Raw genomic sequence first — 57,531 nt, forward strand, 5'->3', positions numbered from 1 at the left:
ATGACAACCCACATAATTGCAGTTGCAAACCAGAAGGGTGGTGTCGGGAAAACAACCGTCACGATCAACCTGGCCCTGAACATGGCTGCAAAGCAAAAGCGCACGCTGGTTATTGACCTTGACCCCTCGAACGATGCTGGCTCGATTCTGGCGCCGGAGCTGAAAGACAATGCTGACTTTCTCAGCGGAACACACCCTGCTAACGTGATGAACATGTTTGAGAAGAAAGATGTCAGCCCTTATGTTCAGTCTGAATATCTGCATGTGATTGGTTCCTGCAAAAAGCTCGGCAATGTCAGCCACGATAATATGATGAACTTTCTGGATGCGATTGATGAAATTGCTGACAGCGGCGAGTACGACATGATTTTTATGGATTGTCCGCCGTCGATTGGTGTGCAGCAACATACCGCATTGTGTGGTGCCAACCATGTATTGATTATCTCTCAGGCGCAGAAATCATCGGTGAAATCAGTAGATGAACTGATGACAACGGTGCGCCAAATCCGGCGCCGTATTAACCCGAATCTGAACGTGTTGGGGATTGTGCTGAATCAGGTCGAAACCCAGAAAAATAATCACCAGACCGAACAAATCAACAAGCTGAGAAACGATTACACCCAGCTGGTTTTTGAAGCCCGGTTAAACAAAACCGTAAAAGTGACCGAAGCATCCTCTGAATCTAAAAGCCTGAGTGATTTTATGCCGGGCCATGCCGAGCGGTTCGGATTTAATGATTTTCTGGATGAATTTCAGCGCCGACTGGAGTCTGATTCATGAGACGAAAAATTTCAGCGGCAGATCTGGACGGATTATTTGATGAGTCAGAAGTGCGTCTGGAAGATGGCGAAACCATTGTCAGAATTCCGAAGTCAGACATCTATTCTGTGGCTCAGGTGCGGGGAAAATTCAAACCGGAATATCTGAATCAACTTCAGGTGAACATTGAAACTCAGGGACAGATTGAGCCGATTATCGTCAATGCGGTGGATTCAAAAGGCTACTGTATTCAGAAAGGTGAGTGTCGCTGGCGGGCAATTATGCAGAGCGAACAGCTCACGCATGTGGATTGTATTATTCGTGAAGCCGGCACTGTGATGCAGCAGCTGTCTGAAAATATGGTCAGGGCTGATCTGAGTCCGTTTGAGATCGGGGCGGGGTTTATCCGGTCGATTGAGGAAGAAGGGGAAAGCCGCAAATCAATTGGCGCGGTTTTCCAGATGTCGAATGCGGTGGTCAGCTCTTATATCAAATGTGTCGATGCGCCGGAGTTTATCAAAACCGCCTATGAGCAGGGCAAAATAGGTGATATCGACTCGATTAATGCACTGCGCAAAGCGGCCTCGATTGATGATGATTATGTACGTCAGGTGTTAAGTGATGCTGAAACTCTCAGCCGCTCCGAATGCCAGAAATTACATAAAAACCTGAAGAACCCGCTGGAGCCGTCTGAAGCGGAATCTCTTCAGACAACCGCTGAGGTGGAAGCGGTGCAGCAGGATGAAGCAGTCTCTCAGGACAGTGCAGAGAAAACCACGCCAAAAGCGAAAGCGTGTAAAACTGATCAGGCGCGGGAAGCCGGTGATTCGGTTTACCCGGAAGCAACCCGCGAGAAATTCCAGATTCTTGAATCGCTGTTTTCATCGGGCGAACGCCGGGTATTGGGGACCCGTTATCTGTTGTTGATTCATTTATGTGAGAAAACCCCATTACCAGAGATGGAAGCGATCAGTCATCAGGATAGTCTTTATTTTCAGACGGAAATTCTCCGGACTTTTGTTGGTAGTGTCGATTTGGGGAACAGCAACGCAGCGCTGGATTCTTTAGCCAAAGATGGATTTTTAAATAAGATCTACATCGATAAAAACACGCAGGAAGTGCAGCAGGAGAAGAAACGCACCAATCAGGTGTATTGGTCTTTGACGGATAAAGCGCGTCAGTTACTCTGATTTTTTGCATGCAAAAATTGGGTTGTTTGAATCCATCGATTTAATCAGGGAAAAAAAGCCCCCGGATCACATCACGTATCCGGGGGCTTTTTGTTTTCTCAGACAGTTTAAAAGTCATGACAAATAACGAAAGTCCTAACGGCCTGTCTCGGCCAGTGTCTTCCGACTTTGTAGGTGAAGAAATGCGAAACTACTATACGGTCCTAACGGCCTGTTTCGGCCAGCGTCTTCCGACATCTTTAATGCCACTCACAGACTACGTTCCACTGTCCTAACGGCCTGTCTCGGCCAGCGTCTTCCGACCATCCATGTTGCTGGGTGTCGCCACGATTTTACTGTCCTAACGGCCTGTTTCGGCCAGTGTCTTCCGACATATTATGTATACTTACACTGATTTTGAAAAAAGTCCTAACGGCCTGTTTCGGCCAGTGTCTTCCGACAGAGACCATAAGGAGGTTCTCATGTTTAAATTTGTCCTAACGGCCTGTTTCGGCCAGTGTCTTCCGACAGCGCCCTCTGGAGGCCTTGATATATAAGGGCTGAGAAGGGCGAATTGGCCGATCTGTATAAATATACATGTAAAAACCCCATATTTTGGCTGTTTTCAGAGGGGATCGGCCAATTGCCGATCTCATCAGACGAGTGGTGATTATATCATCAATTCTGGTGTTGATTCAAAGCGTTAAGGGGAGTGTGCATGGTTTTCATTGGAAATTGCGGGGTCTGGCCGATCTATTTTGATGTTTGGTTTTTTCCGGAAGATTTTAACCGTGTGGATGAATTGGTGCGCTGTTTCGTTGTTCTGATCCAAGTGGCTTTTGCTGCACGCGCCCCAGCCCATTTTCAGGGCGGAAAACGGGCGAAAACGCCTTTTGGGTGCGCGCTGTCCGGAGCGGTTTTATTCGCCATCCCTGGCTCAGAAAACCTCAAAAATCCTTCCGGGGATTTTTGTCCTGATTCGGGATTAAAAAGCAGTTTTGATGATTTTGGGGCGGGAAAGTATCCGTACTGCGGTTGGCCGTGCTCGTCTGATTCGGGGAAGTGAATCTGTGTTCCAAGCCAAATAGTCACTGGAGCTGAAACTTATCAGGAAAATGCCCCCGGATACGTGATGTTATCCGGGGGCTTTCTGTTTTTATGGTTCATTCGGCCAGTGTCTTCCGACTCTGATGACGAATTATCAAAACTCAAATCAATGTCCTAACGGCCTGTCTCGGCCAGCGTCTTCCGACTGATGAAGTTTTCAAGATAGTTAAAGGTACACGGTCCTAACGGCCTGTCTCGGCCAGCGTCTTCCGACACTTTAATTCACTTTTTATATTTAATAGAAGGAGGGTCCTAACGGCCTGTCTCGGCCAGCGTCTTCCGACAGCGCCCTCTGGAGGCCTTGATACATAAGGGCTGAGAAGGGCGAATTGGCCGATCTGTATAAATATACATGTAAAAACCCCATATTTTGGCTGTTTTCAGAGGGGATCGGCCAATTGCCGATCTCATCAGACAAGTGGTGATTATATCATCGATTCTGGTGTTGATTCAAAGCGTTAAGGGGAGTGTGCATGGTTTTCATTGGAAACTGTGGCGTCTGGCCGATCTGTTCTGATGTTTGGTTTTTTCCGGAAGATTTTAACCGTGTGGTGGGTTTGGTGCGCTGTTTCGTTTTTCTGATTCAAGTGACTTTTGCTGCACGCGCCCCAGCCCATTTTCAGGGCGGAAAACGGGCGAAAACGCCTTTTGGGTGCGCGCTGGCCGGAGTGGTTTTATTCGCCATCCCTGGCTCAGAAAACCTCAAAAATCCTTCCTGGATTTTTGTCCTGCTCCCGGATTAAAAAGCAGTTTTGATGATTTTGGGGTAGGAAAGTATCCGGGCTGTGGCTGGCCGCGACGTTCGGTTCCGGGAAGCGAATCTGTGTTCCAACCAAATAGCCACTGGAGCTGAAGCTTATCAGAAAAAAGCCCCCGGATACGTGATGTGATCCGGGGGCTTTCTGTTTTGATGGTTCATTTGGCCTGTGTCTTCCGACAAGCTATTCAGGTGGTGCTGATAGCGACCAATGTCCTAACGGCCTGTTTCGGCCAGTGTCTTCCGACTGGAAGCAGTTTATTCTATCCGGGTTGCTCCGGTGTCCTAACGGCCTGTTTCGGCCAGTGTCTTCCGACAGCGCCCTCTGGAGGCCTTGATACATAAGGGCTGAGAAGGGCGAATTGGCCGATCTGTATAAATATACATGTAAAAACCCCATATTTTGGCTGTTTTCAGAGGGGATCGGCCAATTGCCGATCTCGTCAGACAAGTGGTGATTATATCATCGATTCTGGTGTTGATTCAAAGCGTTAAGGGGAGTGTGCATGGTTTTCATGCAGGAAACGCTACTTAGGTGAGATGATAGCTGACGTTTGGTTCAGCGCAATCAATCTGCATCTTCAGCAAGAATTGATGGGTTTCTGAGCAAGACTCGCCTTCTTTATAAGAAAAAGAGGGCAATCATAATTATTCTACGTCGAAAATCAGTAACGCAGAGCAGGAGCTCATCAACAACTTCATTTCTGCGTCAAATCACTTCGAAAGGCATCATCATTCCTTCAATTATTTTCATTGAACTGAAGTTGTTGATGAAACACTGAATCCTGCATCTTGGGGTCACCTGGGGATGGTTGCTTGTCGAATTCAATTGCCTTAAAGAACTCATCTTTTAAGCTGTCAGAACCAAATGAGAAGTCTTCCTCGTTCATATAATAGAGTGCTTCTTTAAAGGCAGACTTACGGAGTGTTTTCTTGATAGCACTTTCATAGAATTGATCCCAAAGCTTGTATGATGGGCAAACTTTATTTGTTATATACCACTCATTGAATGAATTTATCCAATATTCTTTAAGTTCATGCTGGTATATTTCATATTCGAAATCTTTATTATCTGTAGGAAAATTTGCGTAAATCTTTGAATACTTATCCCTCATTTGTATAAAAAGCATAGCTTTTGAATTGTTTTCATTGACAGTAGCATCTTTTTCATTAACAACAGTCTGCTTTCTCAACGCTAAGTAGGTCAATCTACTAATATAAAGAGCAAATATGGCTATAACAATCGATATGATATTTAAACAATCCATAACAATCGATATGATATTTAAATGATCCATTACTATCCCCTTAAATGAATATGCAAAGTAATGCTTATTGGTGGGTAAAAATTTAGTACAACTAAATTAATATTCATACTACCAATATCAATTTCATATCTTTCAATTTTGATTATTAAAAAAATATACAGGGACGAATAGTCAGATTTTCAGCACCGTATGCTTAAAAAACAGTTTTACAAATCCACTGAAGTACGTGTGTATAGGGTTATTTGATTCGCTTATATACATCGACTCTCTGGGTAATAAAGAAAACCGAAAATTTATACACATATTCAGATTATTCGGAAGCCGGGAACCTGCCCTATTTCACATGCTCTTCTGCGGCTTTGCCTTGCTTCGCTAGTGAAACCGGGCCAATGAAAAACGACGCCCGGCATTCCTTTCCGGCTGAACGGTTTCTGCGAACCCGCACCGCCGGAGAATGCCAATGGCCGGCGTTTCTCATGGGTCCCGGCCCTGCGGGTCACGACAGGGCTTTCTCCGCGACCGTTCCGGCCGCTGCGCATCTGACGATTTGCCGGGTTTCACTGCCCGGGGAGAAGTGTCAGTAATTTTTCCGGGTTGACCGGCCCATTCTTCCTTCCGCTGTCTATCCCACACCGGGCCGCTTTCTTCCTGTGACTGTCCTCTTTCAGAACCCCGGCGACAAGGGAGGCTGCGCCGCTTCGCGCCCTGGTCGCCGTGAACCTGACAGCAGTCAGAACAGTCAGGCGGCTCCGGTGAGTGATATTCAATAACAAAGGAGGACCATGATGCCCCATCAATACCCGGAAAAAACTGACACTAACTCCCCTGGCAGCGACCAAAGCGTTTGCTTTGGAATCAAAGGCTCTCCAGTGAATGATATTTTTAAAGCCAATGTTCAAACCTTTGGAGGGCATGATGATTGAAGTCATCCGTGAAGGCATCGAATACAAATGTGTGAATCGTGGCCATGAAATGACGTTACTGAAAACATCTTTCGGCTGGGAAATGTATACCAGCAATGCTTCGGTCTGGGCATGGAGAACATCAGGCGCATCGTTTTTTTACACACTCAGTGAAGTGGAAGCGCGTTATAAATCATGGCAGGGGATAAAGGCCCTGACGGAACTGAGCCGCGAGGCAAACCATTAACAACCATTTTTGCATGCAAAAAACGCTGATCTCAGGATAAGCAAACCAAATTTAAGTTAACCCAATGAGACACGGCCGGGGATTGGCTCCGGCCTTATCTGAAGGAGATAAAATATGTCTGTCACTGCACTGGTTCAACAACTCAAATCTTCAAATCAGGATTTCGAATGGTATCCGACAACGGATGAAATGCTGGATTGTATTCATCAGGATCTGTTTTCAACCTATTGCTGTTACGCCCGGCCGGATGACAAAGTCACCTGTTCGGTGCTCGATATTGGCGCGGGAAACGGCAAAGCATTAAACCGCCTGACGGAAGGTAAAAAATTTGCGATAGAAAAATCAAAGCCGCTGCTGAATACACTGGATAAAGATATCTTTGTTGTCGGCACTGATTTTCATCAGCAAACCCTGATTGATAAAAAAGTGGATGTGATTTTCTGCAATCCGCCTTATTCAGAATATAAGCAATGGGTGATGAAAGTCATTGCTGAAGCCAATGCCGAAACCATTTATTTTGTGATTCCTTCCCGCTGGTCTGAGGATGCCGATATTGAAAATTCACTCTCTGCCCGTTCCGCTGAAGCGGAAGTGATGTTCAGTGGTGATTTTTCTGCTGGCGAACGACAGGCCAGAGCGAAAATAGAGATTGTGAAAGTCAGACTGACACGTCAAAACTACAGTATTCACCGTCGGCAGCGCTGTATTGTTGATCCGTTTTCAATCTGGTTTGAACAGCATTTTCAGTTTGACGCAAAACGTTCTGAACATGGGTCCAGAGATCTGTTTTCAGAGCAAAAGCTGAAGCAAAATGTTGCCGGGGCTTCTGAGTTAATCAGAGATCAGGGATTCGTCAGCACGCTGGAAAGCCTCTATAACCGCGATATGGACAAGCTGATTCACACTTACCTGAAGCTGAATGAAGTGGATGCTATGTTGCTGGATGAGCTGAATGTCAGCATTGAAGGGATTCAGAAAGCACTGAAACAGAAGATTACTTCACTGAAAGATCTGTACTGGAAAGAGCTATTCCATAATCTGGATACCATCACCGGCAAGCTATGCGTTGCCAGCCGTGAAAGATTGCTGAAGACGTTATTTGCTTATACCCATGTCGATTTCAATGCGGAGAATGCACACGCGGTTGTGATTTGGTGTATTAAAAATGCGAACCAGTATTTTGATAGTCAGCTGATCGATTTGGTTGAGAGAATGACTGAAAAAGCCAATATCGCTTTGTATCGCTCGAATCAAAAAACCTTTGGCGAGGAAGACTGGCGTTATTGCAGAACACCCAAACAGCTGGACCGGTACAAGCTGGATTACCGGGTGGTGATGACCCGCACCGGAGGGATTTTTACTTCTGACTATTTTTTTGAAAAACGGGATCATAACTTGTCTGACAGTGCGACGGACTTTATCAATGACCTGCTGACCGTGGCGCAGAATCTTGGCTTTGATACGTCGGCAACACCAAAGGCACAACAAAGATTATGGGAGAGTAATAAGAAACAAGCGTTCAGTTATGACAATCATTCACTTGGCCAAGAGGTTGTACTTTTTGAGGCGAAAGCGTTTAAAAATGGCAATATGCACATTAAATTTAATCAGGATTTTATCATGCGACTCAATGTGGAATTTGGCCGGTTGAAAGGGTGGTTAAAGTCTGCGGGTCATGCCGGTGATGAGTTGGAGATTGAAGCGGCAGAAGCCGTGCACTGCTTTCAATCGAATTTGCAGCTGACACACCATGAAGCGGATTTACCTAAATTAATCGCGGCCTGAGAAGCGGTTTAATTTTTGGGAGACAGGGCGCGCTCATTGGTTTGGCCTGCCAGAATTGAATCTGGTGAGCGCGCCCAGTGACTTTTCAGGGAGGAAAAGTCACCAAAACTCCTTATTTTTTTGATCGTCGCTGGATGTAATTCAAATACAAATATTTATATCCATGAAATGACAACAGAGAAAAGAAGAATGTGATTAGTAATAATGCTGTTCTAAGAGGATGTGTTCCACCCCAGAAAGTTATGCAGTATAGACATAATGAGATAACTAAAATTAATCTGAATCGTTTATTGATATGCGGATAAATAAACAAAACAGGAACAATCAAAAATACATAGGTAAAAAAAACAAAGGACAATCCAGCACTATGGCTCTGTGGTTGGTATAAAAATGTATATATTTTCAGCAAAACATCATGGATGACAAAAAAAGTCACACAAGCGAACAGAGAAAACAGTACTGTTTTTAGACGGGAAATCATAAGTATTTGTCTCTCTGTTCCTTTGTAATTTCATTAGAGAGGTTGTCGGGGTCATACCTGTTTATCAATTCGACCGTTTTCTTTCCTATGATAGAGTCTATCTCAACATAAGAAAATTTCTTACTCGCAAACAATGCCCCCCGCAATACAAAATAGTTATCCCAAGTATTGGTAGCATCTGCGTTATTGCCAAATACAGCATCTGTCAGACTACCGGTGGCAAAACGGTGTCCGGTTTTTATAACCTCTGGAATGGATCTTGTGCTCCGGTAAGTATCTACAGCGAATGGAATTTGTCCAACAGCATCACTCCAGTATGGTTTGTCATTTATCAATGACAGAATGTATCCATCTGCTCCATCTGAAGCTGATTTCCAGTCACCAGAACCTCCCGAGCGAAAAGAAATTGACCATCTGTCTTGGGCTGAAAATGTATAAATATCATTCCACGTAAATACTTTATAAGATGATTTTATACTTTCTTTTAGGCTTGTGAATATAAGTTTCCGGTAGTTGTCAGCCAGGGGTTCAAACCATTGAATCTGAAGAGCATAAAGCTCATCTGCATGCATTATCTGAAAGTGTTCATTTTCACTATGTTTTAATATAAACAATATTGCCCCAGAAGACTTAGTGACGATGACCCAAAATGGTGGGACGTCTACCTTGTGAGGATCATCCAAATTTTCATCTGTTGCTTCAGATTCAATAACCAGCTCGGTCTTACCGTTCTCTGTTTCAAAACAATACGTTTTACCGTCGATGATGATTTCTTCTTTTTTTATACCCATTGCTTTTAACTTATATGAATTTTGATTTTTGTAGTAGCAGGAAGCTTTCCGGTATAAGTTTTTTCTGAGTTACCGGCAGTTAATAACTGTTTTTTTTCATTAAAAATCCGGAATTTGACCGGAGATGAAAAAGAAATATGCCGGTCGAATAAAACCAGTGATGAGACGATTTTTTTGGGGGGAGGGCTATCGACTTGATCGCCTATATTTACAGTCCCTCCACCAATAAGCGTACCACCACAACTCACAGAACACCCTGTCATGGAAGCTGGTTTGCCATCTATCATCACTGTCGATGAACCTGAAGATATGGAACGGGGATGTGGTGGATGTTTTGGTTTACTATGAGGAGCAAGTGGGTCACCTACTCTGGCCGCTGGTATACCGTCAAATTTGACCGTAGGCGAGCCTGCTGTTACTGGTGTTGGAGGAAAACCATCATGATCTGAACCGATATTTCCAACTTTGACGGCATTGCCCATAATAGTAATTATTCCCCAAGCTTTTTCTTTTTGATTTTTGTATAGATATCATACATGTTTATATGTGTTTAGTTTTTTATGCTCTGAACGAGGTTTTTCTTCCATATTTAACATTGTTGAATATGGAGTTGGATATAAATTTATAGTGTTTTCTTTAAATACTTTTTTGCATGCAAAAATATTTTAATTGTCAATTTGACAAGTAAATTAGATCTTGTGATAATACACATCATCAACACACAAACGGCCGGGGATTGGCTCCGGCCTTATCTGAAGAGGATAGAACATGTTTTTCGATAATATTTCACGCATTCTTGCTGAGGGATGGAATGGATTCAGAGTCGGTGAAAAACCGGACTGGACCCGGATTTCGTACATTGAATATCACCCGGTGTGCCAGCTGACAGACGAGCAGGGCAAGCCCTATATTGAACGCTATTGTGATTGTGAACCTGAAACCGACATCTTTACATGGTCGGTTTACGGAACATTCGATGAAGAAGCGGCGTACCTGTTACATGATTGTGACTCTGAAGCTGACGCGATATCACTGATGGGATATTGCAATCTTTGCGTCACTTCCCGGCGGGAGCTATTACCCGGACTGGAACATTTATCTGTCAGCAAGCGCCCGGAAAACAATCAACCCGCTAAAGCGCCGGTGACTCCGGCATTGGTTCAGGATTTCCATATGATCTGTTGCTGCTGTGGTGAGGATGATTTTAGTGTGATTCCGGGAATTCCTCCGTTCAAACACCGGGATTCAGCAATGGAAGCCTGCCGGTTAGTGGCAGAGCAGGGGAGCAGCGCCACCCGCTACGCGGTTTTTCATATTCACCGGCATGGTGTCAGGCTGGTTGGATCTGAATTTCGGGGATGTGTGGGGTAGCGTCTCGGGTAATTTTGCGTCACCGGTGAGGACCGGTGACGGGATGTAGATCATGCTATTTTGTATATGAAAACTTTTATACTACAGAACGTTATGCTTTTTTATCATGAGTATTACAAACAAGTCTGAATTTATATAATTCTCCAGTCTTACCCAGATAACTGAGAAAACTTTTCCCCACTGGAGAGGTGAATTTATATTCACGTCCTACGGTTAAATTGTAAGTGGTGCTATTTAAATTTATGTATGTTTTACTATGTAATGAATTCGTTATTACCGCCAGGGTATTCACATTACCACAGATACTAACGGCTTTATTTAAAGGCAATACTAGATCAGCATTCTCATTGTAGTTTAAATTTTCAGTTCTGTTTTTTATCTCAGATGCCATATTTACCACATCACGAGATTTGGACTCGAAAAGAGCCGTTGTCTGCACAATATTATTAACTCTGGTAACAATATCACCAATCTCGACTTTTATCTGATCGGGAATCTGTGACTTATCGACAACAGAATTAACTTTTTCATTCAATGATTTTTGCTCCAATGTTAACTCTTTACTAATATGTGTTAACTCAATAACACTTTTTGATAGTGGGTCATCAAGTTTTAAATATTTGGACTTAATAATATCAAATCCAAATGTTGAGGCGCTGGTCAATACACCGCCAACAATAGCCGCTATAAGTTCTCTCTTCATATCACACCTTTCCTTATGGATATTTAGATTAATATAAAGTTTTGATTGTAAGTTTAATTATTTGATTGGTGTTGATATCGTTAATTTATTTATGATATCCGTAAATATAAGTATTTTAACTTGTTTAATTATACGTCAAAATTACCATCACTCCCGGGTAAATGATGGGTAAATTATTTGCTCTTAGCTCACATTCATCTTCATTTATTTATAAAATCCGATTTTAAACGTCCCATCCTCCACAAATTCAATCCCATAACGTCCAAACAATCCCATAATCTTTTTCATGGTCTTGTCGCGAACTGACGACCGGCCAGATTCAAAATTGCGCAGGGCTGTTTTACTGACGCCGGATTCCGCACAAAAACAATCACGGGTGAGCTTTAAGAATTCTCTCGCGGCCCGGCATTGTAAGCCGGTAATTGGCTGATGGGGTGGGGTGTAACCCCGGCGCTTGATTCGGATGCCAAACCGTTTGGCCCACGCTGAAGCGGTCGGGTAGGAAATGTTTAATACTTCAGCCATGGCGGTAAGACTGCCAGTATTCTGATAGACAGTCTGAATATCAGAACGGGTTAACTGATGATGTTTGAATTCTGGCATATGCTTCTCTTTGAACCGGTATTTTGAACGGGCTGAATGACGGCTTACAACCAAATCACAAGCAGATAGAAAATGACTGCAGTCAGAGAAGCACTGAATAAAGACGTCATTATCATTTTGCTGATATCGTGCGGACTGGTCTGGATGCTTTGGGCGCTGATGATTTCAAGCTGCTGGCTGATCTCATTTAGCGCCGTGTTGAGTTGAGGACTGAACTCACCTTGCTGATTCAGCTCGGATTGCTTTCTCAGCGCTCTTGACTGCGCTTCCACATCTGAAGTGATATCAAGAATCCGGTTGATTTTGCTCTGAAAGGACCCGTCCAGTTCTTTGGGAATTTGCCGGATGGTTTCATCCAGTGAATGAACCGCTTCCCTGATTTCTTCAATCTCTTCAACGGTGAGCTGTTTCACTAATGAAGACATATCGACTCTGTTGTCATCAGCCATGATTGAGCCGCTCAAGTTGCTGCTGCAGTTTGAGATACTCAATATTCAGCTTTTCATCAAAGGACTTCACCAGCCGCTGGCAGGATTTCTTTAAAGACAAAACAGAACGGGCCTGCTTTGAATCGGCGTCGCGGATTGCCTGACGGTAATCGGTGCGATCGGTGAGCGTGTCATGATAGGTGGTTCCTAACCGCTCGATCAGGCTGAAAATATCACTGTCCGGAATGGTGATACACTCATCTAAATTGCTGCATGTCAGCGATGTCATTATGTCAGCGCTGACCAGAGTTTTAAACTGGTGTTCCAGACTAAAGCTGTGATCCACCCGGTTCAGAAGCAGGATGATTCTGTCATCCGGCACCCCCAGATCAAGCAACTCATCGATCGTATTACAGGTGTCTTTTTGCTGCTTGTTTTCCGGGGTCACCGGAACCAGATACAGATCGATATCTTCATGCGCGCCGGTGTTCTCCCGCATGCCCTGAATAAACCCTTCGATATTGGATGAACCGACATCAATAATCGCGACGTCTGAGGCGTCGATGTGCTGAAATACACCAATCATATCTTTTGATGAAACCTGATGATCGCTGTTACTGCCGGTGTTGATGGTTTCAACACAAATCAGTTCAGCGTTTGCGATGCGGCGTTGAAGGAATATGCTGCAAATGGTGCTTTTTCCGACGTTTCCGGAGTTATTCAGCACGGCTATTTTTAAAAAATTCATGTTCTTCCTATACGATGTGCTTTTGTCTGATGATTTCATTCAGATAGTGTCTGAGCTCTCTGGTGTTATTGAGCGTTCCGGCTCTGATTAGTACTCTGACCTGTTCAGGGGTAAGACCGGCTGTTGTCAGATCGGCGATCAGCCGGTCCGGAATATCACTGAATATCAGTCGCCACTCACTGGCTGTCGCTTGGGGTGTCGTTGCGTTGACTTCCGGTTGCAGACAAGGAGCCAGAGCCGCTTTTTTGGCTGAAGGCGGCTGTACCTGCTGTTTTGCTTTTGCGTGCCGGATTAAGTCCTGAAAATGTTTCAGGCTGATCCCCAAATCTGCCATTTTGTAGAACCGGGTGTAACAAATACCGTTCTGCTTTAATATTTCAATCTCTGGTAAATAGCGGATAAATATTGATCTTAAAGTGAATTCTCCACTGTCTATATCTGCTTTTATATGGCTGATAACATATTCTTTTCTTTGCCCGATATTCATGAATTAATATCGCCTTGTTTATATCACGAGATGTTCACGATTTTATCTGGATTTATTTATGACAATCTCCGGATAAATATAATTTCGTCCGTTTTTCTGTAGATAATTACACGATGAATAAACGATTAATTCAAGACTTTCAGCCGATAAAACAATGTCATTCTGACATAACAAAATAAGTGAAGCACGTTGTCGAAAGTATACTTTCGCGTGCTCAGGGAATAGACTCCCCTGAAACCCCTGACGGATACACCCTATGAATGACGGGAACAAACGCGAGCAAAACAAGCATCGTGAGAAAGCGACGGTGCATATTCAGACCAAACTCACTGCATCTGAATATGAGCCCTTTAAAATAATCATTGAAACAACAGGAATAAAGAAATCTGAATTGTTCAGAAGTGTATTACTGGCGAACAATTACAACATTATTTTATCTGATCGGCATGGTTCAGATAAAACAAATCTATTATCTGGTGTGAATCTGGCAATTCATTATTTAAATGAAATCTCTGCTCATTTGGTATCTGTAAAAAATAAAAGTCAGATCTCTGAAAAATATTTTATACAGGCAATGAATCGGTTGATTTCTCTGGAAAAACAGTTCATCGCCTGTCTGGAACAATGTTAGTCCGGGTATTAACCGGCAAAAGCGGTGTCACTGAATATTTGGTGAAAGGCAACAAAGCCGGCAGAGCATTGTCGAGAGATGAGCTGGACGAGCGAATTTGTATCGATGGCAACCTGGAGATGACGGATTTTTTGATCCAGCGTCAGTACGATGCCGGAAGGACTGAAAACTATTACCACATTACCCTGAGTTTTGCAGAAAAGGACATTGAGCCGCGCCGTATTGAAGCCGCTTATCAGCAATATAAGCAGAGCATTCTGGCAGCGTATGATAGCGATGAGTATCACTGCTATGCAGAAATTCATTATCCGAAGGTTCAGTCCTATCTCAATCAGCAAACCGGTGAACGTGTCGAGCGCTTTCCCCATGTGCATATGATTCTTCCCAAACAGAACCTGCTGTCCGGGCTGAACTTCAATCCTTTTGGTTTTTATCAGTCAAATGTGGCGTATTTTTCCGCGATTCAGGAAAAAATCAATCAGGATCACGGGCTCATCTCGCCTTACGATCGGCGCCGGGAGGCGGATCAGTTTGGAGTCAGGGCTGACCTGATGTCGCGCTATATCGGCGATTCGTTCAAAGGTGCGAATAAAACCTTTCGTCAACAGCTATTGAAAGACATGACTTCCCGGAATATTCGCACCATGCCGGCGTTTGCGTCACTGCTTGCGGAATACGGTGAGGTGGCGGTGGCTCATCAGGGAAAAGACCGCCAGTACTTTAAGGTTCGTCTGCCCGGAAAAAGTCAGTTTATCCGCCTGAAAGACGCATGTTTCAGCCATGGGTTTATCGTCAATCGTACCATCAAGAATCAGAAGCCCGGTTATGACATGCTGGAAGAGCAGGTCAGGGAATGGGAGCAGCGAAAGAGCCGGGAAGTGAAATATATTCACGCGGCTTCGCCCAAAATTCGTCAGGAATACAACGCAATTCATACAGCGCAGGAAAAAGAGGAGTATCTGCATGTCAAATCAAGCGAGTTCTACGCACGCTACAGAGGTGCGGCAAAAAGTGATTTTCAGCCGCGAAGACGGCAAAGCCGTATTCAGTCCGGTGCTGCTTTCAGCGCATCCGGAAGATTTACCACCACACCCGTCGGCCTGCCAGGTTTGTCCGAACTCCATGTGGCTCAACCAGAACGACGGCGGGGAAGTGAAGCTTCAGAACTACTGCATGATCATGCGGCGCATCGTGTACTCCCCGCAGGAGCCGGTGATCATCACCGATTGCGACGGGCTGGAAATGGGCGCCGGAGAAGAGTAGCGCATTCACCGGCTGGCCGTATCAGTCATGCTGCCGTTAGCGTGCCCCAAAACCACGGCCACTCAAAGGTTCAGGCAATTCTGAATTCATACCTTCAGCAGAATGGACACCGGATATTCAGGGAGCTGAGCCGGAACCCGCTTCGTCAAACGCTGGCTTCCCATCGCCGGGAGCAGTTTTTACTTCACTCAATCATGTATAAACACTACCGGCATGATCCGACGGTTCATCCGGTGCAGGTGTTTCAGTTTTTGCAACACAGAGAAAGACAAATCAATATGTTCGAATCCACCGAAACCAGAAAACGCACTCAGGAAGACAGAGAAAATTCATTGGCACCGGGGGCGTATTTCACCTCCTATGATGAACTGTTCAAACGTATCGAAAGACAGAAACATTTACAGAAAGAGCTGGCAACCAGCCTGGAAAATATTGTGGCCAGACAGCTGAAAAGCGCAGATCCGAAACAGGCGGCGGAAGTTGAATTTTTTGATAAAACCACCGGTGATGCGGTATTCAAAGACCGGGGCCGCCGGATTGTCATGGCAGATAAAACCCCGCAGCCGGAACATACTGCCGCAGCCCTGATGATCGCCGCTGAGAAGTTCGGCAAGGTGAAAGTCTCAGGGACAGAGGCTTTTCAGGAACAGGTACTGGATATTGCTGTGGCGAAAGATTTAAACCTCGTTTTTGCCAACCGGGATTTACAGGCGCGGTTTGTGGCACTGAAAAAGCAGCATCAGTTAAAGCAGGGAGAAACACCATACAACACGCTGGAAGGTATCACGCCGGAAAGTATGGCGGCTTCCGGCAAGCATCAGCAGCAGAACCCGGAAAGCCGTGCGGTGAAGCCGGATACCCCGGGGCAGGGTACAGAAAGTCAGCCGGATACGGCTCAAACCATGTCAGTCAACAGTCCGGATCCGGCTTTCGGTCAAACTGTTACTGCATTGGGTGATGCCCGGTATCTGCATGATGAAAAGCAGTCTATGAGTTTTTATGTCACCTTTGCCGATGGCCAGACCATTTGGGGCGCAGGGCTGAAAGATGCGGTGAAAGCAACCCATCTGAAACCCGGGGATGTCGCAGATATTCAAAAGACCGGGACTTATACAGATGTGGAAGTCAGCAAACGCGTCTTCCGTGAAGATGGTACGTTTTCTCACAATGAAACCATCGCTGCAAAGCGTGCGGACTGGCAGATTAAGGTGCTGAGCCGTCAGGATACGGACACTATCGATTCCGGAGCCGTCCGGGATCAGGCCGGTGCGATCCCGGAAAAAGCATCGGATAAGCAGCCGGAAACGATTCATGTCTCTTTTGAAAATACAGCGCATAAGACAGTTCGGGTGTGTTTCAGTCATCAGCCTGATGAGGCAGCATTATCGGCTATCCGGCAGAGCGATGCTTTTCTGCGTCACTATTCGGTGGATGAGATTAAATCCGGCAATTTGGATCGGCAAAAAGCGGGGATGGATAATCCGGTGAATCGGGTGTACGACACTTCGGGGAATGCGGTTTCTGTTGCGTCAAATCAGGCTCAGGTCAGTAAGCTGTGAAGTCAGAAAGAAGCGTTGATTTACCCTGAGCGGAGATGCTGAGTGCGTATTGGATCGGCTGCAATCACACACCTTTCTGTGAAACAGAACAGTGTATCATTAATTTGTCTCATTCATGAGAAAATGCTCAGATCGCTCTTGATCAATCGCATCCCCGTGTTAAATTCCCGCGCAAATCAGATTTGATAAAAATAATAATTTCCGTGAGGCCGGCGGCTACCGGCCTCACGGAGCACCATAACAAACGCAGTAATATCAACAAAACCAGTTGGAGGCTTGTAATGGATAGTTCGAATTCTATCAATTACCATAAATTATTCAATGGCTTATCTTATCTATTAAACAGTTTAAAGCCATTCTTTTCTGATCTGTCAGAGAAAGAACTGCAGTGTCTGTTTCTTCATTCGGTCGGCGTGAAGCGGGCTTGTATTGCGGAGCAGATGAAGATTCGTCCACACAGTGTCGGCAGTTGCCTGGGGCGGGTGGCCGATAAACTGGAAACCACACCGGAGCAACTGCCGTTGATCTATCACACCCGGGTATTAAGCAGTGTACTGATGTCAGTGCCACATCTGCCGGGTTAATGGCGGAGAGTTTTAAATCTCTTTAAGGATTGGATCTGATTTTGAGGAAGCCGGGGAGACCCGGCTTTTTTGTAACCATGCTTATGGAAGTAAGTGGTGCTGGGGTGGATCCCCAGTTAATTCTGGAAAAATGGACACATCCGGTGCAAAACTGGAATTTAACGCTGTCGCAGTTAAGCATCCATTTTCCAGCCCGGCTGAATAAACATCTGGATTTGTGAAAATGAGCGTGACACAGAATTATGAACAGTCTCCGGGAAAATGGGTAACTGTCAGATCAGGTCTGAGCTAGTACAAATTAACCGAATAGATCACTTTTACTCAAATTCATCTAAAGAGCCTGAAACATTACCTTGCTCTATAGCACCAAGTCCATATTTCCCAACTAATACAGGACACTCCATTTTGATTGAAATGGTCATACTGCGACCAGGAACTCCCTCTTCTCTTCTATGCTCACCGCTAGCACTTGCAGATAGTTTCGTATAGAAGCCATTGTCAAAATCAAAGTGCTCAATACTAATATCTTCGACATATTCAAAAATCGTATCTGATTCAGCAATAGCACCAGAAGTCCCATCACAATTCAAAATATCGTAAGGATCATTTTCGATTTCTTCTTTGGCATACTCCGCAAGCCTGTCACCAGTTACCAACTCAAATGGTTCTCCTTCAAATAACATCTCAAAATGACCAAAGATCATATCTGCTGAAAAGTCTTCATTTTCTGAGTCTTCATCCAACACTATCTGTTCAAGTCGTTTCGCTAATTCGTCATCATAATAAACGTACTTAACTTGATCTAAGGTTTCATTATTAAATTTTTTGTCATCGAGAAGAGATTCAAAATTATCATAACCAAACAATGCGGCTACTATTTTCCCGCTAGTATTTAGAGAAACAACAATACCATCTTCTTTTAAACTCGCTTCGACTTGCGACATCAGCGAATATGCTGAAGGGAAACGATGAGAAGCAAGTGTAGCTCTAGCTTTAGCACTATCCTTCTCAAACCGGATTTTATCCAATTCGGCTTGCTTTTCTTTTTTCTCTAGCTCCAGTTGGGCTGCTTTTGCTTCGTTTTCTTGTTGTTTAGCTTTATCTCTCGCTTCTTTAGCCTTAGCTTCAAGCCGTTCAGTTCTAAGCTTCATATGCTCTAATACTGCATTTTTCTTATCGATTTTTTGCTGTATTAGTTTTGCCCTTTCATCGACATCCTGCTGGACCAGTTGTTCTAGGAAAGGCTTATCCTGATTAGCTCTCAATTTTGCTTTATTTAATTCCTCTTGCTGATCTATCTTCAGTTTTTCACCATCAACAGCTTGTTTATGTAGTTTTTCATTAGCCCAATGCTGAACAAATTTAATGACAAACGATATCCATGGAAAAGCAAACAGGTAAAACAAAGCGATAAGTAACGGTACGAAAAAAAGCCGATTGAATTCCCAGAATGGTGTATATGACAGGTAAATATAAAATGCACTAATTCGCTCCCACGGTTTCCCCTCTCCCCAAAAAAGCAGCGCTAGATTATTCCAGTTACAGATAATCCAAGAGCAAATAAACGTACCAATAAATGGGTCATTGATACGCGTTTTGGCATTTCCGGCAATTGCCGAACAGAGATCTTCAATAATCTTCAACATTGTTCCGTGTCATCCTCAATTACGCCTGATTGCGCAGCACCTTAATCATCTCTCTTTCATGATTTTGGATATGGGTATATCCAGGTTCATCTGGCCCCCAATTGTCATAGCTCATCATAATCGCTTGCTTTAAGCTCTCTGCTCGTTTGTTCTCTCGATAGAATTTCTTCTTATCTGCTGGAGAGTAGTTACTGAGCTTAGAGTTGTTACTCGGTGAAATTAAACAAAGGTTGCCAAACCGATCGACATCCTTCATAGCTTCATACCCTGATGGGTCTTTCTGTGGGAAATAGTGTTCAACAGACGTTCGGAATGAGAACTGAAAATTATCTAACTGTTTGCCTAATTGAGCCCGACCAATGCCGTCAAAGGCTTGCCCTTTCACTAAATGCTTCCACAGCAAGTAATCCAAACGGTTAAAAATAAAGTTTTGCACTGCCGTTCCGGTATCAAGCACTTCAGAATCAAACTTGTCACCAGAACCACAAATCTCATCAAGATATTTATCGCTTAGCGCTTCCAATTGCTTTAGGTATTGCTCACCACTCACGTCTAAGTCATTTGGACTAGCTAATGAGCCTACAATCGCCAATGCATCATTTAGCCAACGCTTATAAGTTTGTGCAGGGTTCGATACGTGGAACATAGACAGTATCATCGCCAGTTGTTGATTGACCTCGTTACTCTCATCCTTACCAAATGAGGTAATGTAGTTAAAACTGTCCGCGTATTTTTCCAGCGTTAACAAACTCCACTTCTCATCAAAGTCTCGTTTAACGATATATCGGTCGAACAAAATACGGTATTTCAACAGATTAAATACAAACTCAGTCGGTTCTACCCTTAGCTTATGACTATCGTCACAAAATGCATCAAGCAGCTTTTTATCGTCCAAAGAAACGTTGTCATCCATGGTGACTTTAAGAACGTGCAGTAAGAAATTAGAAAAATCGATTATCGATTCAAAGCGCTCTTCTTTTTCATTTTCAAGATCATCCGTTTTATCAGAACGTTCTTTTTTGTGAATAATATTTAACAGCGTCATACCTTTTTCAGACTGCTTTGACTCACGGAAGTGCTTTTGAATCTCTGAGAAATCACTTGGAAAGGCTTGCCATTTATCACCAAATACCGCGGTTCGGATAGAAGGTTCAAAACCTAATTGAACATATCGCTTCATATTCGCGCAGGCATCCCAGATAGCCGAAAAACAGTCGCGCGCTAGCTCGTTATCCGCATAAACTGACATCAAATTAGCTTTAAGCACCTCATGTTTTTCTAGCTGTTCACCGCGATTATTCATGATTTCAAAGTAATGGTTTAGATCGGTATCTTTGGGTACAGATACACGCAAAATCACTACATGTTCAAGCAGGTACTGGCAGAAGACAGCAATGTCTAACTTTTTCGTTTTAAAGTAGCGGTCAATAATATCGTAGGCAGCGTGAATACTCGGCTCCTCCGATTCACCGTGACCAGCGTTCTCATACAGATCACTCAATGCTCGCTCAGATTTCGGGCGACTATCGAAGGTTAAATTGAGTTCTAATTCATCTAATCTTGATTGATCTAACGATTGCTGGTTCTTTAAATAAGCCAACAAAATCGACAACGTGGTATGACGCTGCTGCCCATCAATGGTTTCATAGACTTGAACTTGAGTATTTGGCTGACGTTCACGCTCATAAACCACTAAGCTACCGAGAAAATAATCCTTCGCTTGTTCCTCAGCTCCCTCCTTCTTATCCGCCGCATCATAAATATCTTGGATAAGCTGTTCGATTTCTGGCACACCCCATGCGTAATTGCGCTGATAGATAGGAATGACATACCGACTCAATGGTTCAAAGAGCTTTTTAATCGTTAATGGCTGTAGATCTTTATCGTTATTGTTCATTGGGGGTGCCATAAATCATTGAGTGAATCGAGTGTTCTACGTGCTTGGCGTTATTGAAACGGATTTGCTCAACAACGAGTGGCTGAAATGAGAGAACCTGCTGAGGATGAATTGCTTTACGGATCACGCGAAATAGACTCGTACCGTCAAAGCCACGCGCATAATTATCGATGGATTCCATCCCTATGCGCTGCAAGTTAAGGCGTAAATAATATGCCCAGCGATAACAAATTTTCGCGGCGTTTTCGAGTTCGATAGCGCCAAATTTATCGAAGTAGTACATCACTGCACACATAAATAGGTTTCTAACGTATCGGTCGCCTTTTCTACACATCTTTTCATTAACCGCATAGTCTTCGATAAACATGTGCAACAGACCATTTTGATCATTAAACAACTGCTTATGGATAACGATATAGTGCTGAATGTACTCAAAAAAGCGTTGTCCGTTAATCATGGTTTGATTAACTTGAAAAGGGTAGCTCTTAAGCTGTTTATCCCATTTTCGAACCGGATCTGCGTTGTAACTAGTTACGGCATAATCAAGGGCGAGCATCGATTCCGCATAGGCATAATGCGTCGTTTCTAGGTTAATGCCTTTAAATACGTCAATGTTGTGACGACTAAATTGAATACCATAATCACCATCCACCCAACGGCGCATCCGGAATAAGAACTCGCCCATGATCGTATGCAAGTTTACCGATTCATCATCAGGGTTGACGCCTTGTTCCCACAGCTCAACATGATGCAGGCGCTCACTCTGCTGCGAAGAATCCATCATTTCCCGCAGATGGTAGGCTTTAAGCAAATCATAAGGTGCCAACGCTTTACCACGTGCATTTTGAGAATCAAAAAACTGAAAGGCTTCACTAAGGTTATCCAGTGTCACTTCAATGAGCTCACATTTGTTTAGGACAAACTCAAGCAGTAACTGTTTATCACTTTCCGATAAACCCACAAAACGCTCATGTATGATCTGAGCATTGTGCTTGAGGTTTTGAATGCTGATGGAAGAGGTGAATTGACGTTCGAGTAAGGTTGGAGAGATATGCTGCTGATTTGGGTCTAAAACCGCACAAATCAGGGTTAAGGTCAGCAAGCGCTGCTGACCATCCACAATATCGAAATGACTGCCGTCATCCTTTTCCTGATGCAATACCACCGTACCAAGGCAGTAACACGACTTGGTACGGTGATTCAGAATATCGTCAATCAGTTGGTTAACGTGTTTGGGCAACCATTTATAAGGGCGTTGGTATTTTGGAATTTCTAGCTTCCGTTTCAACAACTCTGAAATAGTTTGTACCTGATTTGAACGGATAGCCACGGTTACAGAGCCTGTTCAACAATAGAATTCGTTAATTTCAACCGTGTTTTTTGGCTATGACGTACATGTTGTTTTAGGTCTTCGCAAACGCCCATGAGTTCATTAACCATGCTAACGATTCTAAACTGCTCTTCCAAAGGAGGGGTTGGTAGAACAATTGAACGACTCTTGGTGACAGAAATATTGTCTTGCCCTGCTGTACCAATTAGTTCAATGGAATCCAAAAAGGTCCCTGCCATTAGATAAGTATATATATATTGATTAAACAATCTCTCTATTGGTCTAAAGAATACAATTGCTTGGTTGCAGTTCCATTCAGGATAACTATCAGGGATGACAGCAATTTTTCCTAGTGGTGGACCAACAATATTCATCACTACGTCACCAGGATATAGTATCGATCTAGCTAGCTTTGATGAATGATAATCCGGATCAACAAACTGAGAATTATACTCAAAGTCAATTTTTTGATTGCGGATGTTATATACCTTCAGATATGGGACGCCAGCCTGCTCATGAAAAATACTTTTCGGTGGAGTAGAACCGGAAGTAATCCCATGACAAATATCATCCAGCCTGCACCACTCCCACCCATCCGGCAGTTCAAACGGCTTTTCATCATCCGCAATCGGCGGTAACGCTTTTTGCTTTTTGATTTTCTTATCTTTCACCAACTGAGCTTTCTCTTTAGCAATACGCTCAAGCAGCACAGAAGCTGATTCATCCGCAGGATTCTGTGGTACCAATTTACCCATAACCGCTAGTTGCAGAATGGTTTGTTTCAACTGGTCGATGCTCTCTTCAGTAGTGAATAAGGTATCGAAATGGGCGCTGATGCGTTGCCAGTTTTCCATTAACTCTTCAGCATTTTTGCTGTTGGTTAAGGTTGCCAACAGGGTTTCAACCAACACCTGATGCGCTGTAATACTGGCTTCGGTTTGCTGTTCCAGTTGGTCGCAGAGCTTCATCAGTTCATCGACTTTGGCGACGATGCGGTGCTGTTCTTTTAGCGGAGGAATTGGAATAACAAATTTAGATATATTCCCCATACTTAGATTTGGTCTGGCGTTATCTACCTGTTTATCATACATATATGAAACACAAGTATTGCTATTAAAAAATGTCAGGAAGAATCCAGAACTCACTTGTTGTGGAAAAGAGCGAATGAGGCATACGGCTTGATTAATATTAGCAATATCATCAATGTTATATAGTGCTGTTCTTCCGATAGAGGCACCAACGATATTCATTAGAAAATCATCTTTTCTTAAAATCGAACGAGGCTCAATTTCATTGAATTTTTGTTCTACATACTTTTTTTTATCAAGTAGAAGTTCAAACGCTCCTACATTTTCACTCGTAACGAAAAGAATATCTTCAGGATTTTCTGTATAACTAACCCCTTGCCATTTTGGAGATGAACCTTTAGTAATAAGTTCACATATACTTTCTAGTCTTGAAAAACACCAACCTTTAGGTAATTTAAAAGGAATATCCTTCTCTGAAATATTGGGGAGTTTTTTAGGTTTTTTTATCTTATTATCTTTAACCAACTGAGCTTTTTCTTTCTCTATTCTTTCAAGCAGAGCTGAAGCTGGCTCATCATTTGGATCTTGCGGCACTAACTTACCTCGCACCGCCAATTCTAAAATCAGCTCACGCAGTTTTTTAATGCCATATAAATCGAGTTTACTGCTGGTACCACGACCCGCGGTTGATTTGGTTTGAACAGCAGAAGTCCAGATATCAATATGTTGGGTGATTAAGCTTTCTACCGACATGCTTACGCCTCACCATTAACAGAAGACTTAAGCGCATTACCAAGAATGTCTTTTAACTGATTACGTAGCGTGGTGATCTCTTGCTGCTGCTGTTCATAGCTGGCAAGCAGCTCTTCTGGGTCGTAGCTTTCCACTTCATCCTGATAGGGGTTTTTAATGTCTAAGTTAAAGTTACGCTCGATAATGTCATCGATAGAGACTTTCCACGCCTGCTTGGTTTCAACCCGGCTGGCAAAACCATCGTCTTCTGTGCCCCACCAATCAATCTCGGTTTGGAATTCTTCAAACTTCATCGGTTTGGTTTTGTTGTAGTTTTTTACACCATCTGGATACGGGTGCTCATAGAACCACACGTCTTTGGTCGGCGTTCCTTTGGTAAAGAACAGAATATTGGTTTTGATGCCTGTGTAGGGGTTAAATACCCCGTTTGGCAGGCGCACGATGGTATGCAGGTTACACTCTTCAGTCAGCAGTTTTTTGATTTTGGTTTTAACGCCTTCACCAAACAGTGTGCCGTCTGGCAGAACCACACCTGCACGTCCACCGGCTTTATTGGCTGAAGGCTCTGCTAACACTTCAATAATCAACTGTAAAAACAGGTCGGCGGTTTCACGGGTCTGCATTTCTGCCGGAAAGTTCTTCTCAATACCGTCTTCTTCAGTGCCACCGAATGGCGGGTTCGTGGCAATCACATCGATGTCACTTTCCCAGTTAGACAGCGGTTTATTCAGCGTATTACCATGCTTAATCTGCACTGGCACTTCGACACCGTGCAACATCATATTGGTGACACACAATAAATGCGGCAGTTGTTTCTTCTCAACGCCATGAATCTGTTTTTGTAACGTCTGATGATCTGTTGACGTTTTTACATAATTTTTTTCAACATGATCAAAACTACAGGCAAGGAAACCACCTGTACCACAGGCAGGGTCCATAATGCTTTCACCCAATTTAGGGTCAAGGCGGTTCACGATAAAACTGGTCACGGCACGGGGCGTGTAAAACTCACCGGCATTCCCCGCACTTTGTAAATCTTTCAGAATCTGCTCGTAGATATCCCCGAACAAATGACGGTCATTAGAACTGGTAAAGTCAATTTCATTCAGCTTATTAATTACCTGACGCAGTAACGTACCGTTTTTCATGTAGTTAAATGCATCCGTAAATGCTTCTTTCACTACGAAACCACGAGGATTGCGGTCAACGGGTGCTGTCAGGTTTTTTAGCCCATAGAACAGCTCATCATTAACAAAATCCAGTAGCTGTTCACCAGTAATACCTTCCGGATTTTTCGCCCAATTGCGCCATAAAAACTTTTCCGGGATTGGTGATTTGTAGTCATCCAGTTCCAGCTCAAGATCTTCTTCCCGGGCATCAAATATTTTTAAAAACAGTAACCAGGACATTTGCCCAAGGCGCTGTGCATCACCATCAACACCGGCATCTTTTCTCATAATATCCTGGATAGATTTAATCACTGAACTGATTGACATAGTTATCTCGTTTTACTTCTGATTATATTGTTTTTTTACGTGCATCTCTGACATGTATGGATCCACGTTTAATCAGGCAGATTTTGAATCTAAGCTGTAGATTTCTGCTTCGAGTTCATGAATCGCTTGCTGATATTCAGACTTACCACCGAACCCTTGCTTAACAATTTCCGACACGCTGCCAATTTCGTTGAATGGCGCGACTTTCAGGACGGTCATGCTTTCTACTTCAGAAACACCTTCATCGGCGTATTTATCCAGTAAGCTTTCCAGCACCTGCTGGGCGACCTCACCGTATTTAGTGAAATAGTTACGCTTTTTAACGTTTTCCGCCCGCTCTTTGCGGGTTAAAGGCGGCATATCATAAACCACATGACAAATCATATCGAATGGATCGAGTTCTTTGCCGACTTCTTGTTCAAGGACTTCCCAAAGCACGCCAATTTCGGCTAATTCATCGATAATGGCCTGCTTGCGGTCAGACTCCTGCCACTTTTTAGCAAATTCGTCTAATGAAGCAAATTGTTTCGCAATGGTTTTTCGGGTGTAGTCTTTGAAGGATTCCGTAACCAGCTTGCCATCGCTGTCGTAATATTGAATACGTTCAGCTAACGCTTTTACCGTGACACCATTCACATGGAACTTACGCACACGCTCCGGTTCTTCTGTCCAGTCATCACCACCGTTTGATGTTGATGATGAACCAGAAGTCGGATCGTATTCACCTTCGGGGTCGTGAATTGAATCTGGTTCGATATCTTCACCTTCAAACGGATCTTCATCATCTGTACCATCCGTTCCCGTGATGATGTCATCAATCTCATCATCGTCTTCAAAATCTTCCGGCTCAGTCACTTTGACACGTTCCGGCTCACCGTCAAAACGTTCATCAGCAAACAGTTCGGTCGCTTTTTTGAAATCAAGAATGGTGAACCACAACTTGCCGTATCGATCATCAATCCGGGTTCCTCGCCCGACAATCTGCTTAAACTTTGTCATGGACTGGATGGTTTGATCAAGGACGACCAATTTGCAAGTTTTAGCATCGACACCCGTTGTCATTAACTCAGATGTTGTCGCAATAACCGGATATTTTCTTTTCGGGTTAATGAAGTTATCCAGCTGAGCTTTACCGATTTCATCATCCCCGGTGATTTTCATGACGTATTTTTCGTTTTTTGCTACCTGATCAGGATTCAGGTTCACTAACGCCCGGCGCATTCGTTCTGCATGATCGATATCGTTACAGAACACAATGGTTTTTGCCATTGGGTCAGTTTTTTTCAGGTAATTGGTGACGGTTTTTGCTACTAATTCGGTGCGTTCATCAATCACCATCGTGCGGTCAAAATCTTGCTGGTTGTAGATGCGATCGTCAATCACCTCACCATTTATATCAACCTGACCTTTGGTTGGTCGCCAGCCTTGTACATCCACATTGATATCAACACGAATCACCTTGTAAGGGGCTAAGAAGCCATCTTCAATACCTTGTTTCAGGGAATAGGTATAGAGCGGATCACCAAAGTATTCCGTATTCGATACGACGTCGGTTTCTTTTGGTGTAGCGGTCATACCAATTTGAGTCGCTGAACTGAAATAATCCAGAATTTCATGCCAGGCACTATCTTCTGCGGCACTACCACGGTGACATTCGTCTACAACAATTAAATCAAAGAAATCAGGATCGACCTGCTTATAGGCTTTTTGCTGCTCTTCCGGTCCGGTTAGCGCCTGATAAAGAGCCAAATGCACTTCATAGGCCGGGTCTACAGTACGCCCGGTGACTTTGGTCATTGCTGTACCAAAAGGCTGAAAATCGTTGTTCTTGGTTTGATCGACAAGGATGTTACGGTCAGCTAAAAACAGAATGCGCTTTTTCGCTCTGGCTTTCCATAAACGCCAGATAATCTGAAATGCGGTATAGGTTTTACCAGTACCCGTTGCCATGACCAGTAAAACACGATTTTCTCCAGTGGCTACCGCTTCTACTGTTTTGTTGATTGCCTGTAATTGATAATAACGAGGCGATTTACCACTTCCATCATCGTAATAGTCTTGCGTAATAACAGGCAGGTTTTCGGTCTTATAACCTTTCCAAATACAGTATTTATTCCATAGCTGTTCTGGTGTCGGAAAATCTTCTAACCGGATTTCGGTTTCAAGCTGACTTGGATTGGTTTTGTCATGAAAAACAAAACCATCTCCATTGGAAGCAAATACAAATGGAACTTCGAGCAAAGAAGCATAATCCAGTCCCTGCTGCATTCCTTTGCCTGCTTCGTGCTTGTTGGCTTTTGCTTCAATCACTGCAAGGGGCATACCGGGCTTATGATAAAGCACGATATCAGCCGACTTAACTTTACGTCGTGCTGCTATATTTCCCCGGACAATCACCTTACCGTCACGAAGTTTTACTTCCTGACGAATCTGGGTCATGTCGTCCCAACCAGCACTTTTCACCGCAGGCAAAATGAACTTAGTAATGATGTCTGTTTCAGACAACCTGGCTTTGTTTATTTTCGCTTCCATGTCACCGACTCGATATGAAACCCTTTAGTTAACAATATATCAAAATGGGTATATAAAACCGAGTCTTAATAAACAATACCCACATTTTTTATATTGAAAACAGGGGATTTATGAAATCACAATCGTCTCCAGGTTTGAAAATTAAACCTGTAGCCCATGTTTAGGAGCGCCGGATATGTAACCAGCATATCAAAAGCTGACTTTTTTACACTTAGCACCTGAGAGTGAATGACGGATATAGAACCGCTATAACTCTTATTTAGGTTAAAAATTTGGGAGAATAAATATACTTAATACGCATTCAATTTTCATAAGGTCCTTAAACTGAAGAAAGTAAGATAATCCATTATATTTAAAATGACAGAATAATATTCTGGTTGTTCTGAGATCTGAAACTATTTGAATCAGGTATATATATAGATAAAATGTATGATAGACTTTATTGATAAAATAATTTATATGTGTCATAAATGAGATTCGACGACCTTATTTATATGCTTGTTATTTATTTTTAAGAATATTTATAATTCAGAACGTTCAATGTGAAATTAAGAGTGAAAAGCGCATAGTTTTCATTTGATTTTTATCAATTGGAAACTGTATTATTTACTGACAAGTGAAGTTATGGTTCGGTTTGAAACCTTGCACATATAGAATGATCTCCCGCTACAGTTTTTAAATGTGGATATAAGCATTTTTGTTGAGTTTTGTATGACAAAGAATAAAAGAACAATTAACCTGGATGTTTTTGATTTAAATATAAGAAATATAGATTCCCAGATAAAAAATATTAATACCGATATTTCTGTTTCAATGTCATATGTAAGACGGGCACAAGGCTTATCGTTTAAGCAGCTTGAACAGCGTTTTTCAGGTCTGAAAGGAGACACCCTTAAACGTTACATGCAGCAAAGCTATCCATCAATGCGTCCATTGCATGTCGTTGCTGCTTACTCATGGGTGACTATGGTACCAATGACCTGTTTTTATTATAAAACTTTCTACCCTGATATAGATATGGATACATTAGAGGTTTTTATGTGTATCGGTATCCTGCCTTCAGAGCAGTTCAGGGTTGTTATCGATTTAATCGTCAATATGTTATCTGAGGAAAATAAAATATCATTTTTAAAATATAAAGAAGAGAAAGATAAACTTTATTTGGATGAAGAATATGACTATAGCCTTTTATTTCCTCCTGATGTCCTTGATATAAACTTATTTGCCATTGATTATTATCGTTCAATTGCAATAAAAACCAGAAGTTATCGAGAAGAAAATAACATTTCTGTTGAGCAGGCATGTAAGATGACAGGATTATCTAAATATCAGTTTAATGTTTTTGAAAATCCAAATAATATTACAGATCTTTCAGCATCTGTTGGGTTTAGGGTAACGATAGGGCTTAAATTGAACTCTTATGAGCACTTTACCAGTGAAATGAAACAGTATAGGAATTTTCATTATTTAAGACGTTTACAGCATATAAGAGGATCTCTGATTATTGATGCTTTGAAGAGATTAAATGAAAAAGATAAATTTGAACTGATACAGATATTAAAACATTTATCAAAAATATATAGATAATTGTTGAAATAAAGAGCATTATAGTTATGTGATTTATATATGAATCATTAATACTATAATGCATCTTATACTCATGCTTTCTTAATTGTTTAGATTTTTTAATTGTGCATCGGCTAATACAGATGCTGCCGGTAAAGCAATCATTGCTGCAGAAACTTTATCAGGATGCTGTAAATGACCCAGATGATCAGCATTCTTAATCACTACAAAGTGACTGTTTGTTATTTTTGTTGAAAAAATATATGCCTGTTCTTTTGTGACATAAGGATCATACTCACCAACACAAATAGTACATGGTATTTTAATATGGTCTAAATTTTGGGGTGAATAAGATAATAGTCTTATTGTATTTTCAAAAAAAACGCTGATTCTATAGGAATCAAATTTAGATATACTCCGCTCCGAAGCCTTGATAATCACTTTATTTCTGGGAATGTCCGGATGATCAGAAGTTAGTACCCGGGTAAATGTTTGAGCAAATTTATGTGAATTAATCATAGCAGAAGCAAGGACTTTCTTTGTTGCTTCCCTGCCAGAGCTTGGTATTCCGGGTACACCACCAAAAATAGAAAGGCTAATGACGTGCGGCCATATATCACATAGTTCAACTGCAATAGAAGTTGCATATGAAAATGCAATAATATGAGCTTTCTCTATTTGCATATGTTCAATGAACTCCAGCACCATTTGAGTTTGCTGCTGAATACTGACAGTGGCCTCCAGAAGTGGCGTTCTTCCTGTGCCGGGGGCTTCAAGTGTTAAACAGTTTAGGTGTTCGGAAAATGAGCGGGAGAAAGAATCAACGGACTCTATATCCTGCAAAGCTCCAAGAAGAAAAATAACATGTTGTTCTGTATTTTTGTTTTTATATAGGGAATATCTGTATGAATGACTATTTAAAAAAACGTTGTTAATGTCCATTTTTTACTCCTTAGCAGAATGGAGTCGACAATATAAATCATTCATAAGATGTGTCATGCGACATCATTAATTATTCTAAATTCAGAGGTGTTATGTGCATCCAGGTGATTAATTAAAGGTGTTTTGATAATCCAGTGTTCAATGATTTGAATTTTTAATTCTTTACTATAAAGATTGTTTATATTTACCTGAATACTATATCGAACTTTTGTGATGTTATATTTTCTATGAGTAGTGATTAGCAGAGTTTGTAATGAAAGAAATAATAAAAAATAACGCAGATGATTGTATGGGGAAAATATGACTTTGGTGTCATGTTATATGCCGATTTAATGAACCTTTATCCGGGGATCTTCTGACATGGTCAGAAAAAGATGCCAGGCATAGAGCAATTTGTGCTCTTCATTTCGTAACATCTCAGTATATAACGAAACAATGTAGTGATTAATATCAAAAATAATTTAAAGAAGCCGCATGTTCTATTGATGGTTTTGATGAGTAAGTTGTTGATATTTATATCACCCATCCCACACCCACATTTCCCCCAATAATTCAAGCCACCTTTTACGTCTAACGCCAAATTACTCCCTGCATACAATGACGCTGAATTTTTCAGTAGCTAAATTTTTCAGTATCAAAGGGATATGAATTTGGAATCCGTATCGAAAGAAAACAAATCTGCCGGTGTTTCATTTTCTGTGGCGCCGGAAGAAAACCAACTGTTAAACCGGTCGGCCAGAGAGAATATCAGAGCCAAAAAAAATGAAGCCAAGTTACGGCTGGAAGATCATTTAAGGCGCTTTCCACAAGCGGACTGGCAACAACATTCCTGAACTGAAAGACACCAATTTCTGAGTCATTTCTGTCTCTGTGGCGGAAAGGCTGTTGATACCCCAAGAACCGCAGCTAACCGGCTGGCGCAGTGAACGCCGGTGCTGCTTCGGGCTGAAAGGGTATTGCTCTTTAACAACCCGGACCCAGGCTGGACGGATGCCCGTAATAATCCGATCAATCACACCTCAGCGGGTTGCGCCGTGGGGAGGCGTGCGTCATCCCTTCGGGGATGAAACTGAGCCGCACTTAATGTGTATCAGTCATTATTCAATCTTATTCATCATAAGGAGGAATCTGATGAAACAACCTGATGACTCTGAATGTGTGTCTATCAATTTGAGTCTGGATGCAGAGACTTACGCGTCACTCAAAGCCTCTGCCCGGCAGTCGTATCGATCACTGAAAATGGAAGCCACATTACGCCTGATCGATCACGTCTGTCAGCTTCCGGAACCTTGCAGCACCCGGCTGCAGAACCGACCCGAAAGCAGTTTTAAAGTGCTGGTTCCCTGTTCGGTCCGGGATCAGCTAAATCCTTATTTATACCGGGGAAGTTATAAAACCCACTCGCTTTCGGTTGAAAGTGCCAGAAGGGTGAAAGACCACCTGCGGCGCTTTGAGGCGATTGCCGCCGTGGGGCTGGCCGGTCTCTGTGAGAAGACAGAGCCGGGCACAGAGAGTAACAACTAAACATGCAGCAACGACAGGTTGCGCATCATTTAAATCAATAAACAGGTGAATTTGAGTGGTTAAAACAAAACGATTAAATGCCGGAAATAAGCGCCGCAAGCTGGCAACAATCATCATGACTTCATTGATTGGCGGTCAACAGGCGATGGCTGGCGGACTGGAAACCGGAACAGCGGCAGCGACGGAGATTAAAGCCTGGCTGTATGGCTTTTTAGGGGTGATTTCCTTCATCTATCTGATGTATCTGGTGATGATGGCATTTCTGGATAAAAAGCCCTGGAGTGACGTGTTATTAGGCGTCGGTAAAGTCGCCGTCGCCGGTGCTGTACTGGTCTTCGGCCAGTGGGCGTGGGGATTGTGGGGCAGTTAAACATGGCGGACGAACCTGAATTATACGCCAGTTATCACTCTTTGAGCCGTCAGCCCCTGATCGCCGGGATCCCGGTGATCACTTTAGTGATTGGGTTTGCGCTGGTTCTGTTAACCACCGTTCTGGCGTTGCTGACAGTTGGTTTAACCGGGCTGGTTGTCCCGGCTCTGATTCTGTTCGGACTGCTTTATATCCGGATCCGCTGTGCTGAAGATTCCCGTGCCACTGAAGAGATGCGCTGGGAGCTGAAAGGTATGCAGATCCGGCTGATGTGCCGGTCCAACATGATTTCATTCACGTCAATTGATGAAAGTGAGCGCAGGAGAAAAGAAGATGTCAGTGAATGGATTAAAAACAATACCTCTGACCGGTAAGTTACCCGCTTACAATTATCCGGTGAACCGCACCATGATTTCACTGGGGGACGGCAAGTTGCTGTCTGTGGTGCAGTTGCATGGTATTCCCTTTGAATCTGAATCGGTGTCGTCGCTGAAAGCGGCTTTTTCATCGGTTTCCCTGCTGCTCAGAACGCTGGCGAAGCAGTATGGTTCCGGGCTTGGCGTCTGGACACATATCGTCAAAAAAAAGGATGAACTGGTCGCGGATAATTACCAGTTCGACAGTGCCTTTATGCAGGATTTTGCCAATCAGTACATCGACTCATTTCAGGGTGAAAACTTCTACAGTGTGAAGTATTACATCTCTTTCGTGCTGGAAGGCAGCGAAGATGAGATGAACGACCTGCTGAAGGTGGCTTTATCCGCATTCAAATCATTCGATTGCAAAGTGCTGGCGGTGCGTGATGATCTGCGCTGTGAGCATACCGAACTTCTCTCTTATCTGATCAATTACAACGATGAACCCAAGCCACTGACCGGCGATAAAGTGCAGCATGTGATTCAGCACAGCGACTGGCATTTTGGTTACGATGCCGGGGAAATCCGCAATTCCAATAACCAGCGAAAACAACATGCCGTCTATTATGAGCTGGATGCGTTACCCAACACACATCCGGGGATGTGTGATTTCATGTTGTCCTTCAACGGTGAATTCATCATGACGCAATCGATGATCATGATGCGTTCCCCGAAGGCATTAAAGCTGATCGATACCCAAATCAACCTGATTTCATCCAGTGATGGGGTTGAGCATGAGCTGGAAGAACTGGAGAGTGGCCGGGATTATGTGGCGACTTCTGAAGTTGCGTTCGGCTTTTATCATGCGTCTCTGGTTGTGCTGGGTAAAACTCAGCATGAAGCCCTGAAAAACGGCTCAGATATCAGTGGTGAATTTCTGGCGCGGGGCACAGTGCTCAAAAGGTCAAATCTGAAATCGCTCTTTACCTTTCTCAGCGTTTTGCCGGGATCAAAGCAGCGAATTAAACCGGCCCCGAAAACCACGACCAATCTGGCTTGTACCTGGTCGCTGCACAATTACTCGATCGGCAAGCCGACCGGTAATCCGGTAGGGGATGGCACGGCGATTTTGCCACTGAAGACCGCTTCTAATTCGCTGTTTTACCTGAACTGCCATGCTTCTGAATTAAATAAAGAAACTACCGGGGAAAAGTACGCCGGTCATACCATGATTCTGGGTGCTTCCGGTACCGGTAAAACTACGCTGGAAGCGACACTGACCGGCTTTTTTACCCGGTTTAACCAGCAAATTTTCTGTATTGATTACAAACGTTCAACTGAGCTGTTTATCCGTGCATTTGGCGGGGAATACTTTGATATTAAGGAAGGGGAAGATACGGGGATCAATCTGTTCCAGTTACAGCCAACCCCGCAGTTAATCAGTTTTCTTAACCGTCTGGTCTGCCGGCTGGCTGCTGACGAACAGGGCGGGGTGAGTATTCATGATGAGGATGAGATTAAGCAGGCAATCGAAACGGTGATGGCGTTTGACGCACCAATGCGGGGGCTGAGTATGATGCTGCAAAGTATTCAGGATTATGGCCTCCGGCAGCGCCTGAGCCGGTGGTGCCGGTCTCAGGACGGTAAACTGGCCTGGTGCCTCGACTCTCCCGTCAATAAGTTTGACCCGGACACGATGGATCGGGTTGGATTCGATTCAACCTTGCTGCTTGAGAAAGACGCCGGTGGCCGGATTCACGAAGCCAGTGAGCCGATTCTGGCCTGTCTGTTTTTCCTGAAAGACCTGATGCAGAAAGAAGGCAAGCTACTGCAAACCATTGTTGAAGAATTCTGGATGCCCGCCAGCTTCCCGCTGACGCAAAGCATTATGCAGCGCACGCTGAAGACCGGCCGCTTGCTGAACGAATTTATGGTGTTAAGTACCCAGTCGCCGGAAGATGCAATCCGGTGTGATATTTTCCCGGCGATTATTCAGCAGACAGCCACCAAGATTTATCTGCCAAACCCGGATGCGACCTTTGAGTCGTATCGCCAGTGTAATTTAACCCCGAGAGAGTTTGAAAAGTTACAGGCACTGGACAAACAGTCCCGGACCATGCTGATCAAGCAATCGAATACCAGTTGTTTTGCAAAAATGGATCTGTCCGGATTCGATGACGTCCTGCCGGTGATCTCCGGTTCAACCGATGATATCCGGCTGTGCGAAAGCGTGCGGGAAGATGTGGGGCAGAATCCGGACCAGTGGATACCAGCTTTGTTAGCTCGGAGGAAGCAGCGATGAAAAGAGCGGCTTGTTTATCGGCGCTGATCTGGCTGATGTGCCCGGTCTCCGCCAATGCTTCGGGGATTCCTGTGGTGGATGTGGCTTCGATTGCGCAGATGGTTCAGCAGGCTGCGATTCGGGCCCGGCAATTTTTGCAGACCATCGAAACGGCCCGGAATAATCTGGCGGCGATCAAAGCGCAGTCGGATTACTATCAGTCGATGGTTGAAGGCCATCCGATCAGTTACGAGGCGATTCTTTATGACCCGAACCTGAGAAAACTGGCAGATATGAGTGGCTGGCAGGCTTTGTATGAATCGGTGCAGGATGTGTCTGATCTGCGGCAGTCGTATGGATTGCTCAGTGATAATCAGGCAACACAGCTAAAATATGATCAGGCGTTGCGTGATTTTAAAATTCAGCAGCAGCTGTATCAGACGGCTTCCCAACGGAATAAAAACATTCTGAAGTTATTGGATGAGTTTGGCACCGCAACCACACCGGCCACCAAGTCGGATCTGGCCAACAGCATCAATTTTCAGGTCGCAGCCCTGCAAAATGAACAGAAAATGATGGAAGCCTTCAGCACGATTTCACACCGTAAGGCACAGCTTGAGATTGAAGGCAAGAACGCAGAAACCATCGACATGATCATGAACAGCGGTCTGACCGTCAATTTTGATTAAACCCAGGAGAACAAACCGTGAGATTATTTTTATCTGCAATCGTAGCGCTGCCTGTCTGTGTCATGCTGTCTGCATGTGACGGGGAAGCTGTCAAAACGGTTGATTACTATTCAGACCATATGGATGAAGCCATCCATGTGCTCAAGGCGTGTCAGTCTGATGCGTCCACCGAACTGAAACAAAACTGCCGTCACGCCAGAGAAGCGCGGGATGCACACAACAAGCAGACCGCTGAAATGGATACCGGTGCCCGCGTGGACTGGGAATAGGGTTCACCGATGGCAATGTTTACCACATTCTTCAGTTTTCTGGATGACGTGACCACGAACAGTATCGGTTCGTCCGTCGGTACTTTTCCGGTGTCATTGCGCCTGTATTTGGCGGCGCGGTGGGCATCTACATGGTGTATCTCGCTTATAAATCGCTGTATGAGCCGGAGAACATCGTGGTGATGGAGGTGATGAAGCTGATCGGGGCGTTGTGCCTGTGTACGTTTATTGCGTTCAATACCAGCTGGTATATGGCGCATGTGGTGCCGTTTTTAACCCAGTCCGGGGATGAGATTTCTTCCCGCGTCTGGGGCTCCGGCACCAGTGGTGCTGCCACAATTCAGGTGCTGTTCAATAATGAGATTAAGGCGATTAAAGCCTTGTGGGGCCGGGCGGATTTCGGCATTACATCTGATAACGGTGCCGGGGTGCTGGCGGTTCTCATGATTTTGCTCGTGGTGATTGGCTGGACGCCATTTCTGGCGATTGCGACCGCGTATCTGGCACTGGCAAAAATCATGGTGAGCTTTTTGCTGATTCTGGGGCCGCTGTTCATTATGTTTGCGCTGTTTCCATCAACCCGGTCGATGTTTCAGGCCTGGACCGGCCAGTGTCTGAATTACCTGCTGCTGACCATCGTTTATCCGATGGGATTCAATATTCTGGATCAGGCATTACATAAAGTTATTTTTGACTCCGGGGAGATAGAGATCAAAAGCATGCTGATGGCGAGCATTATTTTCGGCTTCGGTATTCTGGTTTCGCTGCAAATCCCGACCTTCTGCTCCAACTTATCTGGCGGTATCGGCATTAACGGGCTGGTCTCCAACATGGCACAGTCCGTCGGCGTGGGCGGACGGCTGGCACGCGGCACTTTAGGCGGTGTGAAGAGCGGTTATGCGCACTCCCGGAGCTTTGGCAAGGGGCTGGCTGATAGCAGGAAGAATAAGGTTAAGGCGGGGTGAATGCCGTGGATAAAACAGATATTTTTGACGGCATTCATTCTTTTGGTTGATTAAAAGCAAGATTGAAACGAATCTAACTGAATATTGTTCTTCTGCATCATCGACTTCACTGTAGTTTCCAATTTAGTGTTAGTCATAGGCCAACGGTGGTCTTTCGATGAAGATGGGAAAACGATATATAAAATATCGCCACTCGGAGTCCCTGAACCATTCCTTGGATTCACGTTAACACCACCCAGCCTTTCAGCTAAAGCTATAGACATTTCACCCAATGGTGATTGTCTTGGGCCTATATCAGCAAATACGAATGCTGACGATTTCTTTGTTTTTAGGTTATACGCATACCCTAAATCACCTTTATAGCCAGTCCCTTTTAGATCATAAAAACTTTTAGGGAAAACAATATATGGGATTTCTACTGAATTCACATACCGGTCAGGATCTGTGACGGATTTGTTTTTATTTTGAAGAGACGTTTTTGATAGAAAGTAGCCTTTATATTTACCAGATTTTTGAACAAAAGGTTTTTCTGGTTGTTCTGGGTCAACAACAAGAACATTTTTCCAACCCTTATCAGGATACCCTGCGTTCTCCAGGTAATCTAAACCAATATCATCTGGATGGTAGGAATTCGGGGCCCCGTCTGCATCGATGGCCTTATAACTGGTCTGGTATACATAAAAATTTTCGTTGAGCCCTTTTATTAACAGGGTGTCTTTATACGTTATCCATTTTTGCCCATCGCAAGCTATTGATGAGCCAGATAGTAACAAGCAAACAAGTCCCATTTTTCTAAGCATCAGATTAACCCTCTGACAAAATTTATGTAACAAACATAGTCAAATTTGGCTTAACTGCAATCAGTCACTCATTGGCCGCTGTTTGACTATAGTTCAACTTTCCAACAAAAAAGCTGCCATGGGCAGTTTTTTTACGAATAAAAATCAGGAACACTATGAAATTAAAAGCCTTATTGCTGCTGAGCATCCTGCTTGGCGGATGTGCATCTTCTCCACCGCCGGCACCGGAGCCAAAAGGAAAAGTGACGCCGGTGAATCCGAAAGTGGTTTACTTAAATCAACTCTACACCCGGCCGGAGGCAGGCCAATGAGTGAAACGATCGTCGATGCTGCACTGGCACAAACCCGCCAGTTCGCCGCCGGGAAACCCAAAATGGACCATATCAAAGCGGCAGAACAGTTATTAAAAGAAGCCAATGCCTTTGAAAAAGACAGAATTGCGCTGGCGAAGCGTTCTGAGCGGAAAGCCTGGATGATTGCTGCCATTTCTGTCGGGCTGGCGATTCTGAGTATTGTCGCCATTGTGATCATGATGCCGCTGAAATCGGTAGACTACCGCTTACTGACCGTCGATAAGCACACCGGGATTGCGCAGATTGTCCGGCCACTGGCCGATGCGAAAGGCGAAACCTACGGCGAGGCGTTAGATAAATACTGGATCAACCGCTACATCATTGAGCGGGGTAGTTACCAGTGGGAGACAATACAGGATTCTTTCGACTTCACTCAACTGGCGAGTTCAGAACAGGTGTTTTCCGGTTATAACACCTGGATTCGCTCTAAATCCTCACCGCTGGAGGTGTTTCAGGATCATAAGAAAATCAGCCTGTCTGATGTATCAATTGCGTTCCTTCCCACCAAAAAAGGCGACCGGATGTTAGCGCAGGTCTCTTTTGTGAAAACCGTGCTGAATCCGGATGATACCCACAGCCCGGAATACCTGCCGACCCGCTGGAGTGCCACGCTGACCTTTGACTATCGCCAGGAGATTAAAACGCAGGCAGATCGGTTGCTCAATCCATTGGGCTTCCGGGTGACCTCATACCGGGAAGACAGGGTGATTGAATGATAAAGCATATTGTAATCCTTGCGGGGGTACTGGTTTCAACCGCCGTACCGGCCGCCGTGATCCCGAAAAGAATCGCCGCCGATCACCGGATTGTATCCGCGATGTATGATCCGTCGAACGTGGTGATTGTCCGCACTAAAGCCGGAACCGCGACGCTGATTCAGCTTGAAGCGGGAGAAACCATCAGAAGCGATCAGAGTGGTTTGGGTATCGGGGATGCCGAAGCCTGGGGGCTGAATGTCCGGGGCAGTAATATTTTCTTTAAACCGAAAGCGGCGCAGCCGGATACCAATCTGACAGTCGTCAGTGACAAAGGCCGGACCTATTCATTTCAGCTGACCAGCAGCCGTTATCCGTTCTACATTGTGCGGATGCGTTACCCGGAACCAGTCAAACAGAAACCAGAACCTGTGCGGCCAAAAGTTCCCTGTACCGATGGTGCAGAAGGACATAACAATTTCAGATACAGCAAATGGGGCAACGGCAAACTGGCACCGCAATATGCCTGGGATGACGGGCGGTTCACCTGTATGAAATTTGCTACCAATCAGGAGTTACCCGTGATCTATGCCGTCGATGGGGATGGCAAAGAGTCACTGGTGAACTATCACATTGAACAGGATACCGTGGTGATCCATTCGGTTGCAGAACAGTACCGGCTGCGGCTGGGTGACAGCGTTCTGGGAATAAAAACCGGTTCGATTCACTACGCCGGTTACAACGACAAAGGCAGCACCATCGATGCAAAACGGATCATTAAACCAGCCGGAGGCGGGCATGGATAAACAACACAATGAATTTCCGTCTCCTTATGACGATTTCGGTGCCGATCGGGGCGCCGTTGAGGTGAAGTCCCGGACCCGGAAAAAGAAAACCGTGGTTGTGGTATTCCTGGCCGTTATGGTCGTGGCTATCGTGATTTCATCAGCCGGATTTGCCCTCTACCGTTACCATCAGCAAACGGCGCGATCTTCACAAACAACAGCAGAAACCGGTGAAGACAGTTCCGGGATTGAAAAGCGTAACCTGAACGATGGCAGTCACTGGTTGTTACAGGTCAAGGAAGAAAAACGCCGCAAAGATGAAAGCGAAAAGCAGCGTCAGGCGAAAGCAGATCAGGAGCGACTGGCCAGAGAGGAAGCCGAGCGTCGCCGTAAGGCAACACAGGCCACGGCTCAGCAGCATGCACCTGTGCCGCAACCGAAGCCAGTCGTGACAAAACCTGCAACGTCCGGGAAGTCTGAGCAAATCACCCCTGAAGTGCGTAAGATGTCTGGCGATTTGATGTTGGTTTCTGACAGTGCTGCGGCAACACATCAGCCGGTTCGTCAGGAAGACAGTGGTACACAAAGCGGACTCTTTGGCGGCGGAGAAAGTGATGCGTTCCATTCCCCCACTTACCGGAACGGCATCGCTTATCAGAGAAGCCGCAAATCCCGTGATTTCCTGCTACAACACGGCACGGTGATCCCTTGTGCGCTGTATACCCAGATCATCTCCGACTATCAGGGATACTTAACCTGCCGGGTAACAAAAGATGTCTACAGCGCCAATGGTGCAGCACTGCTGGTAGAACGCGGTTCGATGCTTACCGGCAATCAGCAGATGAAGCTGGAAGCGGGGAAAAACCGAATCTTCACCACCTGGGGCGATGTTGAAACCACGCAGGGGATTCATATCGATATCAATTCACTGGGCGCTGGCCGTTTGGGAGCCTCCGGCAACCATATCTGGGTGGATAATCACTACGCGCAGCGGTTTGGCGGGGCGATTCTGCTGTCCTTTATGGATGATGTATTTGATGCGCTGAGCAACAAAATCTCGGATGCGGATAACCATGGCGTGTCCTTCAGCAATTCAACCGATACCGCAAATAATATTGCTCAGGAAGCCCTGAAGAACAGCATCAATATCTCACCAACCGGCTATACCAAAATCGGGCAGAAAATAAATATTCTGGTCGCGCGGGATGTGGATATGTCTGGGGTTTATGGGTTTGAGTGAGGTTGTTTTTAAAGTTTATCCGCATGCTCTCAACGAAAGTATGGATCATTTTAGTATGCAGCGCTGATATTTTGTTCCATCAAATATGCCGACATGATTTTTAGCCTTTACTGCCTTTCACTAACCCCAGCCACTGCCCACGCAGTGGCTTTTTTATGGGAGAAAAACACCAAATGACCCAACCCAACGACTACGCTTTCGATGATGCGGCGACCGTCAACAAACTGCTGGAAACGACTGGATTACAGCGGATTCTCGATCTGCCGGGGTTAACCGAAGTGGCCGTGAACCAGCCCGGTGAAGTCTGGTATGACCGGGGCAATGGCTGGGAACGCGAAGACATGCCGAACCTGACATTGAAGCAGTGCATGGAACTGGCGAAAGCGCTGGCGACTTATGCCCGGTTGCCGGAACGCCTCAACGCAGAAAACCCGGTGGCTTCGGTGATTCTGCCCAATGAAGAACGGGGGCAGATTGCGATTCCGCCAGTGACGAAATCTGATGTGGTGAGTATGACCTTCCGCAAACCATCAATGACCCGCTTCTCGCTGTCAGACTACGAACAGACCGGTCGCTTTGGTCAGGTGCAGAGCCGGGATGCCAGCACAACCGGCCTGAGTGCGTTGCAGGTGCAATTGTTGGCGCTGAAGAAGAGCGGCCGCATCAGTGAATTTTTTACCATGGCGGTGCAGAACAACCTGAATATTCTGCTGGTTGGCGGTACTGGCTCCGGGAAAACCACCGTAATGAAAGCGATGGTTGATCAATTCCCGGCCCATAAACGGATTTTTACCATCGAAGATGTGCATGAACTGACGCTGCCCAATCATCCCAACCACCTGAACCTGTTTTACAAGCAGGGCGGGATGACGCCCAAACGTCTGATTGAATCCTGTATGAGAATGAAGCCCGATCATGTGTTGCTGGCGGAACTGCGCGGTGATGAAGCCTGGAGTTACCTTGAAATGCTGAATACCGGTCATGAGGGTTCGATTACCACCATTCACGCCAATAACTGCCTTTCTGCCCCAAACCGGCTGGCCGATCTGGTAAAACAGAGTGAAGTGGGGAAGACCCTCGATTATGCGCATATTATGCGGACGATCCGCACCAGTATTGATGTGGTGGCTTTTTTCCGGCGTACCCATCTGACGGAACTCTACTATGACCCGCAGCTGAAGAATTCACTGCTGAGTCTGGAGGATCACGGATGACGCTGTCCGGAAAACAGATCACCGGCCTGACGGTTACGCTGATTCTTCTGTTGATTGTCATGGCCACGCTGGGCGCTTATGTGGGTGCGGTGGTTTATATGAAGCTGACGCAGATTCCCGTCAAACCTTATCTAAGCTGGCACTTGATTTATGATCAGTGGCGGTTATACGGGCAGGATGTCCGGATACGGCCTTACCTGCAACTGGCGATTGCGGTCTGGGGAACTATCGCGGCGATTCCGTTTGTGTTGGCCGGACTGGTGATGTATCACGCCTGGGAGCGGCAGGAATTGTATGGTTCAGCCCGGTTTTCTGATGATACGGATTTAAGCAAATCAGGTTTGATTCCGGTTAAAGACAGCCGGGTACCCGGTGTACTGCTTGGCAAAGTGACGAAAGGACGGTTTAAAAACCGTTACCTTGAGCTGGACAGCACGTTGTTCACCATTGTGATGGCGGGCACCCGCTCGGGAAAGGGGATCGGGATGGTTCTGCCGAACTGTGTGTCGTTTCCGCACAACATTGTGGTGATGGATATTAAGTTTGAAAACTTTATCAAAACCGCCGGGATCCGGCAGAAATTCGGTCAGGAGGTGTTTCTGTTTGCCCCGGATGGTTTCACTTTCAACAGCGATGAGAGAGAAGGCGAGCAGCTGCATTCTCACCGCTGGAACTGTTTTGATTATGTCCGGCGCAGCACGACTTACCGGGTCGGTGATATTCTGGGCATCGCATCGGCTTTATATCCGGTGACCGGCGATCCGAAAACCGATATGTGGAATGAACTGGCGTCGAAGTTGTTTAAGGGGATTGCCTGCTGGATGCTGGATACCGAATCAGGCACTGGGGTCACGCCCAGTCTGCCTTATGTATTGCATCTGTTTGGCACCGATGGCGGACTGAGAGCCTGGATGAAGCAGCAGATTCAGAATACGGCGGTCAGTGATGATGCGAAATTTGAATTTAATGCCTGCCTGTCGATGGCGCAGGAAACATACTCTTCGGTCGAATCGAATCTGCTGGCGCCACTGGCGATATTCAGTGATAAGGTTGTGGCCGCATCGGTCATGGCCTCTGATTTCGATCTGAAAGACCTGCGCAGAAAACGCATGTCGGTCTATGTCGGCTGTCTGCCCGGTCGTTTATCGGTGATGTCGAAACTGTTCAATCTGTTTTTCGATCAGCTGATTAATGAAAATACCAAAGTGCTGCCGGAGCAGGATCCGTCGATTCAATATCAGTGCCTGCTCGTGCTGGATGAGTTCGCGGCCATTGGCCGGATTAATCAGATTGCCAAAGGGGTCAGCTATGTTTCCGGCTACTGGCTACGGTTTCTGACCGTACTGCAGGACGAAAGTCAGTTGCTGGACCCGAAACTCTATGGCCGGGAGACCGGCACCAATCTGATCAAAAACCATGCGGCGAAGGTGATTTATCCGCCGAAAGAGGTGGATGAAAGCGTCCGGAAGCTTTCTGATTCGTTGGGTACCAAAACTGTGAAGAGAAGGAAAATCACCCATTCTTACGGTAAAGGGCACAGCCGCAATGTCAGCCATGAGGAACATAAACGGCCGCTGATGTATCCCCATGAGATCGTGGAACTGGGATTTGAAAAGCACCCGGTTGCCAAACGGGTCGGGACTAAGATTCTGGTTCTGATGGAAAACCAGCGCCCGCTGCTGGCCAGAAAGCTGATTTATTTTGATGAGCCGCAGATGAAACACCGGGTTGATTACTCTGAGGCCCACATTCCCGCGATTCCGTTACTTTCTCTCGATTAACTCTTTTTCCATAAGGAAACCCCATGAAAAATGTCAAACAGTGTCTGACGGCGCTGATGCTTTTGTGTCTGTCTGTTTTATCCCGTCCGGCGTTTGCCGTCGATGAAGATAGCTGTTCAATCTGGCTTTGCCTGCCCACCGGATTTCCCTCCGGCTGTGGTAAGGCGCATAAAGCCTTTATTAAGCGTCTCAAGCACTTTAAGCCACCGTTGCCGAACATCTCCTCGTGTATCGTGCAAAACTCGGTGCAGCTTTCCGATGGCACCACAGAAACCGTCAGCCACATGACCAGCACTCATCGGCTTGCGGCTTTTGTCCCGGCTTACAGAAAGTGCATTCACTATGTTGAGCACGGCCACACGGAGCATTGCCAAAGCTGGAAAACCTACCCGCCGAAGCTCTATAAAAACCGCCGTTGTTATATTGATAAAGATGGTATTCACACCCCGCGACGCTGCTCCCGGACTCTGGATTATCTTGAAACGTATATGGATGGCCAGAAGTACGGTGAAACGTATTACTGGATTGGGGCCGGACGTAAGTTTGTGCTGCCGGCGGGGACGGTGGTGATGTAGGGGATAATCACCATGTTTTTGCCGGTTTTAATCTGGGATGTTATTGGTTTTATTTAGCCAAGGCAATGACTTCTGTAAACTTCCCCTCGACACCGCCCTGTCAGGGCGGTATTCTCATCAGCACTTATAGATAACCCGCGAGCCGGATATGGATAACTCCCCAAATTATGTGATCAATGAAGAAGACGCAGAGAACTGGCAGGTGTTGTTAAACAGCCCTTGTCTGTTGCCGCTGTCTGATCCTGACTTTCAGCTGCCGGAGCCAGAGCAGGTAAAACTGTTGCGTCAGTATCTGGGGCTCTCACAGGCCAAGCTGGGGCGCTTTCTGGGGAAAACTGTGACGCCGAAAGGATGCAGTCTTGTCAGAAAGTGGGAAACCCGTAAAAGCAGCCCGGAATATCGTGAGATCGATAAAAACAGCTGGCGGAGAATGCTCGCCGCCGCACAGCTATGTGATGTTCTGGATGATTTGAGTCTGGTTAAGGTGCCGTTGGGGAAGTGAGTTCAGGATAACGGGATACGATAGAGAGTTTTCCCTTTTGCACTTAAACTGGTTACCAGTTTGCCTTCAGCCACAAGTTTTTGAAGTGTACGTCGCACTAAGAGATGATCGTAGGTTGATAAATCTGAAAATTCAGGTTGTTTCGCTCCCCAGATACGAATTCTGTCTGGAGTGAAAGCTTCTCCTCTGTATTTGGTTAAAAATTTCAGTAATAACCTTTTCAGGTCTGGTTCTTTGACCATTTCTATTAAAGTATTTAATTCATTTTTCTCGGTGATCGTTTCGAGATGGTCAATCCGTTCTTCCAGATAACGTAAGTCCTCGGCATGTTCTGATGCTTGCCCCTGTATGATTTCCTTGAATTCTATTCCTCCTATTTTTGTAATCCGGATTCCCAGCTTCGCCCAGGGAGTCCACACAAGGAATAAAGCTGAGACAGAAATGATAAAAATTCCGCTGAGTCCCAAGTCTCTCGGGGACGCGAATTCTTTTGGTGACTGGATATATCTGTAGAAACAAAAAGCACAAATAGTCACCAGAATCAGACTGATCGTTGACACCAGAATTTGAAGCCAGAAAGGAATGACTAAACCATCAGTTATTGATCCAATTTCAGCCTCTGGTTGTTCAAAGTTCAGCGCCTGCTGGTTCATGATATATCCTCTTATGATTCTGATTGTCTAAAGGCAGCATACATTCATGTTTATAATAACAAAAATATTTATTATCAATGAGTTTGACCTTTGTATGAGTCGATCTATTTTTGGGGGGACTTACTATTTTATATGAAGCAATAGAGAAAAATATTATTGAATCCGCCACGCTGGGGCGGTATAATCTTCGAGGAAAGGTCGGGAATCTTCCATGACCTGTATGCGGAGTAATAGTTATGTTTACACCTGAAGAATTCAGTGTCCTGAATTCATTTTCTCCAAGCGAAAAAGCTCTGTTTAATGAAGCTGCGGCGCTTATCTCAGTCAAATCCAGAACCAACAGGGATGTGTTCAATACTGCAGAGTTTGCCAAACGGTTCTGCCAGTACAAAATCGTTCATTATGAACAGGAAGTGTTTTGTCTGCTTCTGCTGGACAACCAACACCGGCTGATCGAGTTTGTCGAACTTTTTCACGGCACGATCAATCGTGCCAGCGTTTATCCCCGCGAGATTGTCAAAGAAGTGCTGAAGCACAATGCAGCGGCGGTCATCCTGACTCATAACCATCCTTCCGGCGTTCCGGAGCCTTCTCATTCAGACAGAAGAGTGACACAGCAAATTGTTCAGATACTGACGCTGATTGAGACGCGTGTATGTGATCATATTGTCGTGAGTACTGGTGGATGTGTTTCTTTTAGTGAACGAGGCTGGATATAGCCGTAAATGTGCGGTCTGAGGGCCGCATCATTGACAAAACAGAAGTGAGGTTAAGTGGTATGGAATATTCAGGATATTATGGGAACAGTGTTGCGGAGCATGAGAGATGGCTGGATTTGTTGGAAAGCCCCTGCATGTTGCCACTTTCGTCTTCAATGTATCAACAACCAACGCCGGAGCAGGCGCGTTTGGTACGTCAGTATTTAGGACTTTCTCAGATCCAGTTAGGACATTTTTTAGGTCAGGCAGTCAGTTTTGAAGGTTGCCTAGAAGTTCAGTTGTGGGAGTCAGAGCATCGGATTGATTCCGGCAACTGGCGATTGATGCTGGCGGCTGCAGGGTTGTGTGATTTAAGGGAAGATCTGCTTTTTCTGAAAATGAACAAAAACCAGCCAGATGTTTCAGGGTAACTATTTCTGACGCAACATAACTAAATGTACTGCTGGCAATATCATTTGTTGTGATTAAAATCGGGATACCAATTGGCGCAAGAAGAGAGTGTTATGCTTTACAAGTCTGTCTGTTACCTGAAAAGATTACTGGGGCTGTTACTACTGCTGCCGTCTCTTGGTGTCTCGGTTTTTATGTTTGCCCTGGGCGCTGTTTTCTCGATGAGGTTTATTGGGTATGTATTCGGGCTCCAAATACCGATTATTCTGTCGAATATCGTCATTTGGCTGGCTGTTGTGAGTGGTGGTGTTCTTTGGGCGGTGAAGAGTGGGCTTGTTGGAAAGCGGTGGTGAAGGGTGGCAGTACTGTCGCGGGTACACTGTGGTAATCATTTGGTCAGCTCTTCCTGAATACTCCAGCCAGAGGTGTCTTTTCCTCATGTGCAAGTGGAACAGAAATTTAACCTCAGTTCTGGATAAGAAATTGAGGATAAAAAGGAACTAATTGCTCGTTCCCCGATCTGATCATTCGACCAAAAGTGAACAGAACAAACAAGGAACGAGCATGGATAAGTTAACCAGAGCTGAGCTAGTACAGCTCTGGTTAATAAAAGAAAAGGATCATCATGAAATATGTTATGACTGCTTTTCGCTATATCAATTGCCTGACGTCTCAGCTCCAGAAAAATGAGTCACAGCCAGATGCGGTCTGAGCTAGTACAGGTGAGTACAGGTATACTATATTCATCACCCTCATTCAGCTTATGATACACTGGAGTGCCCGTTTGTTTTTTTAGTGCAAATAATCACACCAGTTGACCAGTTTATTTGTGTACAGACCAAATCGTCCCGCTCTGCCAGATAATCCACCAATGCATTGACTTTTTCTTCATGCCCCTCCGGCCAATTTTCCTGTGGAAGCATATCATCAATCACATACATCCCACCTTCAACCAGTAAATCCAGCGTTTGTTCCAAATGATAATATTTGCCTGGCCAAGTATCGGCAAAAATAAAATCGACTGAATTTTTCTCCAGACGATGAATCGTCTCTGCACCATCACCCAAAACTAATGTGAGGCGTGGATCTTGGTTCAGGTATTCCCGGGCAACATTCATAAGCGCTTCTTCGTTTTCCACAGAGACCAATTTAGAGTCAGGGCACATTCCGTTCAACATCCAGCACGTTGAAAGCCCCGTACCTGTTCCCAGTTCCAGAAACATGGCGTTATGTTTAGAGGCACAGAGCGAACTCAGCAGGGTGCCTGTATGAACATCTGATAACTGAGTAAAATTGAGCTTTGATGTCGCTTCATATAAGTCATGGTATATCTCAGGGTAGGTAATTTTCTGTGCTTTCATTTTATTTCACTTCTTCTGTTTGTTAATCATGCGTTTTGATACTTCACAATATACTGTATGTTACATCAGGAATAACCTGCCGCTGAGTATAAAGAATGCCTTTATCTGTCAGCTTGTAATGATAAAGATTATCTGCCATCCATAAAAAACGAACAAAACAAGTCATCAAAATGCCAGCACCTGCAATGACCCAGAAACCTGTCCAGTTATCTCCCCGTACAGCCAGCCAACCAAAGAACAGAGCAAGAATAATCATGGAAATGGCCATACCATTTTGGAAATATCGACCAAATTTATCTGAGCGGACTGAATCAACCCGAATCTGCCAACGATAGATCTCCTTCGATTTTTTAATCTCTTTTTCCAGAGATTCCCACTCTGGCATATCTGACTCTTGATCTATATTCTGACTCATTGAATCCTCACACTTAATTCAGGGCCGAAAGGTTAATCACCTCGTGCGTGGAGCATCAGAACTTCCGGTTTTCCGGGATGAATGAATAAAGTCACGAATATCCCGAAAACGGGTTACTTCAAATGCCTGACTACCGGGGATAATTGATTGTAATAACTCCAGCAAATGCGGCTGTTCATGTTGATCGCAATAAATTGTTCCTGAATAATTCGGACTTCTAATGTCACTGGATAGTTTTATAAGCTTTTCATTCTTTAAATGAGCAAATTCATATGCCCCCTGAAAATAAATCCAATATTCATTTACCACCGGTTTAATTTGAGTCATGCTAAATGACATCAGCGCAAAGGCTCCGGCACCAACAAAAGCTAACGGGCCAACCAACGCTGCTGCAAGTATACAGACACCAATGCCTACCCATGCCGTTCCCCGCACTATACTGTATGTTACTTCAGGAATAACCTGCTGCTGAGTATAAAGAATGCCTTTATCTGTCAGCTTGTAATGATAAAGATTATCTGCCATCCATAAAAAACGAACAAAACAAGTCATCAAAATTCCAGCACCTGCAATGACCCAGAAACCTGTCCAGTTATCGCCCCGTACAGCCAACCAGCCAAAGAACAGAGCCAGAATAATCATTGTTATGGCCATACCGTTTTGGAAATATCGCCCAAATCTCCCCGAACCAGCGGAATCAACTTGAGCTTGCCAGTGATATATTTCTTGAGCGTCGTTTAATTCTTGTTCTATCTTTGCCCATAATTTTTTTTCTCGACCATCAATTTCTGATGATCTTCTATTAATGACATGTTCTTTCCTTCAAATATTTACTTAGTAACTTCCACAGCCCGAACACCTTTGGCAGTTGTCGAATCCTGAACTTCCAGATGAATAACACCACCGACAGAACTATAACCGCCATAGTACAGATGGCAGGTAGCATCCGGGTTATCTCTTTGAGTTGATGCCCACAAATACAAAGGCATTTGTAACAGCAAGGCTACGATATCTTTGATCGTTCCGCCGGCGGCAACACTGTAGCGCAGTAAGTGACGGCCATCCTGTTCTAGTCTTTGCCATTTCCCGTTCTGCTCATTGACCAGTTTGGGGCTGCCTGCCATATTGATTGCGCCTGTACTCATTGGTGTACGGGTAATTTGCAAGCCTAATTTATCACCTTTTTTCACCAGCGGTGGCAGGTCGATTTGCAGTTGCCATTGCTGGTCTGGTGCGTAGATTGATGCATAGGAATTTTTAGGCGCTTGAATGGCAACCAACCGGGCGACCGGGCGATACATTAAGGTCTCAAATTTGGTCAGCTCTTCCTGAATACTCCAGCCAGAGGCGTCTTTTCCCCATGTGCAGTGGAACAAAAATTTAGCTAAATCATCCCGGTGGAACAGGTTAATCAGGATGATTCTGACATGGCACAAAAACAAAGCCGCAAAAAGCGGCTCTGGAGGAACAGGAGATGGTAGTTAATCAACCAACGAATCCATATATTTTCCAATATCCTTAAATCGCTTGACGCCAACAATATCGACATGCCCAAGTACTGATTGCATTGATTGAAATAATTCATCTTTCTGCTCATTTTTGCAGAAGATTGTCCCCATATAGTGATAATCCAAAGCATCTGTAAATAATTCTATGACTTCCTGATCCTCAAGATGAATGATGGTGTAATTACCTTTAAATAAGATTCCCAGATCAGAAATGGATGAACTAAAGTTCGTCATGTTAAATGACATCAATGCAAACGCCCCTGCACCAACAAATGCAAGCGGGCCAACCAGTGCTGCTGCAAGTACACAAACACCAATTCCTACCCATGCAGACACCCGGACAATCTTATAGGCAATCTCAGGAATGATTTGTTGCTGCGTGTAATAAATCCCTTTTTCGGTCAATAAAAAGTTATACTCTGAGTCGGCCATCCATAAAAAGCGGACGAAAAAAGTCATTAATACTCCAGCGCCCCCAACAACCCAGAAGCCTGTCCAGTTATCTCCCCGTACAGCCATCCAGCCAAAGAATAAGGCTAAGACAAACATTATAATAGCCATACCATTTTGAATCTTACGTCCAAATTTACCAGAGCGGGCTGAATCTACTTTAATTTGCCAACGAAAAATTTCTGGGGCTTTTTGGATCTCCTCTTCAATAATTTCCCACTCAGATTTGTCTTTTCGTTCTGTATCTTGTGTTTCATTATGATTCATTGAATCCTCACAATAAATTACGCAGTAATTTCGACGACCCGGACATCTTTGGCAATTGTCGAATCCTGAACTTCCAGATGAATAACACCTCCGACAGAACTATAACCTCCATAGTACAGATAGCAGGTAGTATCCGGAGTATCTTTTTGAGTTGACGGCCAGAGGTATAATGGCATTTGCAGTAATAATGCAATCATATCTTTATCAGTGCCACCAGCAGCAACACTGTAACGCAGTAAGTGGCGACCATCCTGTTCTATTCTTTGCCATTTTCCGCTCTGCTCATTGACCAGTTGGGGGCTGCCCGCCATATTGATTGCGCCGGTACTCATTGGTGTCCGGGTAATTTGCAAGCCTAATTTATCACCTTTTTTTACCAATGGCGGCAGGTCTATTTGCAATTGCCATTGCTGGTCTGGTGCATAGATTGATGCATAGGGATTTTTAGGTGCTTTAATGGCAACCAACCGGGCGACCGGGCGATACATCAGGGTCTCAAATTTGGTCAGCTCTTCCTGAATACTCCAGCCTGAGGCGTCTTTTCCCCATGTGCAGTGGAACAGAAATTTAGCTAAATCATCCCGGTGAAAAAGGTTAATCAGGATGACCCCGACCAGATAGATGATTCCCATCCAGAATAATCCGGTTAGCATCCATGGGGCTAACGTTGTGCAAATAGCCCAGTTGACAAAAAAGCGACTTCCAAGCTGCATAATCAACTGAGCACCAAAGATAAATGTATTACCAGCTGCTGCAAACGCCTTTAAAAAATAACCTGAACTCTCCAACAGACCACTGTCATTATCAAAAGCTTTGTTAAGACTGTCCCAGATTTCCAGTCCTGATGCCAGAGCACCCAAAAAAGAAGTGGTTAACATTAAATTAGAAAAACGTTTTACCAATGCTTGTTCTGTTACGGCAAACCCTTGAGATCTTTTCAGGGCATTACTCACAGACATTTTCATCAGTCCCTCTTTTGCCGAAACCTGCGTCCATACCCGATCCAGCGAAACAGCATAAGCAAACTGACAGGTGTAAAGAGTACTGTAAAATGGCTCCAGCAGAGCTTTGACTACGTCGGCTTTGGTTTCTGCGCCTTTAAGTTTTTCCGGCAGGCTCATCAGTACCAAAAAGGTATTCCAGACACCAAGGCCGACCATCAGGCCGCCCAAACCGCCGACAGCATCGGTGGCGGTTTTCAGTTTGCCACCGGCCGCCGCTGCATTGCCCCGGATTTTTTGCATATTTTCCGTAATGGCGCTGCGCATCGCTTCATTGAGCGCTTCCCCTTTCACCCGGATTAACTGCGGCATTTTATTCTGAATGGTTTTTTCCAGCTGCTGAAATAACTTATCGTATTTCCCCGGTTTAATCACTGTACCGGTTTCCGGGTTAATCAGTTTGGACATGCCTGTCAGAATCGGTTTGACCAGCGACTGCATGGCTTCGGCTTCTTTCAGATAGTTGGGATTAGTTTGCAGCACGGCCTGTTTGTCCACGATGCCCCCGATCAGAACCATTCTCAGCCCGTCCACTAAACTTTCCGGATTGTGGTAGGCAGGCAGCAGCAAATCAACCAGTGTCTGCCAGCTGTTGGCTGCAGTGGTCTGCACGGCTTCGGCCAGAGCTTCGAAGGTTTTCTGCACCGGCACAACCTGTGACTGAAACCAGTCTTTATCCTGTATCCGGCTGTCGCCACTCAGAGCATTCCAGTTCGCAACCGCTGAACTGACGGCGATATCATCGCCGGGACTGTCTGCGGCAAGAACCTGCTTGTGCAGCCCCTGAATCTGCTCATCAATCGCCATCCAGCTCTCTTTGGAAAACGCACTGGTTGCCAGTGCAAACAGATTATTGGGAGAGTTCAGGGACAGGGTTTTCTCCAGTTTATGGTGCTGCTTCTTATCCGGTACAGCGCCTTTCAGAATCGCAACACTCTGGCTGACCAGATCCAGCAGATAACTGATATCATCTGCAACCTGCGTATCAATACCGACACTCAGGGCGTCTTCTTCCAGCCCGTCAATGCCCCGCAGTACTTCGTCGTAGCGCAGGGTGATTTTGGTGTCCAGTCCTGCCAGCGCCTGATAGTGCCCGGTCAGGCAGGCTTTCAGCCCGTCCCAGTCAATCTCTTTGTGATAGATATGTGTGCGTGACCATTTTTTGTGCATACCCGGCGTGACTTTCAGGCCATAATTTGATGCCAGCTCTGCCTCCATTTTTGCCGCGGCTTCTGCCGCGCCGGAAGCCGGCATATCGTGTTCAGGCTCATAGGTCGGGCTTTCCAGCCGGTGTTTGTCTTCCTCTGCCAGTGCACTAATCAGTAAATACTGGTTGAGCAGCTCTTCGCATTCCAGCACCCGGAGCGGATCTTCCCGGCTGTGCTTATCCAGTTTTTCTGCCGGAACCCGGACCCGGCCAATCTCCCGCACAATCTCAGCCATCCGGATTTTATGAACGTTCTCTTCATCACCGAGAGCTGCTTCTTTTTCCGCCCACAGGTGAGACAGGTTTAATGTGAGATCGGTAATATCACCCAGCGGATCATCGAGGGCAATAAACATCGCCGTAGTGGGATCTTTCATCCCTTTCATCACATCGCCTTTGGCGGTGGCAGGTTTATCAGCGACCAGTTGATACGGCGTCTCTGATTCCGGTGGATCCTCCGGTTTTTTCAGCGGCGTACAGGTTTGACTGAAGGTTGCGTCATCGGGCGCTGAGCCCTCATAAACATCGGCCACCCGGTCAGCGAGTTTATCGATATAACCGGCATGGGATGCTTTGAGTGAATTGCAGAATGACTTGAGATTCACCCCACGCATCCACTTATGGCGGCTGCCACTGTCTGAGCGCATATGTTCGCACACCCGCCACGACCAGCGGTGAAAGCTGTAGGCGATATACAGTTTATTTTTCGCCGGATATTCCAGAAAAGGCTTTGTTTTACCGGGGCTGCCGCGTTCTTCCGTCTTGCTGGCTGCTTCATTGCTGCCCCAGTCTATCTTAATCAAATCACTGCCTTTGACCTGATATTCATGGAAGGTGTCATCCGTTTCATCACACACATACAGCCAGCCGTCACGAAGCTGGCGCAGGGTATAACTGGTATTTTTCAGGCGAAGCGGGCCCTTCCAGTGCTCTTCTTCAGAAAGGGGATGTTTACCGGTGAGTTTATCCGGATTATCCGGAAAAACAGGATCCTGAATCATGTCGTCAATGGCATAACGGACCGGGACAATAGACATGACCTGTGATTTGACCGGACACTGACCCAGTGCGCTTTTGATATCTTTACTCATACCACGGACTCCTGTAGGGCTGGTGATGAATGGTATTGCTCAGCCAGCTGAGCTGCCTGTTCAATACGCTGAGACGGGGTTTGCTGTGAAGGCTGATGGATCAACTGGTGGATCTGTGGATACTTTTCAGATGTCAGGGCTGCTTCGCCCAGCCATCCGGCAATGCTGAGATAGTGGATGACATCATCCTGTGTGGTAAAGCCCAGCTGATAAGCCTGCTCAGTCAGTTTTTCTGTCCATGTCAGTGGGTCAGACTGCTCATGAAGGGAATGGGGGAAATGTTTCTCCATATGCAGGTAAATGTCTTCCAGTGCATTACGCCATGAAATTTCATCAAAGGCAGCCCACTGCGTATCATCCAGTTTGTAAGGCAGTTGCTTTAATGCACCGGCCAGATCAGGACGATGGCGGATTTGCCAGCCATCGCGGGTGGGCAGCCATGCAGTTTGTATGAGATCCCACAGCTGGGCACAGTGGCTGTCGAGAAGAATCAGCGCGGCTTCCGGATGTGCCATTTTCAGAAATACCTCACTGCCATAAGGAGAAACCACCTCAATCAGGGTTCGGAGTTGATCGCCGATTTCATCCTGTGTTTTATCTGAGCTGAAAAAGAATCCGGCAGTGGGTTGGTGTTGCGCCAGAAACCATAACCGGACTTCGGCCGTGGCTTTAATCAGCCACGGTGAAACAGCCTTCAGTTCATCATAAGGCGGATAGAGATAAATGGGCTCCGGGGTCTGAATGTCCGGCAGTTGATACAGAGACCGGGCAAGGTCAGGGATCTGTCCGCCATCCACCAGCAGATAAAGCTGACCGGATTTGGCATAGATATCCGGCGCCGGGGTGTCAAAACGTAACATCATCAGTCCGTGATCTCCGCAATAATCTTACAGATTTCACACACACCTTCTTTACTGCTCAGTGCCTGTTGCTGGTTTTTCACCAGCAGCGGGGAGCGCTTCGGCGTATTCAGTTGGGTCTTCGGCTTTTTCTTCTCCACATAATCCACAATCACCGCTTCCGCGCCGGTCATACCGGTGATATCTGGCGGCACCAGCTCTTCCGGTGGTTTCAGGGCTTCGAGGATTTTTGGCATCACCGCATCTTCGCCGCCGTAACCCGAGCCGCTGCCTGCGCTGCCGCCGGAGTTGAGGTTAATTGCCGGGCCGACCACACTCACGCCGCCCGGATCGAGTTTGACGAAGGTGCCGCCGACTTTGATGGTGATTTCACTCCCCGCCTGAAGCACCACCGAGTTGCCACCTTTGAGGTGCACTTCTGAGCCCGCATCGAGGGTTTGTTTACCGGCGACTTTCTGATGGAATTCTTTATCGACGCTGACGGTGCGGTTTTTGGCGATCTTGATCCGCTGCTCGCCTTCGATCACCAGATGATCGGCTTTTTTGACATTACCGGACTGGTTGTTTTCGATCGTCTCGTGGCGGTCGTGTTTGATGTCGGTGGTTGAGTCGTTTTCGATCAGGGTTTCGACATCTTTCTGCGCGTGCAGATAAATCTTCTCGCTGCCGGACTGGTCTTCAAAACTCAGCTCGTTGTAACCCTTGCCCTGATGGGTCTGGGTGCGCAGCACGGTTTTGGTTTTATTGGCTGGCAAGGCATACGGCGGGGTGTTGCTGGCATCATACGTCCGGCCGGTGACAATCGGTTGGTCCGGGTCGCCATGAAGAAAACTGACGATGACTTCGTTGCCAATCCGCGGTACCGTCACCATCCCCTGCTGACCGCCAGCCCAGCCCTGTGAAACGCGGATCCAGGCACTGCTTTTATCGTCCGAGCCATCGTAGCGATCCCACGGGAAATGCAGTTTCACCCGGCCATGTTCGTCGGTGTAAATCTCTTCTCCCGGCGGGCCGACCACCAGCGCAATGCTGGGGCCATCGACGCGGGGCTTCGGTTGCGGATGCGCGCGCCAGACGCTGTCGCCGGGAATTAAGGTGAACTGGTTGCTGTAGTCGGTCGCACCGCCGGAGCTATCTTCTTCCAGCGCCTGCGGCTGACTGCCGGTGTGGCTGACCTGAACCGCCAGCCAGAGCCGGTTCATCGCATCATCGTCGTGCTCTTTGACTTCAAACCGCTGACCGGCCTGAATTTTGGTTTCGTCACTTTTACCGCTGACGGTATGGGCCGCGCGGCGCAGATATTCCAATCGAATTTTATTGAAAGCTTTGCCGTTACCATCGTCCTTAAAGCGGCCGGGGAAGTCGAAATGCTCGTACATCTCTTCCTGATAGTCCATCGCCGTGCCGTCTTCTTTTTGTGAGAAGTTGTAGTCGGGCTTTTTAAAGCTGTAATCGCGCATTTCAATCGAGCTGACTTCAGAGCGTTTGCGTTCGGTCATCGACGAGATATAACCGTCCGGATTCGCACCACCGGAGAGGCAGTTATACGGCGCTTTGCCGCCGAGTTTCGGGAAGCCTTTGTCGTGGTCGGTGATCACCAGCATGTGTTTGCTGTCTTCATGGGTGAATAGATACATCATGCCTTCTTCGGCCGCGAGGCGGTGGAAGAAAGCCAGATCGTTTTCCCGGTACTGGACGCAGTATTCACGCACGGCTGGCGTGCGTTTGAGGTCAAAACAGAAATCGGAAATCCCCATTTCACCGAGGATGATTGAAATGATGTCCTGGGCATTTTTCTGCTGGAAGATCCGGCTGTTGCGGCGCATGGCTAAACGCTCCAGCGACGGCACCAAAGTGATCGAATAAAAGGTGTGGTGGTGGCCGGTGTCGTGTTTGTCCAGTGCGCGGATCACGCCGTGAACCTTCTGCACCACTTTGCCGTTGCGGATCACTTCCAGCAGCGCTTTGCTGTCGATAACTTTTTTCGCGGGCAGGCTGGAACTGCTGCGGCTGGCTAAATCAATGTGATAACGGTAGCCGAAATAAGGGTTACCGCTACTGTCGACCGCGTCTGAAATGGACTCGTCCCCGTGAAAACCACGCACGACGAGGGTATCGTCACTGATCCCGTCGATGGTCAGCTTAAAATTTAGTCTTCTCATTGATTAGCCTGCTTTTCGTTGTTATTGAAACGCTGTTTAATAAAGCGGAAAAGCATTTTACATGTCGCTCACAGATTTGCGGAGCTGGGAAAATGCGTTTTATCACTGGATTGGGTTTTTGTGGGAGAGTCTCACATTAAATAAATAAGTTAATGATAATTATATATTTAATCGTGTGGGGTGAATGAATTAGTCTTCTGTAGATATTGAGAATT

Annotated in this window: 58 protein-coding genes and 1 CRISPR repeat array; of the genes, 31 read left to right on the forward strand and 27 right to left on the reverse strand. The window is 45.4% G+C overall.

Annotated features, from left to right (window positions below; translation table 11 throughout):
* The 4 genes from OCV29_RS23175 (at position 1) to OCV29_RS23190 (ending at position 3,778) form a co-directional block, all read left to right on the forward strand.
* Complete coding sequence (locus tag OCV29_RS23175; protein WP_261887477.1) at positions 1-780, forward strand: ParA family protein; 780 nt, start codon at positions 1-3, stop codon at positions 778-780.
* Complete coding sequence (locus OCV29_RS23180; protein WP_261887478.1) at positions 777-1,949, forward strand: ParB/RepB/Spo0J family partition protein; 1,173 nt, start codon at positions 777-779, stop codon at positions 1,947-1,949. Before OCV29_RS23175 ends, OCV29_RS23180 begins: the two co-directional genes overlap by 4 nt.
* A 132-nt stretch (positions 1,950-2,081) precedes the next feature.
* A CRISPR array of direct repeats spans positions 2,082-2,458; the repeat unit is 35 nt; unit sequence GTCCTAACGGCCTGTCTCGGCCAGCGTCTTCCGAC.
* 188 nt (positions 2,459-2,646) lie between these two features.
* Complete coding sequence (locus tag OCV29_RS23185) at positions 2,647-2,994, forward strand: hypothetical protein (protein WP_261887479.1); 348 nt, start codon at positions 2,647-2,649, stop codon at positions 2,992-2,994.
* Positions 2,995-3,508: 514 nt separating this feature from the next.
* Positions 3,509-3,778 (forward strand): hypothetical protein, encoded by a 270-nt coding sequence (locus OCV29_RS23190; protein WP_261887480.1) that lies wholly within the window; start codon positions 3,509-3,511, stop codon positions 3,776-3,778.
* Between the two features lie 754 nt (positions 3,779-4,532).
* Here OCV29_RS23190 and OCV29_RS23195 read toward each other — a convergent pair.
* The 3 genes from OCV29_RS23195 to OCV29_RS23205 form a co-directional block, all read right to left on the reverse strand.
* Positions 4,533-5,090: a hypothetical protein gene (locus OCV29_RS23195; protein ID WP_261887481.1), complete on the reverse strand. Its 558-nt coding sequence runs from the start codon at positions 5,088-5,090 to the stop codon at positions 4,533-4,535.
* 304 nt (positions 5,091-5,394) lie between these two features.
* Positions 5,395-5,538: a hypothetical protein gene (locus OCV29_RS23200; RefSeq protein WP_261887482.1), complete on the reverse strand. Its 144-nt coding sequence runs from the start codon at positions 5,536-5,538 to the stop codon at positions 5,395-5,397.
* A 79-nt stretch (positions 5,539-5,617) separates the two neighbouring features.
* A complete protein-coding gene (locus OCV29_RS23205; protein WP_261887483.1) occupies positions 5,618-5,974 on the reverse strand; it encodes a hypothetical protein in 357 nt (118 codons plus the stop codon).
* On the opposite strand from OCV29_RS23205, the gene OCV29_RS23210 reads away from it, so the two are divergent.
* Positions 5,973-6,209, forward strand: coding sequence for a hypothetical protein (locus tag OCV29_RS23210; protein WP_261887484.1), 237 nt, complete (start codon positions 5,973-5,975; stop codon positions 6,207-6,209). The genes OCV29_RS23205 and OCV29_RS23210 overlap by 2 nt on opposite strands.
* Before the next feature lie 114 nt (positions 6,210-6,323).
* Positions 6,324-7,994 carry a class I SAM-dependent methyltransferase gene (locus OCV29_RS23215; protein WP_261887485.1) on the forward strand — a complete coding sequence of 557 codons (1,671 nt, stop codon included), beginning with the start codon at positions 6,324-6,326 and terminating at the stop codon, positions 7,992-7,994.
* Between the two features lie 477 nt (positions 7,995-8,471).
* Here OCV29_RS23215 and OCV29_RS23220 read toward each other — a convergent pair whose 3' ends face one another.
* Together OCV29_RS23220 and OCV29_RS23225 are read right to left on the reverse strand one after the other, a co-directional pair.
* Positions 8,472-9,266 carry a hypothetical protein gene (locus tag OCV29_RS23220; RefSeq protein ID WP_261887486.1) on the reverse strand — a complete coding sequence of 265 codons (795 nt, stop codon included), beginning with the start codon at positions 9,264-9,266 and terminating at the stop codon, positions 8,472-8,474.
* 5 nt (positions 9,267-9,271) lie between these two features.
* On the reverse strand, positions 9,272-9,748 hold the full coding sequence (locus tag OCV29_RS23225) for a type VI secretion system PAAR protein (protein ID WP_261887487.1): 477 nt from the start codon (positions 9,746-9,748) through the stop codon (positions 9,272-9,274).
* A gap of 286 nt (positions 9,749-10,034) precedes the next feature.
* On the opposite strand from OCV29_RS23225, the gene OCV29_RS23230 reads away from it, so the two are divergent.
* Positions 10,035-10,637 (forward strand): hypothetical protein, encoded by a 603-nt coding sequence (locus OCV29_RS23230; RefSeq protein WP_261887488.1) that lies wholly within the window; start codon positions 10,035-10,037, stop codon positions 10,635-10,637.
* A 91-nt stretch (positions 10,638-10,728) separates the two neighbouring features.
* Here the strand turns inward: OCV29_RS23230 and OCV29_RS23235 are convergent, their stop codons facing one another.
* The 5 genes from OCV29_RS23235 to OCV29_RS23255 form a co-directional block, all read right to left on the reverse strand.
* Positions 10,729-11,340: a hypothetical protein gene (locus tag OCV29_RS23235; RefSeq protein WP_261887489.1), complete on the reverse strand. Its 612-nt coding sequence runs from the start codon at positions 11,338-11,340 to the stop codon at positions 10,729-10,731.
* Positions 11,341-11,544: 204 nt separating this feature from the next.
* Complete coding sequence (locus OCV29_RS23240) at positions 11,545-11,943, reverse strand: helix-turn-helix domain-containing protein (protein WP_261887490.1); 399 nt, start codon at positions 11,941-11,943, stop codon at positions 11,545-11,547.
* Positions 11,944-11,987: 44 nt separating this feature from the next.
* Positions 11,988-12,392, reverse strand: a complete 405-nt coding sequence (locus tag OCV29_RS23245) for a hypothetical protein (protein ID WP_261887491.1) — start codon at positions 12,390-12,392, stop codon at positions 11,988-11,990.
* Positions 12,385-13,119 (reverse strand): StbB family protein, encoded by a 735-nt coding sequence (gene stbB / locus OCV29_RS23250; protein ID WP_261887492.1) that lies wholly within the window; start codon positions 13,117-13,119, stop codon positions 12,385-12,387. Before stbB ends, OCV29_RS23245 begins: the two co-directional genes overlap by 8 nt.
* Before the next feature lie 7 nt (positions 13,120-13,126).
* Positions 13,127-13,606: a hypothetical protein gene (locus tag OCV29_RS23255; protein WP_261887493.1), complete on the reverse strand. Its 480-nt coding sequence runs from the start codon at positions 13,604-13,606 to the stop codon at positions 13,127-13,129.
* Between the two features lie 256 nt (positions 13,607-13,862).
* Between OCV29_RS23255 and OCV29_RS23260 the strand changes: the two genes are divergently transcribed.
* The 4 genes from OCV29_RS23260 (at position 13,863) to OCV29_RS23275 (ending at position 17,864) form a co-directional block, all read left to right on the forward strand.
* A complete protein-coding gene (locus tag OCV29_RS23260) occupies positions 13,863-14,237 on the forward strand; it encodes a hypothetical protein (protein ID WP_261887494.1) in 375 nt (124 codons plus the stop codon).
* On the forward strand, positions 14,231-17,059 hold the full coding sequence (locus tag OCV29_RS23265; protein WP_261887495.1) for an LPD7 domain-containing protein: 2,829 nt from the start codon (positions 14,231-14,233) through the stop codon (positions 17,057-17,059). Before OCV29_RS23260 ends, OCV29_RS23265 begins: the two co-directional genes overlap by 7 nt.
* Positions 17,060-17,340: 281 nt before the next feature.
* A complete protein-coding gene (locus OCV29_RS23270; protein WP_261887496.1) occupies positions 17,341-17,643 on the forward strand; it encodes a helix-turn-helix transcriptional regulator in 303 nt (100 codons plus the stop codon).
* A 77-nt stretch (positions 17,644-17,720) separates the two neighbouring features.
* Positions 17,721-17,864, forward strand: coding sequence for a hypothetical protein (locus OCV29_RS23275; RefSeq protein WP_261887521.1), 144 nt, complete (start codon positions 17,721-17,723; stop codon positions 17,862-17,864).
* 96 nt (positions 17,865-17,960) lie between these two features.
* Here the strand turns inward: OCV29_RS23275 and OCV29_RS23280 are convergent, their stop codons facing one another.
* The 6 genes from OCV29_RS23280 to hsdR all read right to left on the reverse strand — a co-directional run bounded on the left by OCV29_RS23280 (position 17,961) and on the right by hsdR (position 28,325).
* Entirely contained in the window at positions 17,961-19,289 is a 1,329-nt protein-coding gene (locus OCV29_RS23280; protein WP_261887497.1) for a hypothetical protein, read from the reverse strand.
* Positions 19,290-19,308: 19 nt separating this feature from the next.
* On the reverse strand, positions 19,309-21,186 hold the full coding sequence (locus OCV29_RS23285; RefSeq protein WP_261887498.1) for a DUF262 domain-containing protein: 1,878 nt from the start codon (positions 21,184-21,186) through the stop codon (positions 19,309-19,311).
* Entirely contained in the window at positions 21,176-22,516 is a 1,341-nt protein-coding gene (locus tag OCV29_RS23290) for a DUF262 domain-containing protein (RefSeq protein ID WP_261887499.1), read from the reverse strand. The genes OCV29_RS23285 and OCV29_RS23290 overlap by 11 nt, the downstream gene beginning before the upstream one ends.
* A 2-nt stretch (positions 22,517-22,518) precedes the next feature.
* Positions 22,519-24,297: a restriction endonuclease subunit S gene (locus tag OCV29_RS23295; RefSeq protein WP_261887500.1), complete on the reverse strand. Its 1,779-nt coding sequence runs from the start codon at positions 24,295-24,297 to the stop codon at positions 22,519-22,521.
* 2 nt (positions 24,298-24,299) lie between these two features.
* Positions 24,300-25,793 carry a type I restriction-modification system subunit M gene (locus OCV29_RS23300; protein ID WP_261887501.1) on the reverse strand — a complete coding sequence of 498 codons (1,494 nt, stop codon included), beginning with the start codon at positions 25,791-25,793 and terminating at the stop codon, positions 24,300-24,302.
* Positions 25,794-25,865: 72 nt separating this feature from the next.
* Positions 25,866-28,325 carry an EcoAI/FtnUII family type I restriction enzme subunit R gene (gene hsdR / locus OCV29_RS23305; RefSeq protein ID WP_261887502.1) on the reverse strand — a complete coding sequence of 820 codons (2,460 nt, stop codon included), beginning with the start codon at positions 28,323-28,325 and terminating at the stop codon, positions 25,866-25,868.
* A gap of 711 nt (positions 28,326-29,036) precedes the next feature.
* Between hsdR and OCV29_RS23310 the strand changes: the two genes are divergently transcribed.
* A complete protein-coding gene (locus OCV29_RS23310; protein WP_261887503.1) occupies positions 29,037-29,912 on the forward strand; it encodes a hypothetical protein in 876 nt (291 codons plus the stop codon).
* A gap of 81 nt (positions 29,913-29,993) precedes the next feature.
* Here the strand turns inward: OCV29_RS23310 and OCV29_RS23315 are convergent, their stop codons facing one another.
* On the reverse strand, positions 29,994-30,833 hold the full coding sequence (locus OCV29_RS23315; protein WP_261887504.1) for an alpha/beta fold hydrolase: 840 nt from the start codon (positions 30,831-30,833) through the stop codon (positions 29,994-29,996).
* Positions 30,834-31,477: 644 nt separating this feature from the next.
* Here OCV29_RS23315 and OCV29_RS23320 point away from each other — a divergent pair.
* The 8 genes from OCV29_RS23320 to OCV29_RS23355 all read left to right on the forward strand — a co-directional run bounded on the left by OCV29_RS23320 (position 31,478) and on the right by OCV29_RS23355 (position 37,287).
* A complete protein-coding gene (locus tag OCV29_RS23320) occupies positions 31,478-31,666 on the forward strand; it encodes a TraY domain-containing protein (RefSeq protein WP_261887505.1) in 189 nt (62 codons plus the stop codon).
* Positions 31,667-31,964: 298 nt separating this feature from the next.
* Positions 31,965-32,357, forward strand: coding sequence for a TraY domain-containing protein (locus OCV29_RS23325; protein ID WP_261887506.1), 393 nt, complete (start codon positions 31,965-31,967; stop codon positions 32,355-32,357).
* Between the two features lie 55 nt (positions 32,358-32,412).
* Positions 32,413-32,727, forward strand: coding sequence for a conjugal transfer protein (locus OCV29_RS23330; RefSeq protein WP_261887507.1), 315 nt, complete (start codon positions 32,413-32,415; stop codon positions 32,725-32,727).
* 2 nt (positions 32,728-32,729) lie between these two features.
* Entirely contained in the window at positions 32,730-33,101 is a 372-nt protein-coding gene (locus tag OCV29_RS23335) for a conjugal transfer protein TraD (RefSeq protein ID WP_261887508.1), read from the forward strand.
* Positions 33,061-35,385 carry a VirB4 family type IV secretion/conjugal transfer ATPase gene (locus OCV29_RS23340; RefSeq protein ID WP_261887509.1) on the forward strand — a complete coding sequence of 775 codons (2,325 nt, stop codon included), beginning with the start codon at positions 33,061-33,063 and terminating at the stop codon, positions 35,383-35,385. Before OCV29_RS23335 ends, OCV29_RS23340 begins: the two co-directional genes overlap by 41 nt.
* A complete protein-coding gene (locus OCV29_RS23345; protein WP_261887510.1) occupies positions 35,382-36,053 on the forward strand; it encodes a type IV secretion system protein in 672 nt (223 codons plus the stop codon). Before OCV29_RS23340 ends, OCV29_RS23345 begins: the two co-directional genes overlap by 4 nt.
* 17 nt (positions 36,054-36,070) lie before the next feature.
* Positions 36,071-36,322 (forward strand): EexN family lipoprotein, encoded by a 252-nt coding sequence (locus OCV29_RS23350; protein ID WP_261887511.1) that lies wholly within the window; start codon positions 36,071-36,073, stop codon positions 36,320-36,322.
* A gap of 131 nt (positions 36,323-36,453) precedes the next feature.
* The gene (locus tag OCV29_RS23355) at positions 36,454-37,287 is read left to right on the forward strand and encodes a type IV secretion system protein (RefSeq protein ID WP_261887512.1); all 834 of its coding nucleotides are present in this window, start codon (positions 36,454-36,456) and stop codon (positions 37,285-37,287) included.
* A gap of 50 nt (positions 37,288-37,337) precedes the next feature.
* Here OCV29_RS23355 and OCV29_RS23360 read toward each other — a convergent pair whose 3' ends face one another.
* A complete protein-coding gene (locus tag OCV29_RS23360) occupies positions 37,338-38,087 on the reverse strand; it encodes a glycoside hydrolase family 75 protein (protein ID WP_261887513.1) in 750 nt (249 codons plus the stop codon).
* A gap of 155 nt (positions 38,088-38,242) precedes the next feature.
* Between OCV29_RS23360 and OCV29_RS23365 the strand changes: the two genes are divergently transcribed.
* The 8 genes from OCV29_RS23365 (at position 38,243) to OCV29_RS23400 (ending at position 45,232) form a co-directional block, all read left to right on the forward strand.
* Positions 38,243-38,398, forward strand: a complete 156-nt coding sequence (locus OCV29_RS23365; RefSeq protein ID WP_261887514.1) for a hypothetical protein — start codon at positions 38,243-38,245, stop codon at positions 38,396-38,398.
* A complete protein-coding gene (locus OCV29_RS23370; RefSeq protein WP_261887515.1) occupies positions 38,395-39,156 on the forward strand; it encodes a virB8 family protein in 762 nt (253 codons plus the stop codon). Before OCV29_RS23365 ends, OCV29_RS23370 begins: the two co-directional genes overlap by 4 nt.
* Positions 39,153-39,941: a TrbG/VirB9 family P-type conjugative transfer protein gene (locus OCV29_RS23375; protein WP_261887516.1), complete on the forward strand. Its 789-nt coding sequence runs from the start codon at positions 39,153-39,155 to the stop codon at positions 39,939-39,941. The genes OCV29_RS23370 and OCV29_RS23375 overlap by 4 nt, the downstream gene beginning before the upstream one ends.
* A complete protein-coding gene (gene virB10, locus OCV29_RS23380) occupies positions 39,934-41,160 on the forward strand; it encodes a type IV secretion system protein VirB10 (protein WP_261887517.1) in 1,227 nt (408 codons plus the stop codon). Before OCV29_RS23375 ends, virB10 begins: the two co-directional genes overlap by 8 nt.
* Positions 41,161-41,333: 173 nt before the next feature.
* Positions 41,334-42,374, forward strand: a complete 1,041-nt coding sequence (virB11, locus tag OCV29_RS23385; protein ID WP_261887518.1) for a P-type DNA transfer ATPase VirB11 — start codon at positions 41,334-41,336, stop codon at positions 42,372-42,374.
* Entirely contained in the window at positions 42,371-44,155 is a 1,785-nt protein-coding gene (locus OCV29_RS23390; RefSeq protein ID WP_261887519.1) for a type IV secretory system conjugative DNA transfer family protein, read from the forward strand. Before virB11 ends, OCV29_RS23390 begins: the two co-directional genes overlap by 4 nt.
* A gap of 23 nt (positions 44,156-44,178) precedes the next feature.
* Positions 44,179-44,730 carry a conjugal transfer protein TraL gene (locus tag OCV29_RS23395; protein WP_261887441.1) on the forward strand — a complete coding sequence of 184 codons (552 nt, stop codon included), beginning with the start codon at positions 44,179-44,181 and terminating at the stop codon, positions 44,728-44,730.
* Positions 44,731-44,878: 148 nt separating this feature from the next.
* On the forward strand, positions 44,879-45,232 hold the full coding sequence (locus tag OCV29_RS23400) for a helix-turn-helix domain-containing protein (protein ID WP_261887442.1): 354 nt from the start codon (positions 44,879-44,881) through the stop codon (positions 45,230-45,232).
* Positions 45,233-45,234: 2 nt separating this feature from the next.
* Here OCV29_RS23400 and OCV29_RS23405 read toward each other — a convergent pair whose 3' ends face one another.
* Positions 45,235-45,885 (reverse strand): hypothetical protein, encoded by a 651-nt coding sequence (locus tag OCV29_RS23405; RefSeq protein ID WP_261887443.1) that lies wholly within the window; start codon positions 45,883-45,885, stop codon positions 45,235-45,237.
* A 236-nt stretch (positions 45,886-46,121) separates the two neighbouring features.
* On the opposite strand from OCV29_RS23405, the gene radC reads away from it, so the two are divergent.
* The 3 genes from radC to OCV29_RS23420 all read left to right on the forward strand — a co-directional run bounded on the left by radC (position 46,122) and on the right by OCV29_RS23420 (position 47,347).
* Entirely contained in the window at positions 46,122-46,604 is a 483-nt protein-coding gene (gene radC, locus OCV29_RS23410) for a RadC family protein (protein ID WP_261887444.1), read from the forward strand.
* Between the two features lie 59 nt (positions 46,605-46,663).
* On the forward strand, positions 46,664-47,014 hold the full coding sequence (locus tag OCV29_RS23415) for a hypothetical protein (RefSeq protein WP_261887445.1): 351 nt from the start codon (positions 46,664-46,666) through the stop codon (positions 47,012-47,014).
* 93 nt (positions 47,015-47,107) lie between these two features.
* Positions 47,108-47,347, forward strand: a complete 240-nt coding sequence (locus OCV29_RS23420) for a hypothetical protein (protein WP_261887446.1) — start codon at positions 47,108-47,110, stop codon at positions 47,345-47,347.
* 408 nt (positions 47,348-47,755) lie between these two features.
* On the opposite strand, the gene OCV29_RS23425 is transcribed toward OCV29_RS23420, so the two are convergent.
* The 8 genes from OCV29_RS23425 to OCV29_RS23460 form a co-directional block, all read right to left on the reverse strand.
* Entirely contained in the window at positions 47,756-48,355 is a 600-nt protein-coding gene (locus OCV29_RS23425) for an O-methyltransferase (RefSeq protein ID WP_261887447.1), read from the reverse strand.
* 43 nt (positions 48,356-48,398) lie between these two features.
* A complete protein-coding gene (locus tag OCV29_RS23430) occupies positions 48,399-48,770 on the reverse strand; it encodes a hypothetical protein (RefSeq protein WP_261887448.1) in 372 nt (123 codons plus the stop codon).
* Positions 48,771-48,806: 36 nt separating this feature from the next.
* Positions 48,807-49,295: a hypothetical protein gene (locus tag OCV29_RS23435; protein WP_261887449.1), complete on the reverse strand. Its 489-nt coding sequence runs from the start codon at positions 49,293-49,295 to the stop codon at positions 48,807-48,809.
* Positions 49,296-49,600: 305 nt separating this feature from the next.
* The gene (locus OCV29_RS23440; RefSeq protein ID WP_261887450.1) at positions 49,601-50,206 is read right to left on the reverse strand and encodes a hypothetical protein; all 606 of its coding nucleotides are present in this window, start codon (positions 50,204-50,206) and stop codon (positions 49,601-49,603) included.
* Between the two features lie 45 nt (positions 50,207-50,251).
* Positions 50,252-50,995 carry a hypothetical protein gene (locus OCV29_RS23445; protein WP_261887451.1) on the reverse strand — a complete coding sequence of 248 codons (744 nt, stop codon included), beginning with the start codon at positions 50,993-50,995 and terminating at the stop codon, positions 50,252-50,254.
* 17 nt (positions 50,996-51,012) lie between these two features.
* Positions 51,013-54,294 carry a T6SS effector BTH_I2691 family protein gene (locus tag OCV29_RS23450; protein ID WP_261887452.1) on the reverse strand — a complete coding sequence of 1,094 codons (3,282 nt, stop codon included), beginning with the start codon at positions 54,292-54,294 and terminating at the stop codon, positions 51,013-51,015.
* The gene (locus tag OCV29_RS23455) at positions 54,291-55,157 is read right to left on the reverse strand and encodes a DUF4123 domain-containing protein (RefSeq protein ID WP_261887453.1); all 867 of its coding nucleotides are present in this window, start codon (positions 55,155-55,157) and stop codon (positions 54,291-54,293) included. The genes OCV29_RS23450 and OCV29_RS23455 overlap by 4 nt, the downstream gene beginning before the upstream one ends.
* Positions 55,157-57,316: a type VI secretion system Vgr family protein gene (locus tag OCV29_RS23460; RefSeq protein ID WP_261887454.1), complete on the reverse strand. Its 2,160-nt coding sequence runs from the start codon at positions 57,314-57,316 to the stop codon at positions 55,157-55,159. The genes OCV29_RS23455 and OCV29_RS23460 overlap by 1 nt, the downstream gene beginning before the upstream one ends.
* Positions 57,317-57,531: the final 215 nt, after the last annotated feature.

It is taken from the genome of Vibrio aerogenes, assembly GCF_024346755.1.
GTDB lineage: Bacteria > Pseudomonadota > Gammaproteobacteria > Enterobacterales > Vibrionaceae > Vibrio > Vibrio aerogenes.

What these genes read in the sequence shown, in the direction of transcription:
- OCV29_RS23345 (WP_261887510.1), top strand. Translation starts at nt 35,382, where the DNA reads ATGAAAAGAGCGGCTTGTTTATCGGCGCTGATCTGGCTGATGTGCCCG.
- OCV29_RS23405 (WP_261887443.1), bottom strand. Translation starts at nt 45,885, where the DNA reads ATGAACCAGCAGGCGCTGAACTTTGAACAACCAGAGGCTGAAATTGGA.
- OCV29_RS23215 (WP_261887485.1), top strand. Translation starts at nt 6,324, where the DNA reads ATGTCTGTCACTGCACTGGTTCAACAACTCAAATCTTCAAATCAGGAT.
- radC (WP_261887444.1), top strand. Translation starts at nt 46,122, where the DNA reads ATGTTTACACCTGAAGAATTCAGTGTCCTGAATTCATTTTCTCCAAGC.
- OCV29_RS23375 (WP_261887516.1), top strand. Translation starts at nt 39,153, where the DNA reads ATGATAAAGCATATTGTAATCCTTGCGGGGGTACTGGTTTCAACCGCC.
- OCV29_RS23235 (WP_261887489.1), bottom strand. Translation starts at nt 11,340, where the DNA reads ATGAAGAGAGAACTTATAGCGGCTATTGTTGGCGGTGTATTGACCAGC.
- OCV29_RS23460 (WP_261887454.1), bottom strand. Translation starts at nt 57,316, where the DNA reads ATGAGAAGACTAAATTTTAAGCTGACCATCGACGGGATCAGTGACGAT.
- OCV29_RS23455 (WP_261887453.1), bottom strand. Translation starts at nt 55,157, where the DNA reads ATGATGTTACGTTTTGACACCCCGGCGCCGGATATCTATGCCAAATCC.
- OCV29_RS23320 (WP_261887505.1), top strand. Translation starts at nt 31,478, where the DNA reads ATGAATTTGGAATCCGTATCGAAAGAAAACAAATCTGCCGGTGTTTCA.
- virB10 (WP_261887517.1), top strand. Translation starts at nt 39,934, where the DNA reads ATGGATAAACAACACAATGAATTTCCGTCTCCTTATGACGATTTCGGT.
- hsdR (WP_261887502.1), bottom strand. Translation starts at nt 28,325, where the DNA reads ATGGAAGCGAAAATAAACAAAGCCAGGTTGTCTGAAACAGACATCATT.
- OCV29_RS23415 (WP_261887445.1), top strand. Translation starts at nt 46,664, where the DNA reads ATGGAATATTCAGGATATTATGGGAACAGTGTTGCGGAGCATGAGAGA.
- OCV29_RS23365 (WP_261887514.1), top strand. Translation starts at nt 38,243, where the DNA reads ATGAAATTAAAAGCCTTATTGCTGCTGAGCATCCTGCTTGGCGGATGT.
- OCV29_RS23285 (WP_261887498.1), bottom strand. Translation starts at nt 21,186, where the DNA reads ATGAACAATAACGATAAAGATCTACAGCCATTAACGATTAAAAAGCTC.
- OCV29_RS23395 (WP_261887441.1), top strand. Translation starts at nt 44,179, where the DNA reads ATGAAAAATGTCAAACAGTGTCTGACGGCGCTGATGCTTTTGTGTCTG.
- OCV29_RS23195 (WP_261887481.1), bottom strand. Translation starts at nt 5,090, where the DNA reads ATGGATCATTTAAATATCATATCGATTGTTATGGATTGTTTAAATATC.
- virB11 (WP_261887518.1), top strand. Translation starts at nt 41,334, where the DNA reads ATGACCCAACCCAACGACTACGCTTTCGATGATGCGGCGACCGTCAAC.
- OCV29_RS23445 (WP_261887451.1), bottom strand. Translation starts at nt 50,995, where the DNA reads ATGAATCATAATGAAACACAAGATACAGAACGAAAAGACAAATCTGAG.
- OCV29_RS23200 (WP_261887482.1), bottom strand. Translation starts at nt 5,538, where the DNA reads ATGAGAAACGCCGGCCATTGGCATTCTCCGGCGGTGCGGGTTCGCAGA.
- OCV29_RS23295 (WP_261887500.1), bottom strand. Translation starts at nt 24,297, where the DNA reads ATGTCGGTAGAAAGCTTAATCACCCAACATATTGATATCTGGACTTCT.
- OCV29_RS23300 (WP_261887501.1), bottom strand. Translation starts at nt 25,793, where the DNA reads ATGTCAATCAGTTCAGTGATTAAATCTATCCAGGATATTATGAGAAAA.
- OCV29_RS23260 (WP_261887494.1), top strand. Translation starts at nt 13,863, where the DNA reads ATGAATGACGGGAACAAACGCGAGCAAAACAAGCATCGTGAGAAAGCG.
- OCV29_RS23335 (WP_261887508.1), top strand. Translation starts at nt 32,730, where the DNA reads ATGGCGGACGAACCTGAATTATACGCCAGTTATCACTCTTTGAGCCGT.
- OCV29_RS23245 (WP_261887491.1), bottom strand. Translation starts at nt 12,392, where the DNA reads ATGGCTGATGACAACAGAGTCGATATGTCTTCATTAGTGAAACAGCTC.
- OCV29_RS23420 (WP_261887446.1), top strand. Translation starts at nt 47,108, where the DNA reads ATGCTTTACAAGTCTGTCTGTTACCTGAAAAGATTACTGGGGCTGTTA.
- OCV29_RS23355 (WP_261887512.1), top strand. Translation starts at nt 36,454, where the DNA reads ATGGTGTATCTCGCTTATAAATCGCTGTATGAGCCGGAGAACATCGTG.
- OCV29_RS23325 (WP_261887506.1), top strand. Translation starts at nt 31,965, where the DNA reads ATGAAACAACCTGATGACTCTGAATGTGTGTCTATCAATTTGAGTCTG.
- OCV29_RS23230 (WP_261887488.1), top strand. Translation starts at nt 10,035, where the DNA reads ATGTTTTTCGATAATATTTCACGCATTCTTGCTGAGGGATGGAATGGA.
- OCV29_RS23280 (WP_261887497.1), bottom strand. Translation starts at nt 19,289, where the DNA reads ATGTTGAAGATTATTGAAGATCTCTGTTCGGCAATTGCCGGAAATGCC.
- OCV29_RS23425 (WP_261887447.1), bottom strand. Translation starts at nt 48,355, where the DNA reads ATGAAAGCACAGAAAATTACCTACCCTGAGATATACCATGACTTATAT.
- OCV29_RS23265 (WP_261887495.1), top strand. Translation starts at nt 14,231, where the DNA reads ATGTTAGTCCGGGTATTAACCGGCAAAAGCGGTGTCACTGAATATTTG.
- OCV29_RS23240 (WP_261887490.1), bottom strand. Translation starts at nt 11,943, where the DNA reads ATGCCAGAATTCAAACATCATCAGTTAACCCGTTCTGATATTCAGACT.
- OCV29_RS23220 (WP_261887486.1), bottom strand. Translation starts at nt 9,266, where the DNA reads ATGGGTATAAAAAAAGAAGAAATCATCATCGACGGTAAAACGTATTGT.
- OCV29_RS23435 (WP_261887449.1), bottom strand. Translation starts at nt 49,295, where the DNA reads ATGGCAGATAATCTTTATCATTACAAGCTGACAGATAAAGGCATTCTT.
- OCV29_RS23275 (WP_261887521.1), top strand. Translation starts at nt 17,721, where the DNA reads ATGCTTATGGAAGTAAGTGGTGCTGGGGTGGATCCCCAGTTAATTCTG.
- OCV29_RS23430 (WP_261887448.1), bottom strand. Translation starts at nt 48,770, where the DNA reads ATGAGTCAGAATATAGATCAAGAGTCAGATATGCCAGAGTGGGAATCT.
- OCV29_RS23340 (WP_261887509.1), top strand. Translation starts at nt 33,061, where the DNA reads ATGTCAGTGAATGGATTAAAAACAATACCTCTGACCGGTAAGTTACCC.
- OCV29_RS23315 (WP_261887504.1), bottom strand. Translation starts at nt 30,833, where the DNA reads ATGGACATTAACAACGTTTTTTTAAATAGTCATTCATACAGATATTCC.
- OCV29_RS23270 (WP_261887496.1), top strand. Translation starts at nt 17,341, where the DNA reads ATGGATAGTTCGAATTCTATCAATTACCATAAATTATTCAATGGCTTA.
- OCV29_RS23180 (WP_261887478.1), top strand. Translation starts at nt 777, where the DNA reads ATGAGACGAAAAATTTCAGCGGCAGATCTGGACGGATTATTTGATGAG.
- OCV29_RS23370 (WP_261887515.1), top strand. Translation starts at nt 38,395, where the DNA reads ATGAGTGAAACGATCGTCGATGCTGCACTGGCACAAACCCGCCAGTTC.
- OCV29_RS23390 (WP_261887519.1), top strand. Translation starts at nt 42,371, where the DNA reads ATGACGCTGTCCGGAAAACAGATCACCGGCCTGACGGTTACGCTGATT.
- OCV29_RS23190 (WP_261887480.1), top strand. Translation starts at nt 3,509, where the DNA reads ATGGTTTTCATTGGAAACTGTGGCGTCTGGCCGATCTGTTCTGATGTT.
- OCV29_RS23225 (WP_261887487.1), bottom strand. Translation starts at nt 9,748, where the DNA reads ATGGGCAATGCCGTCAAAGTTGGAAATATCGGTTCAGATCATGATGGT.
- OCV29_RS23400 (WP_261887442.1), top strand. Translation starts at nt 44,879, where the DNA reads ATGGATAACTCCCCAAATTATGTGATCAATGAAGAAGACGCAGAGAAC.
- OCV29_RS23185 (WP_261887479.1), top strand. Translation starts at nt 2,647, where the DNA reads ATGGTTTTCATTGGAAATTGCGGGGTCTGGCCGATCTATTTTGATGTT.
- OCV29_RS23255 (WP_261887493.1), bottom strand. Translation starts at nt 13,606, where the DNA reads ATGAATATCGGGCAAAGAAAAGAATATGTTATCAGCCATATAAAAGCA.
- stbB (WP_261887492.1), bottom strand. Translation starts at nt 13,119, where the DNA reads ATGAATTTTTTAAAAATAGCCGTGCTGAATAACTCCGGAAACGTCGGA.
- OCV29_RS23175 (WP_261887477.1), top strand. Translation starts at nt 1, where the DNA reads ATGACAACCCACATAATTGCAGTTGCAAACCAGAAGGGTGGTGTCGGG.
- OCV29_RS23450 (WP_261887452.1), bottom strand. Translation starts at nt 54,294, where the DNA reads ATGAGTAAAGATATCAAAAGCGCACTGGGTCAGTGTCCGGTCAAATCA.
- OCV29_RS23205 (WP_261887483.1), bottom strand. Translation starts at nt 5,974, where the DNA reads ATGCCCTCCAAAGGTTTGAACATTGGCTTTAAAAATATCATTCACTGG.
- OCV29_RS23210 (WP_261887484.1), top strand. Translation starts at nt 5,973, where the DNA reads ATGATGATTGAAGTCATCCGTGAAGGCATCGAATACAAATGTGTGAAT.
- OCV29_RS23310 (WP_261887503.1), top strand. Translation starts at nt 29,037, where the DNA reads ATGACAAAGAATAAAAGAACAATTAACCTGGATGTTTTTGATTTAAAT.
- OCV29_RS23360 (WP_261887513.1), bottom strand. Translation starts at nt 38,087, where the DNA reads ATGCTTAGAAAAATGGGACTTGTTTGCTTGTTACTATCTGGCTCATCA.